This is a genomic window from Paenibacillus sp. FSL F4-0087 (genome assembly GCF_038020215.1).
GTDB classification, from domain to species: domain Bacteria; phylum Bacillota; class Bacilli; order Paenibacillales; family Paenibacillaceae; genus Paenibacillus; species Paenibacillus taichungensis.
This window is the reverse complement of sequence record NZ_JBBODJ010000001.1, coordinates 3,402,620-3,460,290: the sequence shown is the minus strand read 5'-3', so window position 1 is coordinate 3,460,290 and position 57,671 is coordinate 3,402,620. Positions and strand designations below refer to the sequence as shown.

55 protein-coding genes and 1 riboswitch (2 of these 56 running past the window's edge) are annotated in these 57,671 nt (G+C 47.8%); of the genes, 6 read left to right on the top strand and 49 right to left on the bottom strand.

Going from position 1 to position 57,671, the window contains the following annotated elements:
• From MHB84_RS15945 to MHB84_RS15750, 40 genes are all read right to left on the bottom strand, one after another.
• Positions 1–131, bottom strand: partial view of a WecB/TagA/CpsF family glycosyltransferase gene (locus tag MHB84_RS15945; protein WP_076287604.1) — the 5' portion only. 628 nt of this gene lie to the left of the window's left edge; the window shows 131 of its 759 coding nt (coding positions 1–131); it begins with the start codon at positions 129–131; the stop codon falls past the left edge of the window.
• A 6-nt stretch (positions 132–137) separates the two neighbouring features.
• Positions 138–1,292: a polysaccharide pyruvyl transferase CsaB gene (csaB, locus tag MHB84_RS15940; protein WP_076287603.1), complete on the bottom strand. Its 1,155-nt coding sequence runs from the start codon at positions 1,290–1,292 to the stop codon at positions 138–140.
• Positions 1,268–3,289, bottom strand: a complete 2,022-nt coding sequence (locus tag MHB84_RS15935; RefSeq protein ID WP_076287602.1) for a DUF5693 family protein — start codon at positions 3,287–3,289, stop codon at positions 1,268–1,270. The genes csaB and MHB84_RS15935 overlap by 25 nt, the downstream gene beginning before the upstream one ends.
• Positions 3,290–3,528: 239 nt before the next feature.
• Entirely contained in the window at positions 3,529–5,250 is a 1,722-nt protein-coding gene (locus tag MHB84_RS15930) for a phospho-sugar mutase (protein WP_076287601.1), read from the bottom strand.
• Between the two features lie 57 nt (positions 5,251–5,307).
• On the bottom strand, positions 5,308–5,739 hold the full coding sequence (gene fabZ / locus MHB84_RS15925) for a 3-hydroxyacyl-ACP dehydratase FabZ (protein ID WP_024632705.1): 432 nt from the start codon (positions 5,737–5,739) through the stop codon (positions 5,308–5,310).
• 481 nt (positions 5,740–6,220) lie between these two features.
• Positions 6,221–6,445 (bottom strand): DNA-directed RNA polymerase subunit beta, encoded by a 225-nt coding sequence (locus MHB84_RS15920; protein WP_024632706.1) that lies wholly within the window; start codon positions 6,443–6,445, stop codon positions 6,221–6,223.
• 12 nt (positions 6,446–6,457) lie between these two features.
• Complete coding sequence (locus tag MHB84_RS15915) at positions 6,458–7,297, bottom strand: flagellar hook-basal body protein (RefSeq protein WP_076287600.1); 840 nt, start codon at positions 7,295–7,297, stop codon at positions 6,458–6,460.
• Between the two features lie 636 nt (positions 7,298–7,933).
• Complete coding sequence (locus MHB84_RS15910) at positions 7,934–8,818, bottom strand: flagellar hook-basal body protein (RefSeq protein ID WP_076287599.1); 885 nt, start codon at positions 8,816–8,818, stop codon at positions 7,934–7,936.
• Positions 8,819–8,921: 103 nt separating this feature from the next.
• Entirely contained in the window at positions 8,922–9,920 is a 999-nt protein-coding gene (locus MHB84_RS15905; protein ID WP_076287598.1) for a rod shape-determining protein, read from the bottom strand.
• Positions 9,921–10,139: 219 nt separating this feature from the next.
• A complete protein-coding gene (gene spoIIID, locus MHB84_RS15900; protein WP_024632710.1) occupies positions 10,140–10,427 on the bottom strand; it encodes a sporulation transcriptional regulator SpoIIID in 288 nt (95 codons plus the stop codon).
• Between the two features lie 171 nt (positions 10,428–10,598).
• Positions 10,599–11,339 carry a M23 family metallopeptidase gene (locus MHB84_RS15895; RefSeq protein WP_076287597.1) on the bottom strand — a complete coding sequence of 247 codons (741 nt, stop codon included), beginning with the start codon at positions 11,337–11,339 and terminating at the stop codon, positions 10,599–10,601.
• Between the two features lie 553 nt (positions 11,340–11,892).
• A complete protein-coding gene (spoIID, locus tag MHB84_RS15890; RefSeq protein ID WP_076287596.1) occupies positions 11,893–13,239 on the bottom strand; it encodes a stage II sporulation protein D in 1,347 nt (448 codons plus the stop codon).
• A gap of 461 nt (positions 13,240–13,700) precedes the next feature.
• Positions 13,701–15,047: a UDP-N-acetylglucosamine 1-carboxyvinyltransferase gene (gene murA, locus MHB84_RS15885; RefSeq protein ID WP_083678749.1), complete on the bottom strand. Its 1,347-nt coding sequence runs from the start codon at positions 15,045–15,047 to the stop codon at positions 13,701–13,703.
• 520 nt (positions 15,048–15,567) lie between these two features.
• Positions 15,568–15,825, bottom strand: coding sequence for a DUF1146 family protein (locus tag MHB84_RS15880; RefSeq protein WP_062321714.1), 258 nt, complete (start codon positions 15,823–15,825; stop codon positions 15,568–15,570).
• Positions 15,826–16,429: 604 nt separating this feature from the next.
• Positions 16,430–16,834 carry a F0F1 ATP synthase subunit epsilon gene (locus MHB84_RS15875; RefSeq protein WP_076287595.1) on the bottom strand — a complete coding sequence of 135 codons (405 nt, stop codon included), beginning with the start codon at positions 16,832–16,834 and terminating at the stop codon, positions 16,430–16,432.
• Between the two features lie 63 nt (positions 16,835–16,897).
• A complete protein-coding gene (gene atpD / locus MHB84_RS15870; RefSeq protein WP_024632716.1) occupies positions 16,898–18,301 on the bottom strand; it encodes a F0F1 ATP synthase subunit beta in 1,404 nt (467 codons plus the stop codon).
• Between the two features lie 96 nt (positions 18,302–18,397).
• On the bottom strand, positions 18,398–19,270 hold the full coding sequence (gene atpG / locus MHB84_RS15865) for an ATP synthase F1 subunit gamma (protein ID WP_076287594.1): 873 nt from the start codon (positions 19,268–19,270) through the stop codon (positions 18,398–18,400).
• 212 nt (positions 19,271–19,482) lie between these two features.
• Positions 19,483–20,997, bottom strand: a complete 1,515-nt coding sequence (atpA, locus tag MHB84_RS15860; RefSeq protein WP_076287593.1) for a F0F1 ATP synthase subunit alpha — start codon at positions 20,995–20,997, stop codon at positions 19,483–19,485.
• A gap of 16 nt (positions 20,998–21,013) precedes the next feature.
• A complete protein-coding gene (locus tag MHB84_RS15855) occupies positions 21,014–21,562 on the bottom strand; it encodes a F0F1 ATP synthase subunit delta (RefSeq protein WP_076287592.1) in 549 nt (182 codons plus the stop codon).
• Complete coding sequence (atpF, locus tag MHB84_RS15850; RefSeq protein ID WP_024632720.1) at positions 21,559–22,047, bottom strand: F0F1 ATP synthase subunit B; 489 nt, start codon at positions 22,045–22,047, stop codon at positions 21,559–21,561. Before atpF ends, MHB84_RS15855 begins: the two co-directional genes overlap by 4 nt.
• A 114-nt stretch (positions 22,048–22,161) precedes the next feature.
• Positions 22,162–22,386: a F0F1 ATP synthase subunit C gene (gene atpE / locus MHB84_RS15845; RefSeq protein ID WP_017691934.1), complete on the bottom strand. Its 225-nt coding sequence runs from the start codon at positions 22,384–22,386 to the stop codon at positions 22,162–22,164.
• A 78-nt stretch (positions 22,387–22,464) separates the two neighbouring features.
• Positions 22,465–23,283 (bottom strand): F0F1 ATP synthase subunit A, encoded by an 819-nt coding sequence (gene atpB, locus MHB84_RS15840; RefSeq protein WP_076287591.1) that lies wholly within the window; start codon positions 23,281–23,283, stop codon positions 22,465–22,467.
• A 45-nt stretch (positions 23,284–23,328) separates the two neighbouring features.
• Complete coding sequence (locus MHB84_RS15835) at positions 23,329–23,706, bottom strand: ATP synthase subunit I (RefSeq protein ID WP_076287590.1); 378 nt, start codon at positions 23,704–23,706, stop codon at positions 23,329–23,331.
• Positions 23,699–23,953 carry an AtpZ/AtpI family protein gene (locus MHB84_RS15830; RefSeq protein ID WP_076287589.1) on the bottom strand — a complete coding sequence of 85 codons (255 nt, stop codon included), beginning with the start codon at positions 23,951–23,953 and terminating at the stop codon, positions 23,699–23,701. The genes MHB84_RS15835 and MHB84_RS15830 overlap by 8 nt, the downstream gene beginning before the upstream one ends.
• 186 nt (positions 23,954–24,139) lie before the next feature.
• Positions 24,140–25,297 carry a non-hydrolyzing UDP-N-acetylglucosamine 2-epimerase gene (gene wecB, locus MHB84_RS15825; protein ID WP_076287588.1) on the bottom strand — a complete coding sequence of 386 codons (1,158 nt, stop codon included), beginning with the start codon at positions 25,295–25,297 and terminating at the stop codon, positions 24,140–24,142.
• Between the two features lie 50 nt (positions 25,298–25,347).
• Positions 25,348–25,977, bottom strand: coding sequence for a uracil phosphoribosyltransferase (upp, locus tag MHB84_RS15820; protein ID WP_053782842.1), 630 nt, complete (start codon positions 25,975–25,977; stop codon positions 25,348–25,350).
• 428 nt (positions 25,978–26,405) lie between these two features.
• Positions 26,406–27,653, bottom strand: coding sequence for a serine hydroxymethyltransferase (gene glyA / locus MHB84_RS15815; RefSeq protein ID WP_175381407.1), 1,248 nt, complete (start codon positions 27,651–27,653; stop codon positions 26,406–26,408).
• Positions 27,654–27,867: 214 nt separating this feature from the next.
• Complete coding sequence (locus MHB84_RS15810; RefSeq protein ID WP_076287587.1) at positions 27,868–28,461, bottom strand: TIGR01440 family protein; 594 nt, start codon at positions 28,459–28,461, stop codon at positions 27,868–27,870.
• A 138-nt stretch (positions 28,462–28,599) separates the two neighbouring features.
• A riboswitch (ZMP/ZTP riboswitch) is annotated at positions 28,600–28,681 on the bottom strand.
• A gap of 116 nt (positions 28,682–28,797) precedes the next feature.
• Positions 28,798–29,370 carry a low molecular weight protein arginine phosphatase gene (locus MHB84_RS15805; RefSeq protein ID WP_076287586.1) on the bottom strand — a complete coding sequence of 191 codons (573 nt, stop codon included), beginning with the start codon at positions 29,368–29,370 and terminating at the stop codon, positions 28,798–28,800.
• A gap of 124 nt (positions 29,371–29,494) precedes the next feature.
• Complete coding sequence (locus tag MHB84_RS15800; RefSeq protein WP_076287585.1) at positions 29,495–30,055, bottom strand: manganese efflux pump MntP; 561 nt, start codon at positions 30,053–30,055, stop codon at positions 29,495–29,497.
• Positions 30,056–30,228: 173 nt separating this feature from the next.
• On the bottom strand, positions 30,229–31,338 hold the full coding sequence (locus MHB84_RS15795) for an L-threonylcarbamoyladenylate synthase (RefSeq protein ID WP_445322129.1): 1,110 nt from the start codon (positions 31,336–31,338) through the stop codon (positions 30,229–30,231).
• A gap of 324 nt (positions 31,339–31,662) precedes the next feature.
• On the bottom strand, positions 31,663–32,319 hold the full coding sequence (gene spoIIR, locus MHB84_RS15790; RefSeq protein WP_076287583.1) for a stage II sporulation protein R: 657 nt from the start codon (positions 32,317–32,319) through the stop codon (positions 31,663–31,665).
• Between the two features lie 301 nt (positions 32,320–32,620).
• Positions 32,621–34,180 (bottom strand): glycosyl hydrolase family 18 protein, encoded by a 1,560-nt coding sequence (locus tag MHB84_RS15785; protein WP_076287582.1) that lies wholly within the window; start codon positions 34,178–34,180, stop codon positions 32,621–32,623.
• 754 nt (positions 34,181–34,934) lie between these two features.
• Positions 34,935–36,155 (bottom strand): FtsW/RodA/SpoVE family cell cycle protein, encoded by a 1,221-nt coding sequence (locus tag MHB84_RS15780; protein WP_076287581.1) that lies wholly within the window; start codon positions 36,153–36,155, stop codon positions 34,935–34,937.
• A gap of 212 nt (positions 36,156–36,367) precedes the next feature.
• The gene (locus MHB84_RS15775; protein WP_076287580.1) at positions 36,368–37,588 is read right to left on the bottom strand and encodes an FtsW/RodA/SpoVE family cell cycle protein; all 1,221 of its coding nucleotides are present in this window, start codon (positions 37,586–37,588) and stop codon (positions 36,368–36,370) included.
• Between the two features lie 85 nt (positions 37,589–37,673).
• Positions 37,674–38,558 (bottom strand): peptide chain release factor N(5)-glutamine methyltransferase, encoded by an 885-nt coding sequence (gene prmC, locus MHB84_RS15770; RefSeq protein ID WP_083678765.1) that lies wholly within the window; start codon positions 38,556–38,558, stop codon positions 37,674–37,676.
• 25 nt (positions 38,559–38,583) lie between these two features.
• Positions 38,584–39,651 (bottom strand): peptide chain release factor 1, encoded by a 1,068-nt coding sequence (prfA, locus tag MHB84_RS15765; RefSeq protein ID WP_063566965.1) that lies wholly within the window; start codon positions 39,649–39,651, stop codon positions 38,584–38,586.
• Between the two features lie 382 nt (positions 39,652–40,033).
• The gene (locus tag MHB84_RS15760) at positions 40,034–40,633 is read right to left on the bottom strand and encodes an SUKH-4 family immunity protein (protein WP_076287578.1); all 600 of its coding nucleotides are present in this window, start codon (positions 40,631–40,633) and stop codon (positions 40,034–40,036) included.
• Between the two features lie 226 nt (positions 40,634–40,859).
• Positions 40,860–41,960 carry a redox-regulated ATPase YchF gene (gene ychF, locus MHB84_RS15755; protein WP_062321666.1) on the bottom strand — a complete coding sequence of 367 codons (1,101 nt, stop codon included), beginning with the start codon at positions 41,958–41,960 and terminating at the stop codon, positions 40,860–40,862.
• Positions 41,961–42,152: 192 nt separating this feature from the next.
• Positions 42,153–42,623, bottom strand: coding sequence for a GNAT family N-acetyltransferase (locus MHB84_RS15750; protein WP_256716719.1), 471 nt, complete (start codon positions 42,621–42,623; stop codon positions 42,153–42,155).
• Between the two features lie 357 nt (positions 42,624–42,980).
• Between MHB84_RS15750 and MHB84_RS15745 the strand changes: the two genes are divergently transcribed.
• On the top strand, positions 42,981–43,412 hold the full coding sequence (locus tag MHB84_RS15745; RefSeq protein ID WP_076287577.1) for a hypothetical protein: 432 nt from the start codon (positions 42,981–42,983) through the stop codon (positions 43,410–43,412).
• A gap of 303 nt (positions 43,413–43,715) precedes the next feature.
• On the opposite strand, the gene fni is transcribed toward MHB84_RS15745, so the two are convergent.
• The 9 genes from fni to MHB84_RS15700 all read right to left on the bottom strand — a co-directional run bounded on the left by fni (position 43,716) and on the right by MHB84_RS15700 (position 54,526).
• Positions 43,716–44,783 (bottom strand): type 2 isopentenyl-diphosphate Delta-isomerase, encoded by a 1,068-nt coding sequence (fni, locus tag MHB84_RS15740; RefSeq protein WP_076287576.1) that lies wholly within the window; start codon positions 44,781–44,783, stop codon positions 43,716–43,718.
• Positions 44,784–45,116: 333 nt separating this feature from the next.
• Positions 45,117–46,598: a phytoene desaturase family protein gene (locus MHB84_RS15735; protein WP_076287575.1), complete on the bottom strand. Its 1,482-nt coding sequence runs from the start codon at positions 46,596–46,598 to the stop codon at positions 45,117–45,119.
• Positions 46,595–47,743, bottom strand: a complete 1,149-nt coding sequence (locus MHB84_RS15730; RefSeq protein ID WP_076287574.1) for a glycosyltransferase — start codon at positions 47,741–47,743, stop codon at positions 46,595–46,597. Before MHB84_RS15730 ends, MHB84_RS15735 begins: the two co-directional genes overlap by 4 nt.
• A 2-nt stretch (positions 47,744–47,745) precedes the next feature.
• A complete protein-coding gene (locus tag MHB84_RS15725; RefSeq protein WP_076287573.1) occupies positions 47,746–48,504 on the bottom strand; it encodes a lysophospholipid acyltransferase family protein in 759 nt (252 codons plus the stop codon).
• Positions 48,473–49,240, bottom strand: a complete 768-nt coding sequence (locus tag MHB84_RS15720; protein WP_076287572.1) for a carotenoid biosynthesis protein — start codon at positions 49,238–49,240, stop codon at positions 48,473–48,475. The genes MHB84_RS15725 and MHB84_RS15720 overlap by 32 nt, the downstream gene beginning before the upstream one ends.
• Positions 49,240–50,112, bottom strand: a complete 873-nt coding sequence (locus MHB84_RS15715) for a phytoene/squalene synthase family protein (RefSeq protein WP_076287571.1) — start codon at positions 50,110–50,112, stop codon at positions 49,240–49,242. The genes MHB84_RS15720 and MHB84_RS15715 overlap by 1 nt, the downstream gene beginning before the upstream one ends.
• Positions 50,109–51,572 carry a phytoene desaturase family protein gene (locus tag MHB84_RS15710; protein ID WP_076287570.1) on the bottom strand — a complete coding sequence of 488 codons (1,464 nt, stop codon included), beginning with the start codon at positions 51,570–51,572 and terminating at the stop codon, positions 50,109–50,111. Before MHB84_RS15710 ends, MHB84_RS15715 begins: the two co-directional genes overlap by 4 nt.
• Positions 51,569–53,119 carry a phytoene desaturase family protein gene (locus MHB84_RS15705; RefSeq protein ID WP_076287569.1) on the bottom strand — a complete coding sequence of 517 codons (1,551 nt, stop codon included), beginning with the start codon at positions 53,117–53,119 and terminating at the stop codon, positions 51,569–51,571. Before MHB84_RS15705 ends, MHB84_RS15710 begins: the two co-directional genes overlap by 4 nt.
• Before the next feature lie 288 nt (positions 53,120–53,407).
• The gene (locus MHB84_RS15700; protein ID WP_341143053.1) at positions 53,408–54,526 is read right to left on the bottom strand and encodes a MerR family transcriptional regulator; all 1,119 of its coding nucleotides are present in this window, start codon (positions 54,524–54,526) and stop codon (positions 53,408–53,410) included.
• 45 nt (positions 54,527–54,571) lie between these two features.
• Between MHB84_RS15700 and MHB84_RS15695 the strand changes: the two genes are divergently transcribed.
• From MHB84_RS15695 to MHB84_RS15675, 5 genes are all read left to right on the top strand, one after another.
• Complete coding sequence (locus tag MHB84_RS15695; protein WP_076287568.1) at positions 54,572–56,050, top strand: phospholipase D family protein; 1,479 nt, start codon at positions 54,572–54,574, stop codon at positions 56,048–56,050.
• A 125-nt stretch (positions 56,051–56,175) separates the two neighbouring features.
• The gene (locus MHB84_RS15690) at positions 56,176–56,799 is read left to right on the top strand and encodes a TetR/AcrR family transcriptional regulator (protein WP_076287567.1); all 624 of its coding nucleotides are present in this window, start codon (positions 56,176–56,178) and stop codon (positions 56,797–56,799) included.
• Positions 56,796–57,137, top strand: coding sequence for a DMT family transporter (locus MHB84_RS15685; RefSeq protein WP_024632750.1), 342 nt, complete (start codon positions 56,796–56,798; stop codon positions 57,135–57,137). The genes MHB84_RS15690 and MHB84_RS15685 overlap by 4 nt, the downstream gene beginning before the upstream one ends.
• On the top strand, positions 57,137–57,451 hold the full coding sequence (locus MHB84_RS15680; RefSeq protein WP_076287566.1) for a DMT family transporter: 315 nt from the start codon (positions 57,137–57,139) through the stop codon (positions 57,449–57,451). Before MHB84_RS15685 ends, MHB84_RS15680 begins: the two co-directional genes overlap by 1 nt.
• 132 nt (positions 57,452–57,583) lie before the next feature.
• Positions 57,584–57,671, top strand: partial view of a hypothetical protein gene (locus tag MHB84_RS15675; protein ID WP_256716718.1) — the 5' portion only. Its footprint extends 44 nt past the window's final position; 88 of the gene's 132 nt are visible here — the first part of the coding sequence; the start codon lies at positions 57,584–57,586; the stop codon falls past the right edge of the window.

Below are 57,671 nucleotides of genomic sequence, written 5' to 3'. Positions count from 1 at the left end.
GCTGTAATGACTTGGTGCGGCTGTTTTGTAAGCACTGCTTGGCGTAGAACCTCCACCGTTTCTTTCATCGTTAGTTTGGAAAAAGGAATACCATAGATTGAAACGGTAGGTATTGGTCCGGTCTGATTCATCTTATTTCACCCTTTGCGGCCTAAATATTTAATAATTTGCTGAGCAGGCACTTTGGCTTCCTGCTTCAATTCGGTGATGCCTTCTTCATGTTCCTTCAGCCACTGTGAACGTTGATCCAACAGGTTAGCCACCGTCTTCGCCAGTTTATCCCCATCCAGCGCATCCGTACTGCCCACAGTTTCACTATCCAGACGCAGCATGAACTGATCAATCTTCGGATCATACGAGATACCAACGGGTGGAACATACTGTGATGCTGCATAGATCAGACTGTGCAGACGCATGCCGATAACGACATCACAATTGCTGACTTCCTGAAGCATCAGCTGCGGATCGGTGAGATCCTTGGTAATACTTACTTCGCTACCCTTGTTACCGAGGTCACCGAGCATTTCCATGACAAAACGCGAAGCCTGCTCATCAATCGGTAAGTGAAATGGCATAAAGCGCAAGTGAACGGCTTTTTTGGAGCAAAGCTTCTTCAATCCAGCAGCAATCGCTGTAAGCTCTTTCCGATCCGACTCCCAGAAACGTACGGATACGCCGATCACCGGGAGTTTGGTATGAACGCTTGCTCCTTGAGCATTAACCGCGACTGAACTTACTTCTTCCGCTTGGACTTCAGGCAGTGGCAGACCCATCACAGGGTCAGGGACCACATGAATCTGATTCCACTGCAATCCGAGTCCGCGCAAATATTCAGCAGATTGTTCATCACGTACAGATACATAATTACAAGCCTTAAAGACCGAACGAATCATTGGATTGAACATTTTGCGATTTACAGGTCCAATGCCCTGCGCATAGATAAATGTTGGTTTTTTCAACCATTGTGCCAGTTTGATAACACCCAAGTAGTAAGGGATGGATTTCAGTCCAGTTGCATCCTGCAGCAGACTTCCTCCCCCACTAATTAAACCGTCACTTTCCTTGATCGCTTCGCGAACCTCCTTCAACTTCATCCGATGTACTGAACGTACACCGTACATTGAAGTGGTCGACTCCGGGTCACCGGAGAGCACAATCGGCTCAATCGTGACATTCGATCTGTGACTCTCCTCTTCCAGCGCCGTCAAAATTGACTTTAGTACCGCTTCGTCTCCGCTGTTGCGGAATCCGTAATATCCCGAGATGACTAACTTTTGAGAAGTGGTGACCATTTTTTCCAACATCCTTCCGCTACTTGCCACACACCCACAGCAACGATACCGAAGATTAAGCCAAGTCCCAATCCCATCACTCCACGAATGAGTGACAATACAGCTGGCGTATGGATATGCGCGAACGTATCCACCATGGACAATTGTCCAATTGCTGCAATAATGAGCACAAAGATGACTTTACGATATTTTAAAGCGGCGAACACGCCAACGATAAACAGCGGGTGTCCCAGCATAAATTCTTTGAATCTTGGTCGCACGCCGAACGTGTCTTCCAACACAACACGCAGGAACATCTCGAAAGGCGTAACCGAACCCGAGTTGCCTGTACGACTCAAATAGTAATACCCAACAACGGCAGCAACAAGTGCTAATACAACCATCACAACGGTAATCGGAGTACGAAGCAGGTTCTTAATTTGCTTAATGGAGAACGTACCCGAACCACGGTAAAACACAATATAAATCGCTACCAGCGCCATAGGTGCAAAGTGCAACAGGCTCACGCCTCGGAACTGGTTGATCACCAGACTGTACGTAATGCTGTTCAGCAATGCGATGACAAAAGGCACCGCCAGGAACGAAAGAATCGACGTTCTTACATATAAGAAGATCGTTTGTGCCAATCGACGACCCGCAGGCGCGTCTGGCTGACGCTGTTGCTGATAGTTCACTGTACGAACCGCCAGCACCATCGCAATGGTTGGCGCGCTAATTGCGACCAGCAAGGCAATTCCTTGCTCCAGCAACGTCGGTTTGAGCAAGAATAACCCGGCACTACCCACCAGAGCCAGCGCAAATACCAGCAATGTCAGTAGTGGTACAAAATAGGAAACCATAAGCGTAATCATTGCGATTGCACCAATCAAGGCCACCAGCTTGGCATAACGCTGAATGGAAGAATCCTTAACCGTGAACGCTTCAGCTTGTCCGAGTTCAAAGCCGTGTTTGCCCATACGTTCAATCGCATGACCTGGCTCACCCAAACTGTTGATCAGATTATCAATCGGATTGGTGATCATAGCTTTGGCTGTATTCCGACTTGGCGAAGCATTCATATAGAGCATACGAATGTTGCGGTCTTTGGTAGCCAAAACAAAACGGTCAGCAATGGTGTCTACATCCAGATTGGCATCCCCGTCACTTAAGGAGTACAGACGAGTTACATTGTAGTCAATTTTATAGGAGAGAGTCTCAAAACCGGATTGTGGTTTCTTCAAATTCTCAATAGCCGCCAGTCCAATATGGTGCTTGTTCAGCAACTGGGCAAACATATCGATACTCTTCATCTCTGCATTATCATTGTACCCTTTCACAGCATCGCCATCAAACAAGATGCGCTTTACCCCATTTTCTTCGAAGAAGGTAAGCAGGCGTTCCATGGATTCCTGATTGTAAGGAACACTGTCTGCGATCCGTGGCAAAATGTAAAATCCTTTATCACGCAGCATCTTCACGGCAACCGGATCTGGTTGCAAAGGCTGCATGTTGGCATTCTCCGGTGGAGTCTGCAATATTAAGCCGCTACGACCTTCATATTCCCATGGAAGCACAGGAATCTCCCGATCGGCGAACGTTTGTTCAATGATAGGGGTATACGTCTGTGCATTTTCCTCGTTTGTGAATAACACATACGTGTAATTATCGTTAGCAGGAATGACATTTTTGGTCATGTTCGCAAGATCCTGCCCGTTATATACCATCAGACGGCGGGACTTCTTCAACTCATCCAGTGTACTTTCGAACACCGCCATGGTTGTCACTCCGGCGTCTTTCAACCGAGTCAGTTGTTCATTCATAAAGTCTTGCGGATGGGCCTGATAAGCCGAGATATCCAATAGCCCCCGATAATTGAAGACAAGCTCCACCTTTTTGGCGGAAGATTCCGTCTGTACCCGATCACTGATGACAGGGATGGAAGCAATCAAACCGATAATGACAACAATCCACAGCCACTTCCGTGAAGCGGTATTCCAATAAAGCCATTTTTGACGCACTACATGTACCTCCTCAAGTGTTGGAACCAAATGCACGTTCAGCTCATGATTTTCATTGCATAATAGTGAATAAATACCGGATACAAACAGCTTGTGTCAACAAACGTGCATCTATCCGCAATTCATCCAAAATAGACGTAGGAATTCACCCTTTTTACCTAAAAGAAAAGCCCCTCCGCCAACCAACCTTACGGTGCGGAGAGGCTTTCTCATGTTCTTGCTCAGTACTGCATTCGTATTTATTGTGCGTCTACACGCGTCATCACCGTAGTAACCAAACGCTCAATACGGCTTTCGGCGTCTTCCAGGTCCTCTCCGCGCACGGCGAAGTATACTTTGATCTTCGGTTCTGTTCCCGAAGGACGCAGGCAGAACCATGATCCGTCTGCCAAAATAAATTTCAGAACGTTCTCTTTAGGCAAGCCATCCAAGCCAAGGGAGTAATCCAGCACATCTTGTACAGCGATGCCGGCTACTTCTTGTGGCGGATTAGAACGCCAGTCGGTCATTTTCGCCTGAATTTGAGCTACGCCATCCTTGCCTTTCAGCGTACGGGACTCCAGCTTCTCCAGGAAATATCCGAATTGGCTGTACAGCTCTTGCAGGACATCATAGAGCGTTTTGCCTTGGTTTTTATAATAAGCAGCTGCTTCAGCAATTAGCATTGCAGCCAGGACTGCATCCTTGTCACGTGCGTAGCTGCCTGCCAGGTAGCCGTAGCTCTCCTCATAACCGAACAAGAACGTATGACTGCCGGTTGCTTCGAACTGGTTCATTTTTTCACCGATATATTTAAAGCCTGTCAGGGTGTTCATCACTTCTGCACCGTAATGCTCAGCAATGACCGCTCCCATCTCGCTTGTTACAATCGTTTTGATAACCGCGCTGTTTTTCGGCAGTTTACCTGTTTCTTGCAAGCGGCTCAACACATAGTGCACCATGATAGCTCCGGATTGGTTACCCGAAAGTACGAAATACTTGCCATCATTGTCTTTCACTACCGCACCCATGCGATCAGCATCCGGATCTGTACCGATCAGAATGTCCGCACCCACGGTTTCACCCAGCTTCATTGCAAGCGTAAATGCTTCGCGCTCTTCCGGGTTAGGGGACTTCACTGTGGAAAATTCAGCATCAGGCTGTTCTTGTTCTGCCACAATGTGAACCTGCTCAAAACCGATCTGTTCCAACACTCGACGTACAGGCACATTACCTGTTCCATGCAGTGGAGTGAAGACGATTTTGAAATCACGGCCAACGCCGGATTGAATCAGGTCACGACTGAGACTTAGGCTGGCAACGGTATCAACAAATGCCTGATCTTCCTCTTCCCCAAGCCATACGAGCAATCCTTGAGCTTCGGCTTCTTCCTGCGTCAGCTTTTTCACATCCGCGAGGGAAGGAACTTCCTGAATGTATTGAATGACTTTCTCCGCTTCGTGTGGTACCAGTTGGCCACCCTCGTGGTTGTACACTTTGTAGCCATTGTATTCAGGAGGATTATGACTCGCTGTCACCACAATACCGCCGGTTGCTTGCAGATGACGTACACTGAAGGAAAGCTGAGGCGTAGGACGCAGGGAAGTAAACAGCTTAGCCACAATGCCATTTCCAGCCAGAACCAAGGCAGCATCCAGTGTGAATTCAGGTGAGAAATGACGGGAATCATGTGCGATCACTACAGAAGGTTTACCTTCTTTGTCGCCATGCTGCTCCAGCAAATAACGGGCAAACCCTTGCGTTGCACGACCCACGGTATAACGGTTCATCCGGTTGCTTCCCGCTCCGATCACACCACGCAATCCACCTGTACCAAACTCCAGATTTCTGTAAAAACGATCCTCCAGCTCTTTCGGCTGATCCTGCAAATCACGAAGCTCCTGTTTCGTCGCTTCATCAATCGAAGCATCCTCCAACCACTGCTGCAATGTTTGTGCTGCTGTTGCGCTTAACTGTTCCATTCCTGCAAACCCCTTCCTTCTATATAAAATTCAATTAAATGCTGAACGATACAATCATTAGCTTGGGTCAGACAGTGCGAACATGATCTCGCCTTCAGCTACCACTTTGTCGCCTACTCTGGCTGTAGCTTTGCCTTTACCAATTGAACCTTTGAGACGTGTAATCTCCACTTCCAGCATCAATGTATCTCCAGGCACAACTTGTCCACGGAATCGGAAATTGTCCAGTCCCGCCAAAAAGCCGATTTTGCCTTTGTTGCCTTCCAAATTAAGAATGGCTACTGCACCGACCTGTGCCAATGCTTCTGTAATCAACACACCCGGCATTACCGGATACTCTGGAAAATGACCAATGAAGAACGGTTCATTAATGGTTACATTTTTCAAACCAACGGCACGTTTGCCATCCTCTAATTCTACAATCTTGTCCACCAGCAGAAACGGGGGACGGTGTGGAATAATTTCTTGGATCTGTTTGATATCGAGCACAGTATAATCTCCTCTCAGGGTCATTTATACGAGGGTCATCCCCAACATAATGTATTGCCTACTACCAGCGTGTTGAACGTTACGGTTACGGATCGTCCTTCTGATCGCTGTTGTCTCCAAATTTTCTAGATGCAATATTAGAAAGGTTAAAATTTGGAGACAAAGGCGAGCGCTTCGCTTCTTCAGGATCGATTCCGTTCCCTCCACTACGCCGGTGGTGAAACAAACATTATGATAATGCACCTCATATAAATGTGTTTTTCATTTTAAATTGTATGAAAAGCATATTTTCAGTTAACACTAGTTATATCCTTCATGACTGCAGTAGTGAAGGTTGAGATAAGGGGTCTCTCTTCGCGATGACGAATGTCTTTCGCAGGGGAGGCCTCTTTTGACGTCAAACGTCATCCATCATTATACTGTTTTCAACGCCAAAAAGAAAACTCCTGCCTGCGCAGGAGTTTTCGCATATATCGTTCATCTACGGAGCGAATACCAAATCATATACATGTTCCCATGTACTCCACTGCAATACGGAACCGATATCCTGTTTGCCCAGTACCACGTAGCCAGCCACCAATCCGCCAGCGAGTGCAAGAACAAGCAGGACCGGAACCAAAAACCATCTTGCGATGCGCCATCCACTCTTCTTCTTCTTGACTTTCGTCTTATCCGGCTTGCTGTTCTGCTGCTGTGTATCTGTCATCACATTCACCTTTTATGCTCTCATATTGTTGGCAAGACCCGACATGGAATCACTGGATGTCAGTGCGCGTGCCGCCAGTTGGTAAGTCCGCTGTCCTTGCATCAGCAAAGCCATCTCTTGTGTCAAATCCACGTTGGATTGTTCAATGTAGCCTGCACGGATCATGGCTGTCGCTTCACGTGTAGCTGCATTGGCTCCAAATACATCATCCTCGGTCAGACCCGCATCCAGACCAAACAGGTTATCCGCATACTGCACAAGCCCTTCCGGGCGCTCGATATCAACGAGTTGCAATTGGGCTCCAATCGTTGCATTGGCTTCATTGCCACGACGGATCAACAGATTGCCTTTTTCATCAAATGCAACCTTGCTGTTATTCGGTGCCGTAATGCGATTACCTTGACGATCCAATGCAAAGTGGCCTTCGCCATTGACCAATACCATCATGTCTGGCGCATTGGGATTCGTTTTGGGTCTTGTATCAGGGACAAAATGGAATGCACCCTGACGCGTCCACATTTTCTCACCATTTGCTTCAACGGCAAACATCGCATTGCCTTCAATCGCCAGATCGGTAGGATTGCCTGTCTCATTGAGTGTACCTTGAGTCATATCCTTTGTCACATCAGCCAACCGTACGCCAAACCCGAGGTTGTATCCCATCGGGGTCGAGCGTCCATCAAGCTTGTACTTGTCCGGTTGCTGCTGCACACGTGTCAGTACATCTTCAAAGGCTGCTTGCTTACTCTTATAGCCTGCCGTATTTACGTTGGCAATATTATCGGAAATGACATCCAGACGTTGCTGTATTCCGGTCATGGAGACCATTGCACTAATCATGGAATTATTCATTCGGTGGTTACCCTCCCTGGTTCTCCCCTCCCAAACCCTCCCTGGTAGGGAGGGCCCCAGATGGCGCTGCCCTCTGGACTCCCGAAACAGGCGGAGTGGGTGCGTGGGGTATGATCTTGCTAAGCGACGGTGGTGTGTGTGTGCCGCGACTGCCCAACTAATATTTACGCCATAGTTTCACATGGCTAAATATTAGTTGGGCACGCTCTTTATGCGGCGAGTAGCTCCGCGTGGTCTCTCCCTGCTTTGCTCCGCAAAGGACTGTCGAGACCCTCGCTACGCTTAGGATAATGCTGCGCAATCCTCGCATAGGCTCGTTTGCGTTTTGGCTTTGCGCTCCGCGTGGTCTCTCCCTGCTTTGCTCCGCAAAGGACTGTCGAGACCCTCGCTGTGCTTAGGATAATGCTGCGCAATCCTCGCACGGGCTCGGCTGCGTTTAGACCTTTGCGCTCCGCGTGGTCTCTCCCTGCTTTGCTTCGCAAAGTACTGTCGAGACCGTCGCTGCGCTCAGGATAATGCTACGCAATCCTCATATAAGCTCGGCTGCGTTTTGGCTTGCGCTTCGCGTGAGCCTCTCTGCTTTGCTTCGCAAAGGGCGTTTGGCTCTCCGCTACACGGCTATATTATACGTTGGCGTTATACACGCCCAACTTCATTGACGGCTTTATCCAGACTGCGGTCGTAGAATTGTACGACTTTCTGGTTCGCTTCATAAGCACGAAATGCTGCATTCATATCTACAGTTGCCTGTGATGCATCTACATTCGAACCTTCCAGGTAGCCCTGACGGATCTGCACATTATCACCGGCAGCCATCATCCGGGCCGTTGCTCCATTCTGATCATTCAGGCTGAAATTACCATCGCCTTGACGTACCAGTTGGTTGGGTTGATCGATGACACTGATTCCCAATGTAACACCTGTGGGTGCACCCGTCTCTGCATTAACAAGACGACCTTGCTCATCCACTTTAAATTGGTCTACCGAGCCTGTCAACACAACAGGTTGTCCATTATTATCCAGAACTTGTGAACCTGTTGAGCTGAGCAGCTGTCCAGTTCCTGTAATCTCGAAGTGCCCATCACGTGTATATCTTGTGTTGCCTTCTGCATCCTGTACTGTAAAATACGCCTGAGGTTGGTAAGTTACCGTGCCATCAGCTCGTACAAATTTGCCTGAACCGTCAAACGGGACAGGTTGTCCTGTCTGTGGATCATTCACGGCCAGATTGGACGAAATGGCAAAATCACTCTTTTGCCCACTTTCCATAATGGCTCCCTGCAAATTCATGGACAAACTTTCTTCCGCGAACACACCCGTGTTCAGCTTGCCCAGCCGCTTTGTCGGAAGATTAGCATCTCCGCCTACCAAAGTAATGAGCATTTCCGGGAAAGAACGACTTACGCTGTTCACTTGTTTATATCCCGTTGTGTTCATATTTACGATATTCTGTGTTGCGGTGTCATGGCGGCGTTGTTGCGTTATCATTCCCGCGGTAGCGGTGTACAGACCTCTTAACATGTATTAACCCCTCTCCTCAAGCGCTTGTCCTTCATTACAGGATGGCTGCTTGTCCGTTCTGCTTCCCGAGCTTGGGCGAACCTTTGCTTTTTATATCGGCAGATTAGAACTTTTTCTTAACCACTTGATCCAAATTATTCAGCATAATGCCAGTTCCCTTCACGACACAATGCATCGGATCCTCTGCAACCCATACCGGTACATGCAATTCATTGGACAACAGTTCGTCCAGTCCGTTCAGCAAAGCGCCTCCTCCTGTCAACACGACACCTCGGTCAATAATGTCCGCTGACAATTCCGGTGGCGTCCGCTCCAATACCGACTTAGCTGCAACGATGATGGATTGCACGGAATCCCATAGCGCCTCTTGCACTTCATTCCCCGACACCGTTACGGTAACAGGCAACCCGGATACCATATCCCGACCGCGAATGTCCATCTCTGTTTGACGTCCGCCCGGATGTACGGAACCAATCGCAATTTTGAGATCTTCGGCTGTACGTTCACCGATCATGAGTTTGTATTTGGCTTTGATAAACTTGATAATCGCTTCGTCGAACTTGTCCCCTGCGACTTTAATAGAAGAGGCGGTGACTACGTCGCCCATAGACAGGACTGCAACGTCAGTCGTTCCGCCGCCGATATCCACGACCATATTGCCGCTCGGCTGAAAAATATCCATTCCCGCACCGATCGCTGCCGCTTTCGGCTCTTCTTCCAGAAATACTTCTTTGGCACCGCTGCGCTCAGCAGCTTCACGGATAGCCTTCTGCTCCACGGAGGTAATGTTGGTTGGTGCACAGATCAGAATACGCGGGTGGCTGTACCAGCTTCTTGCCCCCACACGATTAATGAAATGTCTAAGCATTGCTTCCGTAATCTCGAAGTCCGCAATAACACCGTCACGCAGCGGTCTAATGGCAACAATGTTACCTGGAGTACGCCCCACCATACGACGCGCTTCTTCCCCAACAGCAAGGACCCGCTTCGTATCGCTTTCAATGGTCACGACGGAAGGTTCATCGAGGACAACCCCACTTCCTTTCACGTGAATAAGCACGTTCGCCGTGCCAAGATCAATACCGATATCCTTGCTAAACATAAAAGAGCCCCCAAAGTGATATTATTTGGTCAGCGTATCCTGTGAAAAAGAGTCCCTTATCACGTCACCGCTCGTTCGACAAAGTGCAACATATATATGTAAAAATCGGGCTGATAAGATGTCATAATTCGATCCTGTACCAGCTTTTAACATATCATACTTCAGGGGAGGGATTCAATGCATGTGTGAGCTTTTTGGCCTACGTCTTTCCGCAGGTCCCTACGATTTAGCGGAAGCCAACACCTCGCGTTTTTTACCGCTTGTTTTTTTGTATTTAATTTTGGTCGCTTCACCGCCCCGCAAATGACGGATGGACTTATGATACTCCAGAATGTGTTTCACCTGGTCAGCAAGATCAGGGTTGATTTCCGGCAGACGCTCCGTCAGATCCTTATGCACAGTACTCTTTGACACGCCGAATTCCTTGGCTATGGTACGGACCGTATTCCTCGTCTCAACAATGCAGCGACCAATTTTTATGGTCCGTTCCTTGATGTAATCGTGCACGCTCCCGCCTCCCTACTGTGTGGATAGTTTGGTACATTATATGAGGAGCATGCCTATATATTCGCGGTTTAAAGGTGTGACAAGCTTCGAAGGTCCCATTATTTTCTGAAAAGCACAAAAAGAGCAGAGGAGAATTCCCTCTGCCCATCATGTTGCTGCGGTAATAATCATTTATTTTTCCGTAAGATATCCTTGCGGGTTAACCGGTTGTCCGTCTTCGTAAACTTCAAAGTGAAGGTGGTTGCCCAGCGTTTTTTCCAGTTCATTAACGCCAGCCGATGCAATTGCATCTCCTTGCTTCACTTCATCATCCTGTTTCACTTTGACGTCAGCCAGGCTTTGGTATACGGTTTTGAGGTTATCACTGTGCGTGATTTCCACAACTTGACCTGTCAGCGGGTTTTGTTCAACCCGGGTAACTTTTCCGCCGAGTGCCGCTTTAACCTCGAACGTTTTGTTATCCCCACGTGCCAGATCTACACCCGTGTTCGGAATAAATGTGTCATTGTACTGCACCATCGCTGCTTCATGTTCCTCACTTGAAGCTTCGTTGTCATAGAAAGGTTTTACTACCGAAATTTCTGACGGAACCGCTACTGGCCATACAAAATTCTCCGACTTTGCAACAACTTCCACACTTTCCTGTTCTCCGTTAACCGCTGTTTCTTCTGTACCCGCCGATGCGCCTGTTTCTACTACCCCGTTAGCAGGGTCCGAGTTCAGCGTTTTGTCGCCTGTGCCCTGATAGACCCACACTAAGGTTAGTATAATGCCTGCTGCTGCGATGTAGGCTGCCGGGAAAACCCAACGTTTGGACATTGCTCTTTTCCATGAAGAGGGCTGGCTAGCCGGTACTCCTTGAGTTGTTTTAGGAGTTTCTTCTTGGACTGATTTTTTGTTTTGTTCATTCATCTTAATCACCTCAGTAACAAGTGTTACCGGGTGCAACTCTTTTATACACGCGCGACTCTAATTATTTTCACGGAGCTTTCAAAGAGTGCTATATATGCTGAGATGAGTGTTAGTACGTGCACCGCTTCGGGGCCAGAAAACCTTTCGACCGGCTGTTACTCCCAGATTTCTTCTATCACCTTCTATAAAGGTGAAATCCGGGAGTAAAGGCGGACACTTCGTTTCTACAGGCCTTTTCTGTCCCCTGCGCTCTCCATACGCTCGACACTCTCCGCATATATAGCCAAGTTTTGAAAGCTCCGGAAGGGGTGGTGGACAGAAATGCATGGATTGGATTTAGCAGCCAATCCTTATTAAGTGCGACTGTGAGATTGAGCACGGCGATATAGTTTTAAGTTCATTGGTAGAGCTAACGGTGGGTTTTAATTCTAGGCTTAGCAACTTCATAGAGTGTCTGCGAGGGCTCGCTTTATATTATCAGTGGCCCAATACTGCTAATAGACTAACGGTTGGTAATCCAAATTGTCCGGTTGATACCGAATTCCATGTTGGTCTATTTGGAGGCTAGCATCTTGGATGCCTGTCCGAAGGAGATGCCGGTGTAGTAGTGTTTGAGAATCTGGGTTGCGGTGTGACCCTCCTGTGCCATGCCGTTGGCTCCCCATTGGCTCATGCCGACTCCATGACCGTATCCATACGTTGTAATTTGAACCTCGTCTCCATCGGTCTTCCAGCTGAACTGGCTAGATCTAAGCCCAAGCAGCTTTCGAACTTCCGGCCCGCTAAACGTTTTACCTGCAATCTGCATCTCCTTGATGCGATGGCCTTGCGTTGTAGACAATACTTCCATCCAGCCACCGCTTTGCTGCGCACTCACAGGGATAGCATTTGCACCCAGATTCAACTTTTGGAGAATCTCACTGCGCTTCATGGTGATGGTTTCTTCAAAACCGGGAGCCAGATTTTTATCCCACGGACTCGCTACACTTTGTAAATAAGGAACAGGGTTCCCCCAGACATCCTCAGCATTCTCCGTATACCCATTACTTGTGGAGAAAAAGGATGCAGTAATTGCCTTGCCTTGATATGTCATGACGGAATCTTTGCTTTCGCGGACAGCCTGCTGCAGCTTCTCCCATTCCTTCGCTTTCCCCAGACGTGTCCAGTCCGCTTTTACTTGTTCTGGTGGTATAAATACCTGATGACTCACAGTATCCGTTACATCCGCTTCTCCTGAAGGTACACCGCTTGTATCGTTGGCTGCCAGTCTTCTCACAATAAATGTCCTTGCAGCAATGGCCTGTGCCTTCAGAGCTTCCAATCTGAACTCCGCTGGCATCTCGGCAGCGACTACTCCGGTAACATAATCTTCAAGCGGGAGATTCATCGTTGTACCGGTTGCGGACAGGTATACCCTTACTTGGGGTTCAGGGTAGGTAACGGGTACAGCTGGAGAAGGTGCTGGAGTCGTTACACTGCCTGTACCAGGTGGGACAGGGATCGGTTTAACAGAATCATCCGTCCGCGGCCAGACTAGAATGGCGGGGATCAACAGCGCAAGTGCCAGTACTGCCGATACAGCCGCTGCCGGTTGCCAGCGAGTGTTGTTCTTGCCCCATCTGCGGCCTCGGCCGAACGTACGCATTCGGCGGCGCTTCACACGGCGAAACTGGTCTAATTCAATGACAGGTATGTGTATACGTGCCGTAGTGTGTTGAGCTGACTCCTGTTTGGTGGCAGCCCCTCTAGGAGATGTTGTTATGGGCTCATCTGGAACAGTTCTGATGTTCGTTGAAGCAAGCTTGTCTTTTTCCACACCGAAACCAGCAATCTCTTCTGGCTCCTTCACTAGTGGACGAGGGACAAGAGGTACCTTAACCTGCACACGGGCTTCTTTCATTTTGATATAACCCTCCGTTGTCCATGGCCGGTCAAGCGCCGGTCCTTTTGTTCAAATCCATAGTTTAGGGTATGAGCTGCGTGGATCTGATAGAACCTGATTTAAGAGAAACGAAGGCATTCCATATGTGGCGATTTCTAACTTACTTCTGTTATGTATTATTAAAAAACATTGATCTGTCGCGGAATCCGGTTCCATAAGGTACCATCCGTTCCTCAAAAAGCATGCTCTTTCATTTGTTCAGAATTGGTACAGAATACGATGTTATGCTATATAAGTTAAGACCAGCTATTAATAGAATCAGGTACTGATTCAGTTGATTGTTGAACACAAAAAAAGCCAAGCCAGATGGCTTAGCTTTTGATCTGAATTTAAATGACAGTACGCATGCTCTCGTCTCCGCAATTTACAATGATGTATGATTCATACTAGAGAGCAACGCTTATTTGTCTAATTCGATGTTATGCCCAAGTCGGTTGTACTTTGAACAGTGGTACTTCTTCCCCGACTTTTTCATTCGAAGCTTTAACTGCATCCAGCTTAGGCTCTTCAACCGAAATACGATAAATATCGGCTCCAAGTCCGTTAAGCTTCTCAGCGAGATGTACGTAGCCACGGTCGATGTGATGAACACCGCCCACTTCCGTTGTACCTTCAGCAACAAGACCCGCGATAATAAGTGCGGCACCCGCACGCAAATCGGTAGCTGTTACTTTGGCACCCTTCAGCTTGGCATTGCCCGTGATGATGGACGAACGTCCTTCAACTTTGATCTCCGCATTCATCAACTGGAATTCATCCACATGCATGAAGCGATTTTCAAAAACAGTCTCTGTTACAACAGAAGTTCCTTCAGACGCAAGCAAAAGGGCCATCATTTGGGATTGCATATCGGTAGGAAAACCTGGGTATGGTAATGTTTTCACATCCACAGCCTTGAGCGGACGATCTGCAATGACACGAACGCCATTCTCGTCAGGATGAATGGTTACGCCCATTTCTTCCAGCTTCGCAATAACAGAACCCAAGTGGTCTGAAATCGCACCTTCGATATACACATCACCACCGGAAATTGCAGCAGCAGCCATATAGGTACCTGCTTCAACCCGGTCAGGAATGACGGTATGCTTCACGCCAGACAGTTTCTCCACACCTTCGATGCGGATGACTCCTGTTCCGGCACCTCGTACTTTGGCGCCCATTCCATTCAGGAAGTTGGCAAGATCCACAATCTCTGGTTCTTTTGCCGCGTTCTCCAGAACAGTTACACCTTCAGCCAATGTTGCAGCCATCATAATATTTTGAGTGGCACCTACGGAAGCCACATCCAGATAAATTTTCGCGCCACGCAACCGTCCTTGGCTGCGAGCTTCTATATAGCCTTGGCCCAAGCTGATCTCAGCGCCCATGGCTTCAAAACCTTTCAAATGCTGATCAATAGGCCGTGTACCGATGGCACATCCACCAGGAAGCGAAATTCTTGTATGACCCATACGCGTCAACAATGGCCCCATGACCAGAAATGACGCCCGCATTTTACTTACCCATTCATACGGTGCCTCACAGGAAGTAAGTTTCTCCGCATTTACGGTAATCACTTCGTCCCGGTATGTAACACCCGCTCCTAGCGATTCCAACACCTTGTTAATCGTCATCACATCGTCTAGAGGAGGAGCGTCAATAATAACGCTTTGTCCTTCTTCCCCTAAGAGAGAGGCAGCGATGATCGGAAGAACAGAATTTTTAGCGCCGCTAACTTTGACACTTCCGGTCAACCTTTTGCCACCGCGGACGATAAATTTGCTCATCATGGTTCCCTCCGCGCTTTTATTCCCTTTTCTTCATTCCGGAATACGTGAGCCCTTCTGTAATAGAAAAGACTGTTGCTGTGTGTGGAATTTCGACATAGCCTGGCAAATAATGCCCTTGATGTCTATTCAGAAAAGAATTGGTTTATAATCCATATTGATGATACCACGTGCGTTGCATGATGCCCTCCGACTTGTAAATGTAATGCCTTACAGGCCAGCAAGCATCTGAACAGACAGAATGGGATGATTATTAGCCGGATTCAACCGGGTATCCCGTTTATAACCACAAAATAAGTGAACAATTGTGAATTCCCTAACTTCCATCATAACATTGTTGAATTGTACGATACAAGCATTTTTACATAAAACATCTCAAATTCATCCAATTCCACGTCACACTTTTTTCTTAATTCATTTGCCGACAACTCATACTCTAATTGTTAACACAATTAATCGATGTTATTCGACATTGAACTGCTTGAAGAACCTAACAGATGATTAACCAACCATCTCAACATTAAAACAAATGGCGCAACATTTGTGTCCATGACAAATAGTCAATGACAAAGCCTGAAACAGCATGCCCAAGTATAATGGCCAACAGTAAGTGTAACAGTCTTCCCTGTGCTCCTCGTGGCTGCCTGATGATTAAATCCAGCTTGAGATTCTGCAAAGCCCACCACGACAACGCTATACATAAAAGAGAGACGATAATTGAGACTAAGCCATTCGTACTTAATGTCTGGTTCAACTGATTCGTCAGGTCAGTATCCATATATTCATTACCTCCACATTTGTTGCAGCGATCAGCATAATTATGCCTGGCATCCATAACTTGTTAGAACAATGGAATGACTTGAACACAACGTACTGAGCCTACTGTCAGACTTACTCCTGCCATGCAGGAAATCTGGATGCCCAATCACGGAGCAGCAAACAATCTGGCTGTGAATGACTATGGAATTCATCAACGCAGCTTCCTGCATCTGCTGACTCTATGGAATATAGGCTCTTTCATCATACATTGTCAATTACATTGATTTCCACTTTGATATTATTTTAAATTCAAAATGTCGGGATTTTGTGACTAAAACGACATAAAAGAGCGTTATTTCGATATCGATCCTGTCATTTCCTCGGAAATAATTTGGATTTCCGTCGTTAAAAATGGTTCCAACAGTGATCATTATCGCCACGACTTTAGTCCTACATTCTATTCAACTGCCCATAAACGGTGAATGCAATTAACTTTATTTGCCGTTAAATCAAGTACTTCAACCGTAGATAATGTCCATATAGTTTACTGTAATTGGAAAAGATAACACTCCAAAAACTCAAAAAAGCCTGGCAGACTAAGCCGCCAGGCTCCGATGAGTAGTTTATTTGCCGTATACGTTGATCCGGTTAACCGCTTTTTGCAGAGCAATCTCTGCCCGGCGGTGATCAAAATGGTCCTGATTGCTTTGGCTGCTGAGACGGCGTTCTGCCCGCTCTTTCGCCGCACGCGCACGGTCCACATCGATATTTTCCGGGAATTCGGCACTTTCTGCGAGCACAACAACCTTATCTTTACGGACTTCGATAAACCCGCCACCAATAGCGACGCGTTTGCTTTCTTTTCCGTTTTTGATATAGATCGGTGCGATCTGTAAAGGTGTAACCATAGGGATATGACCTGGCAGAATGCCCAGCTCCCCTTCAATACCACGAGCCGTGATACTATCCACTTGTTCTGAATATACCAGACGCTCAGGTGTTACGATTTCCAACAAAAAGGTGCTCAATTCCATCCCTCCTGAAACTATCCGAAGGATAGCTCGCTTCATAAGGACAATCCTGGATTCAGATTATACCAGTGTTTTGGCTTTCTCCACTGCCTCTTCAATTGTACCCACGAAGAGGAAAGCTGCTTCCGGAAGATCGTCGTGCTTGCCTTCGAGAATTTCTTTAAAGCTGCGCACCGTTTCTTTAACCGGAACGTATTTACCCGGAATACCGTTAAATGCTTCAGCAACGTGGAAAGGCTGGGACAAGAAACGTTGAATCTTACGAGCACGGTAAACGAGTGCTCTGTCTTCCTCACTCAACTCATCCATACCCAGAATCGCAATAATATCCTGCAATTCATTGTAACGCGCCAAGATGCGTTTAACGCCTTGAGCTACGTTGTAATGCTCTTCGCCTACAACTTCAGGGGACAAGATCCGGGAGCTGGATGCCAACGGATCTACCGCAGGGTAGATACCCATCTCTGAAATTTTACGCTCCAGGTTCGTCGTTGCATCCAAGTGGGCAAACGTCGTTGCTGGAGCCGGGTCAGTATAGTCATCCGCAGGCACGTAGATGGCCTGGATGGATGTTACTGAACCTTTTTTGGTCGAAGTGATACGTTCTTGCAGTTGACCCATTTCCGTTGCCAGCGTTGGTTGGTAACCTACCGCGGAAGGCATACGTCCGAGCAAGGCAGATACTTCTGAACCTGCTTGGGTGAAACGGAAGATGTTATCGATAAAGAGCAACACGTCACGGCCTTCTTCATCACGGAAGTATTCCGCCATGGTCAGACCTGTGAGGGCTACACGAAGACGTGCGCCTGGAGGCTCGTTCATTTGTCCGAAGACCATTGCTGTTTTGTTGATAACGCCTGAATCACTCATCTCGTGATACAAGTCATTACCTTCACGTGTACGCTCACCAACACCTGCGAATACGGAGATACCGCCGTGTTCTTGTGCGATGTTGTTGATCAATTCCTGAATCGTTACAGTTTTACCTACACCGGCACCACCGAAGAGACCGATTTTACCACCTTTGGCGTAAGGAGCCAACAAGTCGATAACTTTGATTCCTGTCTCCAGCATTTCAGCCTGGGTAGTCAGTTCATCAAATGCAGGAGCCGAGCGGTGAATCGGATTTTTATGTGCAGCAGCTACAGTGCCGCCAGTATCAATAGCTTCGCCGAGTACGTTAAATACACGACCCAGTGTCGCTTCCCCAACAGGTACAGAGATTGGAGCTCCTGTATCTACGGCTTCCATACCACGAACGAGTCCGTCCGTGGAGGACATCGCGATACAACGTACCCGGTTGTCACCCAGATGTTTCGAAGCTTCGAGTGTCAGATTCACACTTACGCCGCTTTCGCTTACTGTAGTGATCGTAATGGCATTGAGGATTTCCGGCAGACCGCCGCGATCAAACTCGACGTCAACAACCGGACCCATGATGCTCACAACGCGTCCTTTGTTCATCTTAACGTTCCCCTCCTACAAGCCTGCTAGTTTTGCAGAAATAAAGTTCCGTTCTCTGTTATCTCTGCACTGCAAGCCTTCATTAATAAAAAACGGTTAGCCTTGTGCTGCGTTGGCACCTGCCACAATTTCCGTAATCTCCTGCGTAATCGCCGCTTGACGAGCACGGTTATAGGTCAATGACAAGTCGTTGATGAGTTTCGATGCATTTTTGGTTGCATTACCCATCGCAGTCATTTTGGCACCCAACTCACTCGCCTTACCATTCAGAAGTGCACCGTAGATCAGCGTTTCCGCATAACGCGGTAGCAAAACTTCCAGTACAGCTTCAGCTGAAGGCTCGTATTCGTAGCTTGCCGTCGGTCCTTCCGCAGCAGTTACCTCAGGTGTTTCCATCGGAAGAAGTTTTTCTACCGTAGGAATCTGGGTCAACGCATTCACAAAGCGGTTATAACAAATGTACAATTCATCAAATTTAGCCAGCTCAAATCCTTGAACAGCTTCGTGTGCAATAGATTTGATATCTGCAAATGCTGGTGAATCGGATAGATCCGTTGTAGTGGATGCGATCGCAATTTCGCGCCGTCTGAAATAATCGCGTCCTTTACGCCCTATGACGAACAATTCGTAGTCATCCTGAGAGTTGTGTTTTTCTTTGAGTGTCAGATTGACCTGACGCAAAATATTTGCATTGTAACCACCCGCAAGACCACGGTCCGATGTAATGATTAGATAAGCTGTCTTTTTGACCGGACGACTCTCCAGCATCGGATGTTGAATTCCCTGCGTGCTTGATGCAATACTAGCCACAACTTCTTTCAGTTTCTCCGAATATGGACGAGCTGCTTCCGCTTTTTCCTGCGCTTTACGCAGTTTTGCAGCAGCAACCATCTCCATTGCTTTGGTGATCTGCTTGGTGCTTTGTACGCTTTTAATTTGCCGCTTTATTTCGCGCATGCCTTTTGCCATGATTTCACCACCTTCAAGTTTTGACGTAGTCAAAACTACTTCGTAAGCTCAAACTTAAACTTTGGCAGAGCCAAAGTTACTTCGTAAGCATTCAATAGTTTTGACCAAGTCAAAACTACTTCGTAAGCATAATCTTACCTTTGGCGGAGCCAAAGTTATACATGCAGACATGCGGAATCGGTTAAACAACTCCGCAACTGCATATCATCTATTTAGACGGAGACAGAAAAGCTCTTTCTGAACTTCTCGATAGCGCCCTTCAGAGCATTCTCATTGTCTGCAGTCAATTCTTTAGTATCACGGATGGATTGAAGAATCTCAGGATGGCTGCTCTCCATGAACGCGAGGAATTCTTGTTCAAAACGAGTCACATCACCTGTAGGAATTTCATCCAGGAATCCTTTAACCGCTGTGTACAAGCTGACAACCTGTTGTTCTACAGGCAAAGGCTGGTTCACACCCTGTTTCAGGATTTCCATCATGCGAGCACCACGATTCAGGCGGGCCTGAGTCGCTTTATCCAGATCGGAACCGAACTGGGAGAATGCTTGAAGCTCACGATATTGAGCGAGGTCGAGACGCAGGGAACCTGCAACCTTTTTCATCGCTTTGATCTGAGCAGAACCACCAACACGGGATACGGAGATACCTACGTTGATCGCCGGGCGTTGTCCAGCATTGAACAAGTCAGCTTCCAAGAAGATTTGTCCGTCCGTAATGGAGATTACGTTCGTCGGAATGTAAGCAGATACGTCGGAAGCTTGTGTTTCAATGAACGGCAGTGCGGTTAAAGAACCACCACCAAGCTCATCATTCAGCTTCGCTGCACGCTCCAGCAAACGGGAGTGCAAGTAGAAGACATCACCCGGATAAGCCTCACGACCCGGTGGACGGCGAAGAAGCAAGGAGAGTTCACGATATGCGGAAGCTTGTTTGGTCAAATCATCGTAGATAACCAACACGTGCTCACCTTTGTACATAAAGTACTCACCCATCGAACAACCGGAATACGGTGCGATGTACAACAATGGTGATGGATCAGATGCTGCTGCAGTTACAACAATCGTGTACTCCATTGCGCCTTTACGACGAAGAGTTTCTACGACTTGTGCAACTGTAGATTGTTTTTGACCGATAGCAACGTAGATACATTTCATGCCGCTGCCTTTTTGGTTTAGGATCGCATCAATTGCGATTGATGTTTTACCTGTTTGACGGTCACCGATGATCAACTCACGTTGTCCGCGACCGATTGGAACCATTGCGTCAATCGCTTTGATCCCTGTTTGCATCGGCTCATGAACTGATTTACGATCCATTACGCCTGGTGCTTTACCTTCAACCGGACGGAATTCCGTTGTAGCGATTGGCCCTTTGCCATCCACTGGAATACCGAGCGGGTTAACAACGCGTCCAATCAATGCTTCGCCAACAGGCACTTGCATGATTTGACCGGTACGTTTTACTTGGTCGCCTTCACGAATATCATAGTAAGGTCCTAGGATAACGACACCAACGTTGCTCTCTTCCACGTTCATGGCGAGTCCCATAACACCGCTTGGGAATTCAACCAACTCGTTGGACATTACGTTCTCAAGTCCGTATACACGAGCAATACCATCACCGACCTCAATAACTGTCCCGACTTCGACTACATCGATATCGGTTTTGTATTGTTCGATCTGGCTCTTAATTAATGTACTGATTTCTTCTGGTTTGATACTCAAGTGTCCTCACCCCAATCTACTGTACTCGTCTGTTAAAAGACTGCTCAAGACGTTCGAGCTTGCCAGCCAAGCTGCCGTCATAGATCGTATCGCCAATGGCGACTTTCAATCCGCCCAGCAGAGTCGGATCAACAAAATTCTCGATACGAATCTTTTTATTCACACGGCCACCGAATTCACGGGCAACCGCTTCTTTTTCTTCATCATTCAATGCATAAGTCGAGTAGACGCGCGCATCAGCTATGCCGAGCGACTCGCCTTGGATCTTCAGATAATCATTCAGCAAAGCTTCCAGCAATTCAACGCGTCCGCGCTCAATCAACAGCAGAACTGTGCGAAGGACAGGCTCGGACACCTTTCCATCAAGGCTTGAATGAAGGACATTCTGCTTTGCTTCGTCCGAGATGTTGGGAGATACGATGAATTTTTCGATATCAGCATCCCCAGTCAATGCACTGACAACCACACGCAGTTCCTGTTCAACTTCAAGTACCTGCTGCTGCTGAAGAGCAACTTCGAACAATGCTTTCGCATAACGCTTGGCAACTATCGTATCGCGGCTCATTGTCGGCCTCCTACCTCATTGAGGTATTGGTTCACAAGTTCCTCTTGTGCAGGACCGTTCTCAACTTCTTTTTTGATCAATTTGGAAGCGATTTGAACGGAAGCTGTACCCAGTTCGCTGCGAAGCGCTGCGACCGCTTTGTTCTTCTCACTCTCAATCTCACGTACAGCATCGTCTTTGAGACGATTAGCTTCTGCTTTCGCATCAGCCAAGATCGATTCGGCTTGTTTACCGCCCGTTTGTTTGGACTGTTCAATGATGTCGTAAGCATCTTTGCGCGCTTGCTCCAGAGCTTGTTTTTGTTCCTCCACATAGGCAATGGCCTGTTCCCGAGTCTGAGCAGCCTCATTCATCTGCGTCATCACGAGTTCACGACGTTTTTCCATAATGGAGAACAAAGGCCCGAAAGCATAACGGCTAAGCAGCCAATATAAAATTGCAAATGCAATAATCGCAAGAAGCGTATTTTCCCATACGAAACTCAATCTGTTCACTCCTTCCTGGAGGTATCCTTGAAACGTCATCCGTTAGAACGGACATTACCTAAAAAGAAGGCGCGGATGGCTATGGCCTTCCCCGCCAAACCTGTATCGATTTAATTAAGCCATACCGTAGAACATGAACGCCAGTACCACACCGATGATCGGCAATACCTCGATCAGACCTACACCGATAAACATTGTTGTTTGAAGAGTGGATTTCGCTTCCGGTTGACGAGCGATACCTTCCACCGTTTTGCTGATTACCATACCGTTACCAATACCTGCGCCAAACGCGCCCAGTCCTGCAACAATTGCTGCTGCGATTAATGCCATTGCTCCCATTTGTATATCCTCCTTAAAATGTTAAATCGAATTTTTTATTGTTCAGCCTGGTGAAGAAATCTTCGTAGGGCTTGAAACTTAATGTTCGTCATGCGTCTCGATGCTTTGTGAAATGTACACCATCATCAAGATTACAAAAACAAATGCCTGGATTGCGCCGATAAAGATACTAAAGCCCTGCCACACCATAAGCAACGGAATCGCTGCAATGGCACCAAACACTTTGAACGTGGTCAGCTTCAGGATCGTTGTAATCAGTACCTCGCCCGCGAAAATATTCGCGAACAAACGCATTCCGTGTGTCAGCAGCTTGGATGCCGTCTCTATCAGGTTGATCGGCAAGAACAAGGCGAACGGTTTAAGATAATGCTGGAGATATCCTCTTGTGTTACGGAACAATCCGAGTCCATGAGATACCAGGAATGCTACGAGTGCCAGTCCCATCGTTACAGACAAGTCGGCTGTCGGTGATTTCCACCAAGCCAGTTCAACGTGTGGATGTGCTTCAGGGTCTTTGGCATGCGCTTCATTAAACGCATCAACAGCAGTGACAATCGGTTGATTGAATACCTGCGCCTGACTAACCTCCGTAACTTCAGTAACCGCCTGAAACGGAAGACCTAGCATATTACCTACAAAAATGAACATAATCATGGAAAGAGCGAGAGAGATAAAATGTTTCCCTTTCTTCATATCCATCGTGCTGGAAATCAGATTGCGGACGAATTCTACTGCCCACTCCATAAAATTTTGCAGCTTGCCGGGGTTTTCAACGGATAATCTACGTGTTGCTAGTACAGCAAAAATGAAAACAAGTGCACCTGTAACCACCAGCATCAACAGAACCGATAGATCCAGTCGAAATCCGCCAAGCATAATAATTGGAGCTTCATGCATATTTTTCTCACCCCTTTCTCGACTTGAAAGCTGCAGCACCTAACATCATTCTGCTCTGCGGGAATAGACGATCCCTATAATCAGTAAGGAAAATTGTGCAATGACCAGACCGCCTGCAACCGCATATGTATTGAAGTACTGCGGAAAGCGCATCGATATGAAGATACCGAGCACTGCGAGTGCCGCTCTTGTCAAAAATCCCAGGTTCACACGCTTCAAGTTACCTTCTGCCGCATCATCAGACATTTTCCTTACTTTGAAGCCCAGGTAAAATGCATTGATCCAGCTAATTCCTGTACCCAGGGCCAGTCCCAAAGCAATTGTCTCCACACGTGGCATAAAGGCCGCTGCGAGAAAACAAATCATAAGAAAGTACATGATGAAAACAGTCATCATTCTGCGGTATCTGGTTAGTTCACTCATCACTTTCCCCCATGAATTTTTTCGCGATAAAGTAGATGCTTACGCCGCCTGCTGCCAAAAAAAAGAGAACGCTTACGGCGATCCATATTCCGCTACCCCCGATGGTCTTGTCCAACCAGGAGCCAACGTAATATCCGGCAACAGCGAGAATGGCAATCTCGATTCCAAAAGCTGTCACGAGCCCCATTGCTTTCCACACATTATCATCATGGTTACGGGATGAATTTGGTTTGTTCGAATCGGCCATTTTCCACGCCACCCTTGCAATCCCAGTTAATTTTACTGAATGATGAGAGCCTTTGTCAATTGAATGATTTTAGCGTTTTAAAGGGGAAAACGACGGGATTACAGGCCATCAGAGCCCATAAACCCGCGTAAACCGTACAGTTTAACTGTATGCTGTACCCTTTATTAATCCATCAGAAAAAATGAATTATTTTTTGAATTTTCTGTGAAATGATTCCGGACGTTCACTATTCACACCAAAATGATGCAAAATCGCATTGACAATTCTTTCCGAAGCATGTCCATCACCATACGGATTGGCAGCCTGACTCATGCTTGCATACAGTGTTTCGTCTGTAAGCAGAGCTTTGGTCCGCTCATACACACGTTCCTCTTCGGTACCCACCAGCTCCAGTGTTCCAGCCTCAATTCCTTCCGGACGCTCCGTTGTATCCCGAAGAACGAGAACCGGTACACCAAACGAAGGCGCTTCTTCCTGCAAACCACCTGAATCTGTCAAAATCAAGTGAGTATGCGGGTAAAAGTTATGCAAATCCACCACGTCTAGTGGATCAATAAGTTGAATACGGGGGTGATTCCCCAAAATCGCGTGAGCCGGCTCCTTCACAGCAGGACTTAGATGCACCGGATACACGATGGCAATATCCTCAAACTCGTCGGCAATCCGTTTGACGGCCTGGAAAATGTTACGGTGAGGCTCGCCTTGGGATTCACGGCGGTGAGCTGTCATCAGCACAAGACGCTTACCCTGTGCCCAATCTAGTACCGGATGTGTGTAATCCTGCCGTACTGTATATTGAAACACATCTGTTACCGTGTTGCCTGTGACATACGTACTAGACTCCGATTTATTTTCTTTGGCAAGATTGGAAGACGACCAGTCCGTAGGCGCAAAATGCAAGTCAGCAAGCACTCCGGTTAACTGACGATTCATTTCTTCCGGGTATGGAGAGAGCTTGTTCCATGTGCGAAGACCTGCTTCCACATGACCCACCTGGATCTGCTGCAGGAACGCAGCATAGCTGGCTACAAACGTTGTCAGCGTATCACCGTGAACCAACACGATATCCGGCTTTGCTTCACGCAAAACCGGCTCCAGGCCTCCCAGCACACGAATCGTAATTTCATTCAACGTCTGGCGATCTTTCATCACATCCAGATCGTAGTCTGGATGAATATTGAATACTTCAAGAACCTGATCCAGCATCTGACGATGCTGTGCAGTAACGCAAACGATCGATTCAATAGATTCGGGATGTTTCTGCAGTTCCAAAATAAGCGGAGCCATCTTGATGGCTTCCGGGCGCACCCCGAATATCGTCATGACTTTAATTTTCTTGGACATTGAAGCAAAGCCCCTTTTCTATAAGTTCCGATTACAAGCATGCGATATGCTTATTTAGTGCCGTATAGACGGTCTCCTGCATCTCCCAGTCCGGGAACAATATAGCCGTGATCATCCAGACGGTCGTCCAGTGCAGCAACGTAGATGTCTACATCCGGATGCGCATCCTGAACAGCTTTCACTCCTTCAGGAGCTGCCACCAGGTTCATCATTTTGATTTGCGTGCAGCCGCGTTTTTTGAGCACGTCAATAGCAGCAATGGCAGAACCGCCAGTTGCCAGCATCGGGTCGATGACAATCAACTGACGCTCTGTAACGTCCGTAGGCAGCTTGGTGTAGTACTCAACAGGTTGCAGGGTTTCCGGGTCACGGAACAAACCTACATGTCCAACTTTTGCCGCTGGCAGCAATTTAACAACACCATCCAGCATTCCAAGGCCTGCACGCAAAATCGGAACCAGCCCAAGCATACGTCCAGAAATGACTTTTCCTTGTGTTTCAGCTACTGGTGTCTGTACATCAATAGTCTCCAGCTCAACATCTCTTGTAATCTCATAAGCCATCAGTGTTGCCACTTCATCCACCAATTCACGAAAATCTTTCGTATTCGTACGCATGTCGCGTATAAACGTCAGTTTGTGTTGAATCAAAGGGTGATCACATATTACTAATTTTCCCATCTAATTTGTCCCTCCGGTATGTTCTTCATGTTCAGCATTACCAAATATGCCTAATCATCATTCATAGGCCCCGATAAATCCTGTATATTATATCATCACCTACACCGAATTACACCATCAAAGGGCACTCAATCATTACAGAAAACCGAATCCTATAAAAATAGGACCGGAAAAATGAGTCTTCCGGTCCTTTTTGCTCTCGCTGTTATGTCAGTTGAGATGATGAAATGCATGTAAACACAATGATGCTCCGCAAACAGAATGACCCTTCGATCGCTGTTATCCCCGGATTTTTTTGAACCCCTTTATTAAGGGGAACATCCGGGGATAAAGGCGAACGCTACGCTTCTACGTCTTCATTCTGTCTGCTCCCCGTCTGAGTGTTTACATAAGAACATCTCAAATACAAACACCATGAGCAAGTTTTTTTAGTATTTAAGGTCAGTGTACAGCGGGAATTGATCCGTAAGTGCCGTTACTTCAGCACGGGCTTCGTCCAATTTAGCTGCATCTTTAGGGTTTTTCAATGTTTTAGCAATGATTTTACCAATAGCTACCATCGCTTCTTCGTTCATACCACGCGAAGTAGCAGCAGGTGTACCGATACGGATACCGCTCGTTACAAACGGGCTAGTTGGATCAAACGGAATTGCATTTTTGTTCACGGTAATGCCGATGGAATCAAGTACATGCTCGGCTTCTTTACCTGTGATATTCACGCTGCGTGTGTCGATCAGCATCAGGTGGTTGTCTGTACCGCCGGATACGATGTTCAATCCTTCAGCAATCAGTGTTTCAGCCAATACTTGTGCATTTTTTACCACGTTTTGTGCATACGTTTTGAACGAAGGTTGCAATGCTTCACCAAATGCTACCGCTTTGGAAGCAATCACGTGCATCAGAGGTCCACCTTGGGAACCCGGGAATACCGCTTTATCAATCGCTGCTGCCCAAGCTTTGCGGCACAGAATCATACCACCACGAGGTCCACGCAGCGTTTTGTGTGTAGTTGTCGTTACGAAATGCGCATGTGGAACCGGGCTTGGATGCAAGCCTGCAGCAACCAGTCCTGCGATGTGAGCCATATCCACCATGAACAAAGCACCTACATCATTAGCGATGGAAGCAAGCTTTTCAAAATCAATGGTACGCGGATATGCACTTGCACCTGCAACGATCATACGAGGGCGATGTTTAAATGCAGCTTTGCGCACTTCATCATAATCAATCAGGAATGTATCTTCTTGTACACCGTATGCCACGAAATTGTACAGCAATCCGGAAGCGTTAACCGGGCTACCATGTGTGAGGTGTCCGCCATGCGCAAGGTTCATACCCAGAACGGTATCACCTGGTTTCAGAGCCGCAAGGTATACTGCCATGTTCGCTTGTGCACCGGAGTGAGGTTGAACATTCACATGTTCTGCTCCAAACAATTCTTTGGCACGATCACGCGCGATATCTTCTACGATATCCACATGCTCACAACCACCATAGTAACGTTTGCCCGGATATCCTTCAGCGTACTTGTTGGTAAGTACAGATCCCATTGCCTCGATAACCGCTTCGCTTACGATGTTCTCGGACGCGATCAGCTCAATGTTGTTTTGTTGACGTTTTAGTTCAAGATTCATCGCTTCCAGTACTGCCGGGTCATTCTTGCGCAATTGTTCCATGATTAAATTCCTCCAGTTATAAGTGAAGTTATAAAGCGAAATCATGTTTACACGAAAACGGAGAGTGCAACACCAATCTGGAGAAGCAGAGCGTTCGCCTTTATCACCGGATTTCCCCTTATATAAGAGATTCAAAAAATCTGGGGATAACAGCGATCGTAAGATGGTGATGCAATCGAAGTCAGGAGTGTAACCAATCGTTTCGGTTTATACGTTAGTCACAAAATGTCGAATCTGGTTGCTCTTCCATACGATACACTGCACGCTCGCCGCCAATCAACTTTGGACGAGTCAATGCTGTAGTTACACGGGCATCACCGATGTAGCGGAGTGCTGTGCGGAAGGGTACTGCCACATGCCGCAAATGCATGCCAATCATCGTCTCCCCAATATCCAGTCCCGCATGGGCCTGCACATGTTCAGCCAGGCATGGATCGGTCAGCGAGCGATACGCTGCGGATGCCATGGAACCACCTGCTTTGGGCACAGGTACTGCACCCACTTCAGTCAATCCAAGACGTGTAAGCAGTGAACGCTCCATAACCAGTGCACGGTTCAGGTGCTCACAGCATTGGAATACAACATCAAAACCGAACTCCTGCTGCACCTCGCGTATACCCGCAAGAAGCTGCTGCGCTACTTCAACCGCACCGCCTGTACCAATCCGTTTGCCTGCGACTTCACTTGTACTTGTACCGATCACAACGATCTGTCCAGTTCCAAGCTGTCCGGCAAGCGCCAGTTCACGCAGAATGGATGCGGTCTGTTCATGCAATCCGGGTTGTTCCGAATCTAATTCAATAGTCATCCTATCGCCTCCCGATAAAATCATGCCCGGCTTCCTCTTGGTGCCCTTGGTATTCTTGCATGGCATTTCAGGTACTATTATAGCGAATAATCAGATGAAAGACGAAAAAAAGAGCAGTCTGCGGGTAACGCAGAATTGCTCTTTTGCCCAGGCGACCGGCCGTTTGTTCCGGTGCTCCATCGTGGTTATGCCCACTTCGTCGCCAGTTACACCGGATCCCTGTTTTCCCATCCATCATAAAACAACCTGCGTTTAAAATCAACGGGTAATTTACATCCCGTGTACGTTTTTTTATATGGTAATCCACCGGTAGCTGGAATGATTAAACGAATCCAATTAACCCAGCTTGTCCAAAAGTCTGTCGAGCGCGGTCCGAATCTCTGCCGCAGCGATGTTGTAATCGTCGCGACTGCCGCCAAACGGGTCCGAAATATCAAAACTCGGAATACGCTGTCTGATCTCGATTGCCCGCTCACGTTCAGATGCCAAAATCTCCTGACCCAGCGCACGTTTCATCTCCAATGTCGCAAACAGGCTGTCCAATTCCTGAAGATCATTCAGGACTTGTTCATCATTTTCCACATACTCTTTCAAGGTATAGGTCTTGTGTACAGAGTCGGGAAAAACCTGCATAACATGCTGTTTATGACTGCGTGTCAATGTGAGGATCAGATCGGCCCAACCGACCAGGTTGGAGCTAAGTAGCGTCGAATGAGGTGGTCCCTCCACGTTGTGATCCCTTAATACGGCCTCCGCATGACGGGAAATCGGCATGCCCGTTGTGGCGGCTACACCTGCGGAACGAACGTCCACCTGAATGCCCCGCTCAGACGCCAGTTTACGTAAAAGTCCCTCCGCCATGGGGCTGCGACATGTATTCCCTGTACATACAAACAAAATATGTTTCATTGTGGTTAGCCTCCCCATTTTGCAAATGTTGTCGAATCATGTTTGAAACCAAATCTGAACAAATGAACCTCTTAACTATATATTGAAGACTGCACTAGGCTGTAATCATGGTTAACGTCGTTTTTTAAAATATAAACAAAAGTCCAAAAGCGAGCAAGATCGCTCCGCCAACCGCTTCCCCGTAATCGCCCATGTTTTGGCTCACACGCCGTCCCAACAGCAGACCCATAACGGACATCGCTCCACCACAGACACCAAAAGCCAGTACTGTTAACACCAAGTCACTGCTGAACATGCCGAGCGAGACTCCAACGGAAAACGAATCTACACTGACACTCAGTGAGAACAGTATCACACCGAGCAAAGATCGATGATCCACCAGTTTGGTGTCTCCCTCCCGGAAAGCGTTCAAGATCATATGGGCACCGAGCAGGACCAGCAGACCGCCAGCTGCATACGTCGTAATGTCACCAAGCAGGGAACTGACGTATTTGCCCGTATACATACCAATGAGTGGCATGATGATGTGAAACAGGGCCGTTACGGTACTGATTCGCAATACGTCTCTCAGACGAATACCCTTCATGCCAATCCCGATACCGAGTGAGAACGCGTCGAGTCCGAGAGCGACGGCCATAATCAAAATGGTTACCAACTGCCCAACATGGGCAGACACATCCCACATCCCCATACCCCCAAGTCACGTAAAGGTTCTTGTACACCATATGCGGACAAGAACACAAACATGACCTGATAAGGCTTTTTGCATGGCTGGCATTCAAAAAATGAATGGCTAGTCGTGGCTAGAGGGCGGGTGCCAAGGGGAAGTATTCATAGCGATATTATGGAAAAAGGGAGCTATCGGTTACCGACCTGAATGAGTCGGTGACCTGCCGCCTTGAGCAGCCGGTTCATGACGGCTGCTCCCAGCCCTTCGCGCGAGCAGGCTTCAGCCACAATATATGTGGCCCCCTGCTCATCGCAGCTGCGCAGCGCGGCGTACAGCCGACGCGCTGCTTCCTCCAGCTCGCTGGCTTCGCCCAGCGAGAACACGGCATCGGCGCGGTACTGCTCCGCGTGCTCGGCGAACGCCAGCACCGCGGTGCGCTCCCCGCGTTGCGCCGCCTCTGCGAGGGCGGCGCTGATCCAGGCCGCCACCGCTGCGGGCGGCCCCTCCACCACGCACAGCGCACCTGTGGGCGCGTAGTGCGTGTACTTCATGCCCGGCGAGCGCGGCGCCGGGCTATCATCGCCACCGGGCCCCTCGGCGAGCAGCGCCGGGTCCGTGGCGACACGGGCGGCAACGGCGGACAGCTGTTCCGCCGTAATGCCGCCAGGGCGCAGGATGGTGACGGTACCGTCGTCACCGACCTGCACCACCGTGGACTCGACGCCCACCCCGGTGGGGCCGCCGTCCACGATGCCGCCGATGCGGCCTGCCAGATCCTCGCTCACATGTGCAGCGAGGGTCGGGCTTGGCCGCCCGGAGCGGTTAGCGCTCGGCGCGGCAACCGGGCATTCCGCCGCCGCGATCAACTGCAAGGCCACCGGATGATCCGGCATCCGCACGGCCACCGTGTCCAAACCAGCGGTAACCCGCGGGGATACCGCCCCTGGCCTAACCGGCAGCACAAGCGTAAGCGGCCCCGGCCAGAAGGCTGCCATCAGAGCCTCCGCTGTGCCATTCACTTCCGTGACCAGTGAATCCAACTGGTCACGCTGTGCAATATGAACAATCAGCGGATTGTCTGAAGGCCGCCCCTTGGCTGCAAATACAGCTTCCACCGCAGCTGTACTGCGAGCGTCTGCACCCAGACCGTATACCGTCTCGGTTGGGAATGCCACGGTCTGCCCTTGACGAAGACAGGCTGCAGCATCCTGTAGGTCAGCAAGAGCCTGTTTATACGCACTCCCTTTTGCCGCCTCATCCTTGTTCTCATTGGTTACCAATACATTGACATCCCACATACTTGTAACCATTTTCTCTGTACTTTCATCGTTCTCCATACCTTTCATGGAAGACTGATGCAATTGCTCGTTTTCTCTCATCATATATCCATCATTCCTAAACTTCAGTAGGGTAGTTAATGCAAGACATCCCGCTTCCGCGATGCCTTCTTCGCTTATATTTTCTGATTCCTATAATTATAACATATCTGCTCTGCCCGAGGATGCGGTCTGAATCTTGCCAGCGATTAACATCACATAGTCTCTGACTCGAACCCATAATAAAACAAAAGGGCACTTCCCTGAATCGAAGTCCCCCTGATAAAGTTTATATCTAGCACCATGTTATACAAACAATCCCGATACCCAATCCCATAATTTGATCGCCATATCCCACAGGAAGAAACGTGCTTCCGGTGTAGCTGCCTGCACAGAAGCTTGTGCGTCCCCAGGCTCAGCAGCTGCTGATGCTGTTGAAGGCTTCGCCAGTGCATCACCTGTTCCTGCATCTATGAAGCATAATGGTGGAAACAACACACACCACCAGTTTTGTCCTTCACCTTTTCCCAGTGTTATCCGCACTGATTCGTAATCTCCAGCAGGATATACGGTACCACCATATAATTTGGTTGGAAACGGAACTACCCCCAGTTCCACCTGATATGAATAGGTTAAGCCACGATTGGCAAGCTCTTCTCCCACACGATCCTCTATTTCAGATAGATGCTGACGAATGACCCCACGCGCTTCTTCCAGACTTTGCGGATTCTCCAGTTCGGTTACCCACTCATTCATTTGGGCAACGACGGCGTCACGAATCTCGCGTTTGACCAATTGATCTCCCGCTGCATCCGAGTTTGCGAGAATACGCAAACGAATGGATTGTTCCGGAATCGCTGTGGCCGCCACAGCTGCATCGGTTTTCTGACCTTCCCACATCATAATAATCATCATAAGACATACAATTATAAGTCCAATTTGTTTCACGATTCTTCTGCTCATTCCATTCTCCCCCTCGGCTCCCGTGATCATGATCCCTGTAACTCTCTCATGTCTATCAGTATGCCCGGAAGAGACGGAAGTAAACCTGCTAGATTACAAATCTACTAAAATTTTAATAGGCGGGTAAGACTTAAAACGAAAGGACTATTATCTCCCTCATGAAACTGGCGAAAAGTCAAAAAAGCGCCTGCCTATGGAACACTTTTCGGCTGGCACTTCTTTGATTAATCTAAAACTCTATCCTAGCCTTGATGTTCCATTTAGCATGCTGTTTGAATACCCTTGCTTCTCGGCTTCTGGGTTATTTATTCACCCGGAAAGCTTCCCAAGCCCCGCCAACCGAATTGCGGCTCGCTACAAGTTTACCGCCATTATTCAGATCACAGGTCACATACAGGTTATTGGCGAGAGCCTGCAACGCGATTGTTCCATCACCCAAATCTACACGATTGAACTTCTCCCATTGCTGAATGGTTGTGGCTTTTGCGATCAGGGCACCACCTAGATTAACATCTGCTGTGACATATTTATTATTGATCTTGGACTTGAGAGACACCGTTCCATCGGAGTTCGTGATCCATTCAAAAAGCTCCCAGTCTCCTGCCGTCGTCCGATTGGCGACAAGCTGGTCATTGCCCTGGTTATCAGCAGAGACGATTTGCTGATTGGCTTGAGCAACCAGATAGTTGTACCCACTTGGATTCGGAGGCTGCACTGTGCCCCCACCCGTAACCTCTGAATATACAGCCTGAAGCAGCGCACCTGAGCGGTCATTGCTGTACTCCCAGAACATGATGCCACCCAGATTGCTGTTTTTCACATATTGCACCTTCAGGCTGAGTGATTGCGGGTCATCATAGGAGATAAAGGTATTTCCATTAAACAGATAAGGAGCTTGGGCACTGCTGTCCCAGTATCGTGTATATCCGTTTTTATTCAAATACTGGCTGACAATAGTGTTGTAGTCGGGTTCAAAACCACCTGAACCGGGCCTGTCCAAACCATTGTTCGAATTCTGAACCCCAGTCCAGGCCCGGCCATAAAAGGCTCCGCCAATGACCAGTTTGTTCGCGGGAACACCGCTATTTCTGAACAGATTGACCGCAGACGTTACACTAATATCTCTTCCGGACAGATTCGTATGATGCCCAGTGGTTGCATCCCAGGTTCCATGAAAATCGTAAGTCATCAGATTGATCCAATCGAGCAGAGGCGTGATATTATTGATCTCCACACCGTTCAGATAACTGCTGCTCGCTCCGGCGGCAATGGTCAGCAGATATTGTTTGCCATTAATCTGTCCTTGAGCATTCAGCTTCTCCCGCACCTTCGAGAGCAGTTGTGTGAAGTTTTGTTTATCCTGCGGCCGCGCAGTTGTACCAGCAGCAGGGTTGGTCGGATATTCCCAATCCAGATCGACACCATCCAGATTGTTGGAGGTTACTAACTGCACAATGCTGTCGGCGAATGTTGTGCGTGAGGCATCCGTTAGCGCAGCGTCTGAAAAACCGTTAGCTCCCCAACCGCCAACAGACAATAACACCTTCAGATCAGGGTTTCTGGATTTCAATCCAACCATCATTTGCAGTTTGGTACGATCTGAATTTGTAATTGTTGCTTTGCCGTTAGAGATGAGAGCGAAGGAATAATTGATATGAGAGAGCTGTTCTGCCTTGATATCATTCGCGGTCCAGTTGGCCCAACCAGCCACATAAGCAATAATTTTCTTCGGAAGAGGAGCTGCGTCAGCTTGTTTCGCTGGTCCGATGGCAAATGTTGAAACAGTTAGTGCAAAAGATAAAAACAAGAGCATGAACACTTTTACAAATGAAGGGATCGTACCAACTCGATTTAGGTTCATTATATAACTCTCCTTTGGGGTTTTAATTTTAGGAATTCAGCAGCACCCTTACATTTTGGTTAGCAGGAGGATCACGCCCTGTACTCCCTACTACTTCTCTCGTTAATGCCGCTGAAAGACTATGTTTGTTGATCCACATCGCCTTTTCACCCTCTCTTTTCCAATCAAATCAGAATCAAAGGAAGCGTTTACAATTAAATGTAATCGATTTCATTTATGAGAAAAAGAAATCTGGTTCGCAGAAAATCATGGATGGAATAAATAGATTCGCAGATAAAAGTAGGCTAACTTAAATAGGATCATAGTACATTAAGCTGAAGGGCAATGGGATATCAAAGGATCTTTATAGCTGAAATATTTTGATAATCTAGGGAAGAACACACCAGCGAATTACGGTTACATTCATCATTGGCATGACTGGGTGTATGGATGAGGAGTAGGTTCATAACCCACTTTCAAAGTATTGATTACTGTCTAACGTGTAGAGTGTATAAGTAGGCGGGCAAGTTACTGATATAATCTAGTTAAAATTAGGATAATACAGAATTGAAATATTTGTCAATAAAAATTAAATTTGTCATTCTTCCAAAGTTACAAATTCACATCTATTTTAAAAACAAAAAAAGACCTTCACCTGACAGCCGCAGGCAAAGATCGGACTAGCACACAAATCACTTACTGCTCCATAACATACTCCAACACCCTTGGGAAGATGGATGTCCAAGGCAAAGTTGAATCATACCAAAGTTTAAGTTCACGCTGTTGTCTTTTCCTTTTTGACCATACTCCATAAACGTTCCAGCAAGGTAGGTCGTTGTTCTCCCATAAGAAGCTCGTCCTCGTCTTCCTGACCATACAATTTAATGCTCATCACCAGCCCGATACAAGCCATATTAATAAGCAACGAGGTGCCCCCATAGCTGATAAACGGTAGCGTAATGCCCGTAAGCGGCATCAGCCCGAGGAAAGCGCCAATATTTTCAAATACCTGATATAACAACATGCCGATAATCCCTACAATCACGACAGGTCCTGCCCTATCTCTACATTGTAATGCGATTAACACCATACGATGAATGAGGATAAAATACATTAAGAGCAGAACAGATCCACCTACAAAACCAAACTCCTCAGCAATGACCACAAAAATGGAATCTGAATATGTGTACGGTACACGCCCCGATTGGACGGATGTGCCCTGCATGTAACCTTTGCCTGTTATGCCTCCCGAGCCTATGGCGAGACCCGCATTTTTCGTATGCCAGGAAGCTTTCGACGTTGCTTTATCCGGTACAAGCCAGGGATCAATTCGCTCGGCCCAATGCTCCCTGTTCGCCTTTTCCAAGAAGGTAAAAATCTCATCGTGATACGACGTATATGCTTTGACGAATCCAAAAAAGGTGATTCCCACAATAGCAAGAGCAATTAATGCATGAGACCACTTGATATTCCCTATCCATAACACAGCAACCAGAATCACGATGTATCCGAGGGCGTTGCCCAGGTCATTCTGAATCATTACGAGTGCAAAGGGAACGAACGTCCATAAACCAATGGGCACGATATCTTTCCAGAAATGAAGCGTAGAATTTTTTCTTTTGACCAATAAATGAGCTAGAAACAGAATTAAGATCATTTTAAACAATTCTGCCGGTTGAAAAGAAAGATAATCATTAATCTTTATCCAGCCATTCGCATTATTAATAGGTCCGCCAATAAAGTTGACAAGAACCAGTAGAATGATCCCCACTGCGTAAATATAAAATGCATATTGGATATACAGTTTATAATTCACTAATCCAATACCGATGATGGCTAGGAATCCAATCCCGTAAAACAGCAAGGTTTTGATATGATGATTGCCCAATTTCGGATCGGACTGAATCGCACTGTACACCGTAAATACACTCATGACCATAAGCAGCAACAACACAAACAGAATAACCCCATCCATCTTCTTCAGCATTCTCAGCATGTTCCCACATATCCCCCTGAGGTTTAATACCCAATAATTATTTCCATTAGTCTTTAATATTACCATTGTATAGAATTGGAAGACAAATTGGAAATCCGTCAAATAAATAACGAAAAACCCTGAAACCCACAGATCCATCTTGCTCTAATCTGTTGATTCCAGGGTTAGCTTATATCGTATTCACTTGCAAAGAGTCTGGCCTAGGATCAAAACTATTGCTCCTGCTGTGTTGATTTGCGTCTAAATAATTTCAATACCAGTTCCGTAATGCTTGGCTGTTCTGAGGAACCGAGTATATCCTCGTTCTCTTCTGTATGCACTTTGATACTCATCACAAGTCCCATACTAAGCATGTTGAGCACAAGCGAGGTTCCCCCGAAACTGATAAACGGCAGTGTAATCCCTGTCAGCGGCATCAGACCAATGAACGGACCAATGTTGACAAAGATCTGGTAGAGCAGCATCGCTATAATACCGACAATCAGGTATGGCCCTGCCCTATCCTTACACTCCAGTGCAATCAGCACCAGCCTGTGGATCAAGATAAAGTAGAGCAGCAGCAACACCGATGCTCCAACAAAACCAAATTCTTCACCAATCTGCACAAAGATCGAGTCCGCGTAGGCCAGCGGCACCCGATTCGACTGAATCGTGGTACCTTCCATGTATCCTTTACCACTAATACCTCCAGAACCTATAGCCAACTTGGCATTGTAGGTCTGCCAGAGCACGTCCCTTGACGTCTGATCCGGTACAAGCCAAGGGTCGAAACGATCTGCCCAGTGAGAGCGACCAATGTCCTTCAGAAATTTTACAATTTCATCATGGTAATGAATATAGGCTTGTGTCCCACCGATCAAAGCGGCCACGGCTATGACAAAACCGATCAGGGCATGCGTGAATTTGATATTGCCTATCCAGAGAAGCCCTACCAGGATAACGACATAACTCAGTGCATTCCCCAAGTCATTTTGAAGCAAGACGAGCAGCAACGGGGGAAGCACACAGAGTGAAATCGGGATGACATCTCGTCCAAAAAACAACGGCCTGTTTTTCTTCCTCGCCAGAAGCGCTGACAGGAAGACAATCAGACATAGTTTGAACAGCTCGGCAGGCTGCAAGCTCAGGCCAAATATGGACAACCATCCTTGAGCACCGTAATACTCCTGACCGATAAACATGACCAGGATAAGCAAAATCATGCCTACCGCGTAGATGTATAGATAATTTTTAATAATCACTTTGTAGTTGATCATGGACATCCCGAAAAAGACGATAAAACCTATAATGTAAAATATTACGGCTCTTTTGGGGAAGGCTTCCCATTTCGGTCTGCCGAAGGTAGTACTGTAGATCGACAAGATACTGATGACCATCAGAATGAGCAATATAAAAACAATCGAATAGTCTATTTTTTTGAATTTATGCAGCATGTAGTTATGTTCCTCCAAGCATTCAGCAATCTTCGGTATATCTCATTGTAGAGGATTTCACGTCAAAAAGAAAACCCGTGGAACCTTACATTTTCGTCACCTGTTCCGAAGTACGAACACCCAGTACATGCCGTTCAATGCCTGCAAGGTCTGGCACGACGATAATTTCCGGCCAATATCCGGCCGATTCAAGCAGAGCTGCGATGTCCCCAGCCTGACCCTGACCCAGCTCAAAACCGATGATCTGCGGCAGTGCAGGCAGCAGCGCTAGCTGATCCAGCATGATGCGGTACGGCCCCAGCCCATCGGGGCCGCCGTCCAGCGCCGTGCGCGGCTCATGGTCGCGCACCTCGGGCTGCAACCCGGCGATATCTGCCGCCGGGATGTAAGGCGGGTTGGACACCAGGATGTCCACCCGTGCCCCTGCGAACGGGGCCAGCAGATCGCCTTTACGGAAGTCGATCTGTACCCCGTTCGCGGCCGCGTTCCGCGCGGCCACTTGCAGGGCAGCCGCCGAGATATCTCCGGCGCCTACCTGCCAGCGCGGGCGCTGCGAAGCCATCGTCACTGCGATGGCGCCGCTGCCCGTGCCAATGTCGACGGCGAGCGGAGCGCCGCCGGGAAACACGCGGTCGGCTTCGCGCAGCACAGCCTCGACCAGCAGCTCAGTCTCCGGCCGCGGAATCAGCACGGCCGGCGTGACCTCGAACGGCAGCCCGTAGAATTCCTGGCTGCCGATAATGTACTGCGCCGGCTCACCCGCAGCCTTGCGCGTGACGGCGTCTTCCCAGCGACTACGAAGATCGCTGGGAAAGGGCTCCGGCTGCATCATATAGTACTCGGCCCCTTCGCGGCCGAGTATATGTTCCAGCAGCAGCCGGGCATTGTTGTGCGGCTCGTACACGCCGCACTTCTCCAAAAAAGAGGAAGCCTCCACGAAGGCTTCCCGACAACTCTGTTCCGGCGTCATGACAAACTGCGCGCGGGTCACAGCATTATTCTCCTCTATCCATCATATCCGTCTGCTCGGCAATCGTCAGCGCAGACACGATATCCGCAATCTCACCATTCATGATTTGATCCAGCTTGTGCATCGTCAAACCGATACGGTGATCCGTAACACGGCTTTGTGGAAAATTATAAGTACGAATCCGCTCACTGCGGTCACCTGTACCCACTTTGCTCTTCCGTTCACTCGAAATCTTCGCTTCTTCTTCCTGACGCATCATATCGAAGATACGCGTACGCAGAACCTGCAATGCTTTTTCCTTATTCGAGTTCTGGGATTTACCATCCTGACACGTAGCCACAATTCCCGTTGGAACGTGAGTTACCCGTACAGCCGATTTCGTGGTATTAACCGATTGTCCACCAGCACCACTGGAACAGAACGTATCTACACGGATATCTTTATCATGGATTTCAATATCAAAATCTTCGGCTTCAGGCATAACCGCTACTGTGGAAGTAGACGTATGAATCCGGCCGCCCGATTCCGTTGTAGGAATACGTTGCACACGGTGTGCGCCACTTTCGTATTTCATTTTGCTGTAAGCGCCGCGTCCATTAATGAGGAATACAACCTCTTTGAAGCCGCCCAGATCATTTGTGTTAACGTCCATCAGTTCGACGCGCCAGCCTTGCGTATCGGCATAACGTGTGTACATCCGATAGAGATCCGCTGCAAATAGTGCCGCTTCATCCCCACCAGCAGCTCCACGAATTTCAACGATGACGTTTTTATCATCATTCGGGTCTTTTGGCAGCATGAGAACACGAATCAGATCGTCCAGTTCTTTCTGGCGAGTGCTCAGTTCATCAATTTCCATTTTGACCATTTCACGCATCTCGTCGTCCAGTTTCTCGCCCTGCATTTCTTTCGCAGCTTCAAGATCCTGGCTTACCTGTTTGTACTCATTGTATGCTTCATAGGTAGGCTGCAGGTCCGATTGTTCTTTGGAATATTCCCGCAACTTCTTGTTGTCACTTGCTACATCCGGGTCACACAGCAACTCGCTGAGTTTCTCGTAACGGTCGGCTAACGCCTGTAATTTATCAAACATGTATAGTCACCTCACGCGTTATTTTCGTTCCAGCATTCAAATTTCATTCGATTCCGATAGGCATGCATTTCATGCATCATCAGACCATTTATATTTCACAAGGCACGGAGTTCTCAGAAATCCCTGACCGTAACATTCATTTTATGATCGACGTATAACATCGCTACAACGTCATCAAATCCTTTACTTTTAAGTTATATAAAAGAAATCGCGTACCCGGTATCAACCCGCTTCAACTCATTCAGCCGAGCGTGAAATTCAACATAGGTATACGACTCTTAATTATAGCATATTCTTATGTTCCTGAATAGCAACTGTTTGCGGATCCTGCATCCAAATTTTGATTTACTTATTCTACGCAACCAAATTGATTTGCAAAGGACTATAAGAGATCATCCTCCAGCTGCTCAAGCACAACACTCCACCATGTATCCTCATTCAAGACACTCATCGGGTCCTTTTCCACAAATAATAAACGAAGTTGCTTTAACACAAGCTTCCTCGCCGATTGAGAAGAAGATTGTTGTGAAGGTATAATCTCACCCCGCCGAAAAGCAGCCAGCTTCGCCTGTGCTTGCTCGAGCGTCATCACAGTTGGCTCGTAGCTCTCCGAATTCTCATTAATAAATGCAACATACCTTTGCAGAAACTCGATAAATAGAGTCAGATTGGAGTTCATGAGGCTGTACTCTCCCGTTTGCACATCCACCCTGTAGAGCGTACCCACATCCGTTTCCAGTCCCAATATAGCTGACGTCTCCTCATACTCATAGCCAATAGGAAGTAACGTTTTCCGATCATCCCGAGTCCTTATGAGACCTTGTTCTGTCAGAGGTTTAAAATGTATACCGAGCAAGTTCTCATCATCCAGACGGAGCTGTGGCAAGCCGAATCTCAATAATAGTTCCTCCGTCTCCTCAGGCAAACGAGCTGTTTGCACAAGCGTTTGGTTATATCGAACGTACTTCGACTGTTTCTCCAACTTGCCACCTCCCGTGAGCCTTCTTCCCTTTATTATATCCAGAGCGAGTAAACAATCCAGTAGGACGTACAGGATATACAGACAATTTTATTATTGAATACTTTAGGCTTATTGAAGAATATTCTGCCCTATGTAAAAAGCCCTGCCATCTTCAAAAGAAGACGACAGAGCTACTATACTCGTATATTCTATATTCAAGTATGTTTTCTTATCTAGATTATCGAGATTAGACGTTGAAGCGGAAGTGCATAACGTCGCCGTCGTTGACAACATACTCTTTACCTTCTAGACGAAGTTGTCCACGTTCTTTCGCACCGTTCATGGAACCAGCAGCAACCAGATCGTCGTAGGAAACAACCTCTGCCCGGATGAATCCGCGCTCGAAGTCGGTGTGAATGACACCCGCTGCGCCAGGTGCTTTTGTACCCTTACGGATTGTCCAAGCACGAACTTCTTGTACGCCTGCTGTGAAGTACGTATACAGGCCCAGCAATTTGTAAGCAGCTTTGATCAACAGGTTCAGACCGGAATCCTCGATACCGAGCTCTTCCAGGAACATTTGTTTATCTTCGCCTTCAAGCTCCGAGATTTCTTCTTCAACCTTCGCACTGATCGGCACCACTTCTGCATTTTCAGCAGCTGCGAATTCTCTTACTTTTTGCACATAAGCATTGTTCGCCACATCACCGATTTCGTCCTCAGCTACATTGGCTGCGTACAGAACAGGCTTCAGCGTAAGCAAATGCAGATCGCGTACGATCAGGCGTTCTTCGTCTGTAAGCTCCATGCTGCGTGCTGGCTTGTCTTCGTAGAGAACAGCCTTCACTTTCTCCAGTACTTCCACTTCCTGAGCAGCTGACTTGTTGCCGCCCTTCATGTTTTTCTTGGAACGATCGATTTTTTTCTCAACACTCTCGATATCAGCCAGGATCAGCTCCAGATTGATCGTTTGGATGTCGCTTACCGGGTCAATTTTGCCATCGACGTGTGTGATGTTCTCGTCTACAAAGCAGCGTACCACATGTACAATCGCGTCTACTTCACGAATGTGTGCAAGGAACTTGTTACCAAGACCTTCGCCTTTGCTCGCACCACGAACAAGACCTGCAATATCTACAAATTCAAACGCCGTTGGTACCGTTTTTTTCGGTACAACGAGTTCTGTCAATTTGTCCAAACGTTCATCCGGTACTTCAACGATCCCCACGTTAGGGTCAATCGTACAGAACGGATAGTTTGCCGATTCAGCACCAGCTTGTGTAATTGCGTTAAACAGTGTGGATTTACCTACGTTAGGCAAGCCCACGATTCCAGCTTTCAAAGCCATGTATATGACAACTCCTCATTGATTACTTGTTCGGTATGGATAATCCTATACATTATATATGACAAACCCCAAGGCATCAAGGAACTTCGCCAATTCGACCAGAGTACTATCCACTTCCCGAAATCCCCGGTTACTGCGGACGATTCGTTTTGCGTAGATCATACGTTTGACTTCGATTATCCGTGTTCAGGTTTACCCTTTGATTTCCTTGTACATCGTTAGATCGGTTACCTCGTACCCCATCTTGCGATACAGGCTGCTTGCCCGCACATTATGTCCAAACACATGCAGACCAATGCGATCTACGCCAAGACTCAAGGCTTCCCTTTCAAGTGCCTCCATCGTCTCTGTACCATAACCCTTGCCCCGATAGGCTTCTTCGACCACAATATCTAGCAAAAAAGCGTCTTTGCCACGGCGGTTATCCGTAACGTTAAACCAGATATAACCCACATTCCCGTCCACGGCATGTACCAGATTATAGAGGTAAGCACCCGGTGTATTCAGCCCTTCAGGCAAATACTTATCGTAGGCTGCCTCCGCAAGTCCCTGCGCCTCTTCCGCAGCCCAAGTACCCACCTCCACTTTCTCTTCTGCAAAATCTTTAATCGAGCGAACACGGAAACTTGTATATTCTTCTTGATTCATTGCGGTTAGCTTCACAGAGTATCCCTCCACATTCATAAATATGTATACAGTTCTGGTGATGTATTCACTACATTAGAGCCTTATCTAAATATGTTATCCTATTCAACAAAATGACGCTAATGATTTCATTTGCGACTCTAATTGTCTTGATACTTACAAACAAACGGAAATAGACCGCCCTCGGCAAAAGGAAGCGGTCTATTTTTAGGCTTTCATTCTAAATCCGGAGCCGAACGGCCCTATTATAACATCCATTTTAATGCGCAATCCACAATTCAAGCCCCTGTTCCCACGTTCATCTGTAAATTCCTATACAACTTTTAGTTACCTCCCTCTGTCTATATCTATATAAGAGAAAGGAGCAGAATACTTATGAATACGCGTCGTCCCTTTTCAAAAAGGAAAATAATCATCCTATCTACAGTGATTCTCTTCATTGGGTTGGTTGTTTCTATGGGTTACCAGGCGATGGACCCCTTTAGACATTTAAGGATCACAATTTATAATCAGTCCGATTATGATCTTTCAAATATCACAGCTCGCGTGAGCAGCGGCATTGACTCGTCCAATACAAACAAAGAGGGTAAGATATACACCTTAAAGAAAGGTGTACCCAGCAGTGAACAAGTGAAGTTCGCTCCACAGCTGCGACTCTCCGGTGAAGGATCCATCTATCTGGAATTTACGGATAGCCGTGGTGAAACCTATAACAAGACGGTTTGCGGTTATACCGAATACTTGTCTGGCAACTCCTATGTAACTGTAACCAACGAAACGATAACTGTGAAAGAAGAATGTATGTAGCCTTTTTTCCCTGGTTTAACAACAAAAAGAGGCTCCCCAATACGCCATGACCTGACGGGGTGCCACTTTTAACACGTTAAAGTTATCAACTTGTAACGAATCACACACGTTCTATTAGATCTTAATTGCACAGAATTGGCGGGGTAACGAACCACATACGCTTTATACCCTCATTTTGCATGTCACATCATACGGTTTGCAGGAATAGCGTGTCTAAGGTTCGTTAGTCTATTCATCCCAAGCAAATGCACATAATAAAATGCATCCAATTCGTTAGCTCAGCTCACATATAACCAAATCGAGTCAACGCCGTTCCACCAGACGTGACGTCTGCTTCAAATCCTCGATCTGTCCTGCACCAATACCAAACATCACGGTACGCAGCTCGAATTCAACCTGTTCCAGCCGCTCATTCAGCGCATCATCGGAAGCAACCGCGGATTCGAGCAGAGATCGTCCAAATCCAGCGAGATCGGCTCCGAGCGCGAGGGCTTTGGCCGCATCAACGCCTGAGTACAGTCCACCGCTGCCAATCAGAACACCTTCCGGGTTTACCGCTCTCACTTCCTGAATACACTCAGCTGTCGGAATACCCCAATCTGCAAAGGCTTCTGCAGCCGCACGACGAACCGGATTAGAATTCCGGAACTTCTCGACCTGCACCCAGCTTGTACCACCTGCTCCAGCCACATCGATAAAGGCCACACCTGCTTCGTACAATCGCTGTGCCGTTACTCCATCGATGCCAAAACCCACTTCTTTCACGCCAACAGGTACATCCAATTGACGGCACAACTCCTCGATCCGCTGAAGTAATCCGCTAAAGTCTGTATTTCCCTCCGGCTGAAAAATCTCCTGCAAACTGTTCAGATGAAGCACAAGCATGTCCGCTCCCGCAATCTCAACAGCCCGCTGGAAATCAGCAGTGTTGAAGCCGTAATTTAGCTGCACCGCTCCAAGGTTCGCGATGACCGGAATATCCGGTGCCCAGCGCCGCATATCAAAGGTCGTTGCCAGCTCGGGCTGTTCCACGGCAGCCCGAATTGAACCTACGCCGAGTGCCCAGCCTCGGGCGTTCGCCACACGGGCTAGGCGCTCATTGATGGCGCCCGTTGTCTTGCTTCCACCCGTCATCGAACTGATGAGCAGGGGTGTGCGCACCCTTTTACCAATAAACGCAGTCTCCAGACTTACCTCTTCAAAATTCAATTCAGGTAACGGGTTATGACGAAAAGCATACCGCTCCATTCCGCTGGTTACCCCTTCTCCTGCAACATTCTCTTCAAGACAGAGGCGCACATGTTCCAGCTTCCGTTCCCCCGTAGCCACCTCGGGAAGCAGCCGTTCGCCGGCTCGCTCTTGTTCATTCATGATGAGACCTCCTTATGTGAGAATAGTGCTGATGGACAGGATAATTGCCAGTTCCGGCTAGGTTCCGTTCAGGATTTTGCCCGATACAGCAGAGAGATTCTCAGAAATATTAATTCTTATTATGTAACGTACAAACGGTATGATTTGGATCTATATTATAAATAATAGTCACACTCAACGCGTCAACTCTACCAGTATAACGTTCCGGCCCGGCAATGGAAAGGGTGCCCCGAAACCCAACAATAACTTGAATTTCGAGGTCCAATTCGTATTTGCTACTCAGATATTTGGAGGTTGGGTAAGTCATTCTGTTAAATGAATCTCTTCTATAACTTACGTTACGATTTCCGATGCAAGCTGCACTCCAACAAGTTGCCCGGACAATGTCACAATCGGTGTTCCGCCGCCCGGATGCGTCGTGCCACCCACGTACCACAGTCCTTGTACATCCTTGCTTTTGTTGCCGGGGCGCATGAAGGTCTGCTTCACGGAGTTGGACGAGATGCCGTAAATCGACCCTTGATGGGCGAGGGTATCCCGTTCTATATGCTGTGGCGTGTACCGGATCAGGACATCCGACTGCTTCAATCCCGTAATCCCCCGCTCGGCCAGCTTCTCCAACACCAATTCTCCATAACGATCCATCTGCTCATCCCAATGCCAGGAGTCCGACAAATACGGAGCGTTCACCAGAATGAACAGATTGCTGGCTCCCGCTGGAGCCATACCCGCTTCCGAATAACCGGAATAACAGATGTAGATCGTGGGATCGGCAGGCATTTTTCGGTCACGGAAAATATGATCAAACTCCGGTTCATACCGTTCCGGGAAAAAGACGGTATGGTGCAGCAGGGATTCATACTGTCTCCGCACACCAGCCAGTGTCACGAACCCCGAAATCGACGGCTCATACTTGCGAATTCGCTCATCGCTCATCTGTTTGCGATATTCTGGCGCAAGCAGCAGCCGATTGACGCTGAGCACATCTCCATTGGCAACAACCTGATCAGCTTCCCGGAAGCCCTGATCCGTATCCACACCTGCTACTTTGCCATTCCTGACAACAATTTGCCGGACTTCGATGCCAGTAACGATCTGCACCCCTTTTTCCTGTGCAAGCCGTGTCATTGCTTCTATTAGTTGATAGGTTCCACCCTTGACCCCATAGATGCCCTCTTCTGCTTCCACATGACCCATCATGGCAAAGATTGAAGGCGCCTGATATGGTGATGACCCAACATAGGTAGCATACCGACCGAACATCGCAAGGGTATGAGGGTGTTGGAAATAAGAACGCAGCAGCTTATCCAGCTTCACTGTAGGTCGTACGCGCAGCAGACTGCGCAGCATTCGAAGATTATATTTATCCTTTGGCGACAACAGTAGCTTTCCAAGAAAATGACGATTAGCTTCCGCATACAGCGCAGCAGACTCATCCATAAATGCATCATAACGAGCCGCATCTTCTGCGCTGTAGGCAGCAATCTGCTCCTTCATCCTCTCTCGATTGCCCGACAAATCGACCACGGTCCCATCTGCAAAACTATTACGTGTACGTGGTTCCAGCTCGTATAACTGCACGTAATCCTCCATCACTACACCTGCGTGATCGAAGACGGAACGGAAGCTTGCGGGCATCGTGATCGTACTTGGTCCTCGGTCAAAATGATATCCATCCTGCTCAATCTGTTGCAGCTTTCCACCAACCCGCTCCTGCCGCTCCAAAATGGTGACCCGTACGCCCTGCGAAGCTAGACGAATAGCACACGATAGACCTCCAAATCCTGCTCCGATAATAATGACGTTACCCTTCAACTGTACCGCCTACCTTTCCATACATACCCCTTGCCGGAACGGCCTGCCTGCCAGGAAGCGATACCGATCGCAATGACACAGGCCATGCTAATCGGTTGCAGGATAGCAAGCCACCAGGGTTGTCCTCCAGCGTGATCCGATACCCTTTTAACTGCCATCCCGAGTACGGTCCCCACAAGACCATAGATGATGGAAGTAGAATTCCCGGTCAACAAACCGATCATCAGACCGAGCGGAGGCACAATATACATCAGTGTATACATCAGTATCGTGCCTAACAGCAGCACATCTTTGCGCCCCATACCTTCGTACATGTTTTTCTTATAGCCGTTCCACACTTCTGCACCATTCTGGTACATTCGTGTATTTGTCACATCATGAACATCGGCCAGCATAACGGGATGTCCCGCACGCTTAACCGCCTTCGCCAGACTCATGTCATCGACCAGATCAGCCTGGATTGCAGCATGTCCACCCGAGGCCTTATAACTGGAACGGTGAATGAGCAAAAACGCCCCTGTAGCGGCTACAAACATCGGATTAGATGATCTGCGTATCATGAAAATGGGGAGATGACTGATGATGGTGAACACCATCATGGGTACAACGAGCTTTTCCATCCAGGTCTTCGTCACCTGATAGGGGAATCCCGTTACGAGGCCGCCGCCCTGCTCACACCCCGCAGCAATAGTCTGCCGGATGGCCTCAGGTCCCAAGCGAACATCGGCATCCACGAACATAAACCATTCACCCTTGGCCTCCTGCACCAGTCGGTGACAGGCATGAGATTTCCCCATCCAGCCTGCGGGAAGCTCCACACCATGCAGCAGGCGTACACGTGGATCATGATCGGCAATCGACTGAACTATGGCTGCGGTCTCATCTTCGGAGCGATCATCCAGCACCAGTACTTCCATCTGGAATCCGGATGTATCGCTGGCAAGCACACTTTCCACACATCTTTGAATGTGCAGTTTCTCGTTGCGGGCAGGAATTAGCACAGATACCAGGATATCCTTGTCTTTCAATTCATCTGCGTTGAATGAACGTACTTTGGGCAGACAGGAGACGTTCCATATTGCAAACATCAACTGAACGCCCAATACACAAGTCAGTATGATCCAACCTATTTCAGATGCACTCATCGCTAACGGTTCACCCGCTTTCGTGCCGCATCGTATTTTTCACTTGTTGAACGCACATGCCGAATCAGTGGAAAAGCACCCGGAAAACTCCCCTGCCCGATGCGTACCAGCTCTGATTTATGATCATTCAACTGCTTCTCCAGCACCCTGCTCAATCTGGTCGCAATCTCTTCACTCTTCCATGCCTTCCATTCTTCTATCAAAGGCGTACCCACCTGCATCGATACCTCCGGCAAATCATGCTGAACCATGCCATGACACAAAGTCACAGGTACAGCTATGGCGCGTGGAGAGCGGCGTAGCAACAAACCAATGCCTGGGCGAAACTCAATTGGCCTGGCATCCTGATGCAGAATTTCCCCTTGGGGAAAGATCCAGACCCTTTTGCCGGAGTGAAGCAGCTCGGTCGTATATTGCAAGGAGGTTCGAATACCGGACGCATCCTCCTTGTTGATTGAATACGCGCCCAGTTTACGGAAAAAGGCATATTGTCGCAGCTGCTCTTCTTCCATCATGACATAATGATCGCCTCGGGAAGTCTGCTGCGATGCATGATAGAGCAGTAGACCATCCCACCAGGAGCTGTGGTTCATGAAATAGATGACCGGTTGATCCGGTTCCATTGGTGAACCCGTATTCGGTAACAGCGGGTCCAATGAACCTGATAGTGTAAATGAGCGAAAACGTCTCCGCAGCAAATAATAATGATTGTATAAGGAAAAAATCCGGTTAAACGGTTTTGATTTTACGGCGCGAATCATATAGCCAGCTCCCCTCAGCAAGAAGCACACCTACAATAGCAATGATGAAGCTGCCCGTAATTCCTTCTTTGAGAGCTAACAACCCAAACAAAAGAATAAACAGCTGATACAACCACTTCGCACGCAGCAATGAGCTTCGATCTGAAGGCATTGCGGGAAGAAACAAAGAGAGAAACGCTCCCATTACAAACCAGCTTATGTAATTGGTCCAGGGCACACCGTAGAATCCACCTGGAGCTTGCCATTGCCAGAATCCTCTGGCATGCGCAACCGGGTCCAGCACCAGGTCGAGCACGATAGCCCAAAATCCGGTCTTAACCGCCCGAATCAGCTTGCCAGTCCAGGTCGATCCACCGCCACTGAGCAGAGCCGAGTTACCTACCACGGCAATCCAGGCGAAGCCTAATGTAACGGGTACACTGAACAGGTGGATTCCGAAGAAGTCCGAATACGAATATTCGCCAAAGGGCCAGTGTGTATGCACGCCGACCCATTCTACCCCCATGCCACCCAGCCATATAATAAAGGAAACCACCCAGAGTTCAGGTTTCATCCAAATGACTGACTGGTCGGACAACCCTGACCGTTTCCGTCCTTGATATATCAGATCCAGCACATACAGTGCATAGAAGATTAGAAACAATCCGTTGGAGAAGGACAGTACATCCGGAACACCGATCGTCAGCATCAGTACCGCTCCGATGATATACCACGCCCAGTACAGGCCCTGAACCATCAGGATACCGCCGTGCGGGAGGCATGGTAAGCCAGCATTGGATAACGTTTCACAATGGCACCCAGCATCTCCAGTTTCAGTTCATCACTGACAAATGCACGCTTCGTATACACGTCATAGTCGTTGCGCTCAACCGCATGCAGAATAGTCGAATAAAAGGCTGCTGCCAGCTCAATCGCAAATGCACTTTCGGTTGGATACGTATCCAGACGGTCCATACCGATACTGAACCAGCCCAGGGCAGCTGCTTTTAATTCATGAATAATGGCTTTAAACCTTTCATCAACAACACCGTTAGCCCAATCCTGTTCGGAATATCCATGCTTCTCCATCAACTCCAGCGGAACATAGCGGCGGAGCCTTGCCCGGTCTTCACCCACATCACGGATAATGTTGACGATCTGCATACCTTTGCCCAGCGCAATCCCGTTCATCGCAACGTCTGCACCGTTATCATCCCGCAATACAGGTAGCAACATCTCGCCCACGGTTCCGGCAACCAGATAACAATACTGCTCCAGTTCCTCCATTGATGTATAATGCGTTACTTTAAGATCGGTTAATTGACCGTCCATTTGACGAAAAAAAGGTCCCTTGTCTAGATGAGGGAAACTTGTAAACAGCCATCGTAATGCCGGCCAAATAAAGTGTCCTTCCGCTTCTTCCAACAGATTGAATAGATGGCGAATTTCATGAATCGTATAGGGCGACTGCTCCGGCTCATCCACACTGTCATCGATCATACGGCAAAAAGCATAGATCACGTACACGGCCTCGCGGCGTGGGCTGGGCAGACCTCTGAAGGCTTGATAAAAAGATGACGAGCCCTTTTGCATTAATTCCTCACACTTGTTCAAAATCGCTTCATTCATGTTTCCATCTCCTTCATGAGTAGATTCACTGCCATCCGTGCACTTTGCATCACAATAGGAACCCCGCCTCCCGGATGTACAGAAGCTCCAGCTGCATATAGTCCCCGGATTGCCGGGAACGGCTTCGGTTGCGGACGATATACACCGGATTGAAACAATACGGGTGCGATGCCAAAGCTGCCGCCGCCATACATCCCGTCACGCTCAGCGTCAGCGGGTGTACGTATTTTTTGCCACTTAATCGCTTCACGAAGTCCCGGAAATCCGCGTTGCTCCGCTTCTTCCAGTACACGCTCTGCCAGCGCCTCGCTCTCCCGAGACCAGTCGACACCATCGGCATCCGGCACCGGAATGAGGAAGTACAACACACTCTGACCTGGCGGAGCTGCCGTCTCGTCCAATGCAGCCGGATTAAATACATAAAAAGAGGACTTCGCCGGAATACGGCGCTGGTCGAACACTTCCCGCAAACTGCCGTCCAGACTTGGAGGCAGGAAAAACTGATGCGTCGTTGCATCATCCCACGTTTTGTCTACACCCGCGTAGATCAACACACATCCCGATGAGGGACGATATGGCTTTCGTTTGCGTGAACCATCAGGCGTCTGACCAAGCAGACCCGACAGATGGGGGAAATCGCCATTGTAGATAACTGCATCCACATTTTCTGCGCCTGCGGCGGTTTCTATACCTTCGCATACACCATTTTTAATATTCAGTCCCGTCACTTCGGTGTTTAATACGATGCGACCACCACGTGATATCAGTTCCTGTTCCAGTATGGTAGGTAATGCAGCATAGCCACCTTTCACCATCCAGATGCCATATTCGTGCTCTGCATAAGGAAGCAGGGAGTAAATTCCCGGCGTACCGAAGGGAGATCCGCCAATATAAAGACTTTGCAGCGAATATGCATCCAATAGTTCCTCATGCTGAAAATAATCACCTACAGCCTTCCGTACACTCTTGTGTGCGCGTAATCGGCCCATCAAGGACATCAGAGACGGAGTGAAGAAATCCCTTTTTCGCGGAAAAGCCCGTTCCAGAAACGCAGCCCGTCCCGCAGGAAACAGCGTGTCCATATCTTTCATAAATTTTGAGAATCCCTGACTTTCTCCAGGGAAGAGACGTTCAATCTCTTCGGCCTGCTGTTCACGTGCCGTCATTTTGGTCATCACACGACCGCTGCTATAATGCACCCTGTACAATGGATCACAACGCAGCAGCTCAATCTTCGAACGATCCACCCCTGCTTCCTCCAAAATGCCAAGCAGCATCTCAGGCAGAAGTACGATGGTCGGGCCTTGATCGATCCGATAGTCCCCTTCCTGCTCATAGCCGATACGACCACCAACTCTGGAACCCCGTTCATATACGGTTACGTCCCAACCCTGTCGATTCAGAAGCAACGCTGAAGTCAGTCCGCCAATACCTGCACCTACAATGGCTGCCCGTTTCATGAATGGCCTCCTGCTTCCGCCGTTTTCACATACGAGGATGGTTTTGAGCGCTTGCGAGCGTCCTCTTCCTGGATCAGCTTCACGCTGATTCGAGCTGATTCAAAGATGGTCGGCAATCCACTGCCCGGATGTGTTCCACCACCTACCAGCCACACCCTTTTCAACTCTTCAAACTGGTTATGCGGCCGCAGGTACATCATCTGCCCAAGATTATGAGCCATATTAAATGTTGCTCCACGGTACACGTCGAGTTCATTTTGCCAATCCAGCGGTGTAAACATCATGGATTCTTCAATACGACTGCGGATGTCTGACAACTCAGGAATCAATTCCATCCGCTTCATCATCGCCTCCCGCACATTCTCCCGTTCTACCTCCCAATCGATGTCTCCGGTAAGGTTCGGCGTAGGCATGAGAACATATAATGCAGATTTTCCTTCCGGTGCGAGCGTCGGATCGAGTCTGGAAGGGTTATGAATATAGAGGGATGGATCCGCAGACAGCACTTTATGCTTCGTAATCTCGTCGACGTTCAGTCGATAGTCCTCGGGAAAATAGATGGAATGATGCGGTAAATCCACTTCACCGTCCACACCCAGATACAGCATGGCTGTGGAGCAAGAGAATTTTTTACGCTTCATTTTCTCCGGTGTATATTTCTTAAGTACGCCAGGTTCAAACAGATGGTTCACGGCATGCGCAAAGTCCGCATTAACGACGACATGATCTGCTTCAATGCGTTCGCCATTTTCAAGCAATACGCCTTCTGCACGACCATTGCGAACAATGACCTGTTTGACCGGACAGGATGTATGTATTCGTCCTCCATATTCTTCAACGACATCAGCCATAGCTTGAAATACGCGATTGACGCCGCCAATAGGGTGAAACAAACCATAGTTGTGCTCAATAAACGACAGAATCGTAAACGTACCCGGGCAATCCCATGCAGACATGCCAAGGTATTTGGATTGGAACGTGAATGCCCAGCGCAAGCGCTCATCCGTGAAATAGCGGGACAGAATGCCATAGACCGTATTGTTAATATCGAGTTTTGGCAGAGCTGTCATGGCATCTCTTCGCAAATAATCCGCCAACTTGCCGAAAGGTCTGCGCAGCAAAGGCATAACTTTGCCAAACTTCACTTCCTCTTCCTGCATGAATCGAAGGTAATTGTCCTCGTTGCCGGGGAAAAGCTCCTTAATCTGTGCGGCTGTATCTTCACGGTTACGGGAAGGCTTAAACACCTTATCGCCAAAGTTCAGTGCATATAGCGGAGTTAGCTCTTTCATCTCCACATAGTCGGATAATTGGCGTCCCACAACATCGAACATCTCTTCAATCAGCTGAGGCATCATCAAAAACGTCGCACCCCGGTCGAACCGATATTCGCCCAGCTCCAGTCTGGAAGAACGTCCCCCGATGACTGGCTGTTTCTCATATACATCTACTTCGTACCCCTGGCCGGACAATAACATCGCTGCTGCAAGTCCACCCGGACCTGCACCAATGACTGCTGCACGTTTACGTTGCTGATTCGGTATCATGCCACTCACCTTTCCTATGTTAAGAACTATCTCTAGTACTATAGTCTCTAACCTATTATTAAACCGCCCTTGAACTGTTCAAGCGGGTAAACGCAAAAACATTATACAAATGTAGTACAAATATTATACAACCTATTAAATCAAAAAATGACCCGCTGGTCAAATTCTTTATTAAGATATTTTAGAAAGCAAAAAAACACCCTCCGCGCTCTTGCGTCAAAGGATGTCCTGTATATCTAAACCTATACATTTTATTTTAAAATACATTTTCAAAAAGATACGAATCCGTTATCTTCGCCCAGGCGAATGTTCAACAAAATACTCACGTTCCATCCATGATTGCCAATCCGCTGAATCTCCGGGCATAATCCACTGCGGATAACGTGCGTTCTCTGCACGCTCATAGCCCTTCCCTCCAAGTACAAAGCGCATATCAGGGAACTCGTCCAAAATTCGTCCTATGAGTTGATCACACCGTTCAAGCAGTTCTGAACTGGTAATCGAAAGACAAATCAACCGAATTTTCTGCTCCCGGATAATTGGATATATTCCTTCTTCAGGTGTGTTAGCTCCGAGATAGAGCACTTCTGCACCATTTTTACGCATAAACAGGGAGAACAACAATAAGCCAACCTGATGATGCTCCCCTTCCGGGCACAAGGCTAGAACTTTGGGCAGATGCGGATAGATCGGGAACAGATGGAAAAACTGATAAAAGCGCTGAGAAATCAATTGAGTCATAAAATGTTCTTGAGCGACCGAAGCCCTGCCCTGCTCCCACGCATCCCCAACACGAACGAGAATTGGCACCAGCACATGATAAAACATTGAATCATATCCGTACATGGTGAAGCCAAAATCAATCAAACCATTGGCCCGTTCGCCCTGAAAGTTGTATAACGAGTCGTAGATCTGATCGGCTATACGTACATATGCTTCTTCCATCGTGGGTACTGGTGGCGTAAATGACGTAGGCACTGCAGCAGCTTCCTGTGAACTGCTTTTGTTCACCTTCAACATGCGTACCGCTTCCGAAATATTGGTCTGGTGCTGCTCCACTTGCTCTTTCAACCAGCGCAGATCTGCAACGTTCTCTTCCGTGTACAAGCGATAACCCGATTCCGTCCGCTCAGGGGTGACCGCACTGTACCGATTCTCCCAAGCCCGGAGCGTTACCGTCGGAATACCCAGCATGGCAGCGACTTGTTTGATGGAATACACCTTATTACCTACTTTCTTTCCTGAAATAGCCGGACTTTCATAGGTTAAACGAATCCTTATCCCGCCCTTGTCAGGTATATGCAAATCCGAACATTCCACAAAAATAATACACTCATTATACACAACGCTCATATGCATGTCGATTGAATCGATCGAATTGGTTTTGCACTGCTTCAATGTTGTCATCCGGGTGGTAATAGAAGTCAGCAAGTTCAGAAAGGGGAGTTATTGTTGTTTTCTTATTATCGCCGCCAGACATCAGGCCGCAAGTCTTCACGCGGCAAATTTCCATACATACGAACAGGTCTCGTACTACTGGTTCTATGGCTCATCGCCGTCATGCTCTACCAGACCTATAAACCTTTACCAGCCGGCGTTTCCTATGAAAGTCGTGAATACCGTGTGGATCAGGTGCAATTTCTGCATGATTTGACTTACCCCTCTGCTGACGGACAGATGGAGCACGAACAGCAGATCTTCCAGCGCATGCAACAGATCGTTGAAGACGCGGAACAGTTCGTCGTCGTTGATATGTTTTTATTCAATAACTACCAGCACAAAGGTCAGAGTTTTCCACCCGTCAGCACTGAGTTCACGGAAACACTCGTCGCCAAAAAAAATCAGAACCCGGACATGGATATCTGGTTCATTACGGATGAAGTGAACACCAACTATAACTCTGCACCCAATCCACTGCTAGAGCAGATGAAACAGGCTGGAATTCATGTAGTGATCACAGATGTAGACCCTTTACGCGATTCCACTCCCGTGTACTCCGCGGTCTGGCGAACCTTCTTCCAATGGTTTGGCCAATCCGGGAAGGGATGGATTCCGAACCTGATGGCAACCGACGGACCGGATGTCACTGTGCGTTCCTACCTTAAGTTGCTCAATGTGAAAGCCAATCACCGTAAAGTGGTGGTCAGTGAAAAAACGGCCATCGTCTCTTCGGGTAATATTCATGATGCCAGTGCCTACCATTCAAACATCGCTTTTGAAATAACTGGACCGATCATCGGCGATATCCTTGAGTCGGAACAGGCTGTGCTGAATTTCTCAGGCGGGGGAAAACTTCCTTCCTATACAGCTCCTTCTACAGATCCGAATAAGGGAGATTTGCGAATTCGTTATCTAACGGAGGGCAAAGTGAATGACGCGGTGCTCCATGAGATCAATCAATCGGCAAAAGGGGACACCTTGTGGATGGGCATGTTCTACATTGCTTCCCCCAAAGTATTGGACGCCCTGCTCGAAGCCTCAAAACGGGGAACCGAGATACGGCTTGTACTCGACCCGAATGAAAATGCCTTTGGTCAGGAGAAGACTGGTATTCCCAATCGTCCTGTAGCTGCTGAGTTACATGATAAATCAGATGGCAAAATCCAAATTCGCTGGTATAACACTACCAAGGAGCAGTATCATACCAAGATGATGTATATTGCCAAAGCTACCGGGGATCATATCGTCCTTGGAGGATCGACCAACTTCACCCCCAGAAACATGAATGATTATAATCTGGAAAATGACCTCTGGGTTGCTGCCCCACCAGACAACTCATTCACTCATGATGTCGCGAATTATTTTGACCGGATATGGAATAATGAAGATGCCGAGTTCACCCTGGACTTGGATGAATTTCAGGAGAAGACTACATTTTTGAAAGAAATCGTATATAAGCTGCAGCTGATTTTGGGTTTAACGACCTTCTAATTGAAAATAAAATCTCTAGCATAAACCCGCCTGTACACTATCGTGCAGGCGTTTTTTGTGGCTTGACAGGGAATATAAAGTGTGAAAATATAGGTTACCTAACGACCGTTAGGAAGGTGAGAATAATGACTGCACATTTGATTCGGGATGCAGCCCTGTTCCATTTTGCAAGAGATGGATATGAAGGAGCCTCCTTAAGAGCAATTGCTGACGAAGTCGGGATTAAAAAACCGTCCATATATGCACATTTTAGCGGCAAGGATGACCTGTTTTTGCAAACCCTTGCGCATGCGTTTAAGGATGTTCAGCGTCGAACGCTGGAATATTTTCGTGATCACGCCGATCTGCCACTGGAACAAAGGTTGAAGGGTTTACTGATATGGTTTGAGCAGGAGTATAACTGTAATGCCTCTGCCCGCTTTATGCTGCGTATGTGTTACTTCCCGCCGCTTTCGCTATATAGCGAAGTGATGGATCTCGTTTATCCGTTCCTGGACGGTATGGAGCGGTCACTGACACGAATGCTGCAAGGAGCGACGCGCAGGGGAGAACTACAGGCTGTTCCAGCAGAACAAGCTGCGATTACTTATATGACTTTTCTCGATGGCATCACAGTTGAGATTATTTATGGAAGTTCACGTCGATACCGAAGACGGATTGAAGCTTCCTGGCCAGTCTACTGGCATGGCATTCATCATCTGAAACAAGAGGCACAGCCCGTTGTGCCGAAAGGAGATTCATCATCATGAACCGCAACTGGTTATATGTATTTATCGGAGGACTCATTGAGATTGTATGGGTAAGTGGGCTGAAACACGCCTCCAATGTTTGGGAGTGGGCTTTGACGGCCCTAGCCATCATCCTCAGTTTTGGATTAATCATCGCTGCTTCCAAAAGATTGCCTGTGGGTACGGTATATGCCGTATTTACGGGGATTGGTACTGCAGGTACGGTACTGACTGAAATGCTGCTATTTGGTGAAGCATTCTCACTCGCCAAAGTTTTGCTAATCGGTCTTTTGCTATGTGGTGTGGTCGGACTGAAATTGGTCACGGATCAACAATCGGCAAAAGGAGGTGAAGCATAATGGCTTGGATGGCAATTGTGGGTGCAGGCATATGTGAAATTTTTGGCGTCATCGGCATTAATGGTGCTTCTTCCCGGAAGGGCTGGCCTTATATCGTGCTCATGCTTGTATCGTTCGTATTCAGCTTCTCCCTACTATCCTATGCGATGATGTCTATTCCCATGGGTACCGCGTATGCGGTGTGGACTGGAATTGGTACGGTAGGCAGTACGTTAACAGGGATGTTCCTGTTCGGTGAGCGGAAGGAAACCAAGCGGCTACTGTTTATTGCCATGATTTTGGTGGCGGCAATCGGATTGAAACTGATTACGTAAATACCTTCATTATATTTTTTATAATATTTAATTATTAATAAAGACGACTTCGTTCAGGAAGTCGTCTTTTTGGGATATGATATAAAAGGAAACCTCCTCACACTCTGTTACGTAAGAAAGGATGTCGTGATGATGAAGAAATTGTTCGCGCGCATGGGTTCTTTTACCGGTTACTTCTTTCTGATCGCTGTCGGAGCCTTTTATTTGTTTGCTCTTGTAG

Excerpts from the sequence above, each read along its gene's own strand:
- csaB (WP_076287603.1), bottom strand. The coding sequence starts at position 1,292 with ATGGTCACCACTTCTCAAAAGTTAGTCATCTCGGGATATTACGGATTC.
- MHB84_RS15930 (WP_076287601.1), bottom strand. The coding sequence starts at position 5,250 with ATGGAACAGTTAAGCGCAACAGCAGCACAAACATTGCAGCAGTGGTTG.
- MHB84_RS15920 (WP_024632706.1), bottom strand. The coding sequence starts at position 6,445 with ATGACAGATACACAGCAGCAGAACAGCAAGCCGGATAAGACGAAAGTC.
- MHB84_RS15915 (WP_076287600.1), bottom strand. The coding sequence starts at position 7,297 with ATGAATAATTCCATGATTAGTGCAATGGTCTCCATGACCGGAATACAG.
- MHB84_RS15910 (WP_076287599.1), bottom strand. The coding sequence starts at position 8,818 with ATGTTAAGAGGTCTGTACACCGCTACCGCGGGAATGATAACGCAACAA.
- MHB84_RS15905 (WP_076287598.1), bottom strand. The coding sequence starts at position 9,920 with ATGTTTAGCAAGGATATCGGTATTGATCTTGGCACGGCGAACGTGCTT.
- MHB84_RS15895 (WP_076287597.1), bottom strand. The coding sequence starts at position 11,339 with ATGAATGAACAAAACAAAAAATCAGTCCAAGAAGAAACTCCTAAAACA.
- spoIID (WP_076287596.1), bottom strand. The coding sequence starts at position 13,239 with ATGAAAGAAGCCCGTGTGCAGGTTAAGGTACCTCTTGTCCCTCGTCCA.
- murA (WP_083678749.1), bottom strand. The coding sequence starts at position 15,047 with ATGAGCAAATTTATCGTCCGCGGTGGCAAAAGGTTGACCGGAAGTGTC.
- MHB84_RS15880 (WP_062321714.1), bottom strand. The coding sequence starts at position 15,825 with ATGGATACTGACCTGACGAATCAGTTGAACCAGACATTAAGTACGAAT.
- atpD (WP_024632716.1), bottom strand. The coding sequence starts at position 18,301 with ATGAACAAAGGACGCGTTGTGAGCATCATGGGTCCGGTTGTTGACGTC.
- atpG (WP_076287594.1), bottom strand. The coding sequence starts at position 19,270 with ATGGCAAAAGGCATGCGCGAAATAAAGCGGCAAATTAAAAGCGTACAA.
- MHB84_RS15855 (WP_076287592.1), bottom strand. The coding sequence starts at position 21,562 with ATGAGCCGCGATACGATAGTTGCCAAGCGTTATGCGAAAGCATTGTTC.
- atpE (WP_017691934.1), bottom strand. The coding sequence starts at position 22,386 with ATGGGAGCAATGGCATTAATCGCAGCAGCAATTGTTGCAGGACTGGGC.
- atpB (WP_076287591.1), bottom strand. The coding sequence starts at position 23,283 with ATGCATGAAGCTCCAATTATTATGCTTGGCGGATTTCGACTGGATCTA.
- MHB84_RS15835 (WP_076287590.1), bottom strand. The coding sequence starts at position 23,706 with ATGAGTGAACTAACCAGATACCGCAGAATGATGACTGTTTTCATCATG.
- MHB84_RS15830 (WP_076287589.1), bottom strand. The coding sequence starts at position 23,953 with ATGGCCGATTCGAACAAACCAAATTCATCCCGTAACCATGATGATAAT.
- wecB (WP_076287588.1), bottom strand. The coding sequence starts at position 25,297 with ATGTCCAAGAAAATTAAAGTCATGACGATATTCGGGGTGCGCCCGGAA.
- upp (WP_053782842.1), bottom strand. The coding sequence starts at position 25,977 with ATGGGAAAATTAGTAATATGTGATCACCCTTTGATTCAACACAAACTG.
- glyA (WP_175381407.1), bottom strand. The coding sequence starts at position 27,653 with ATGGAACAATTGCGCAAGAATGACCCGGCAGTACTGGAAGCGATGAAT.
- MHB84_RS15810 (WP_076287587.1), bottom strand. The coding sequence starts at position 28,461 with ATGACTATTGAATTAGATTCGGAACAACCCGGATTGCATGAACAGACC.
- MHB84_RS15805 (WP_076287586.1), bottom strand. The coding sequence starts at position 29,370 with ATGAAACATATTTTGTTTGTATGTACAGGGAATACATGTCGCAGCCCC.
- MHB84_RS15800 (WP_076287585.1), bottom strand. The coding sequence starts at position 30,055 with ATGTGGGATGTGTCTGCCCATGTTGGGCAGTTGGTAACCATTTTGATT.
- MHB84_RS15795 (WP_445322129.1), bottom strand. The coding sequence starts at position 31,338 with ATGTGGGATGTCAATGTATTGGTAACCAATGAGAACAAGGATGAGGCG.
- spoIIR (WP_076287583.1), bottom strand. The coding sequence starts at position 32,319 with ATGAGCAGAAGAATCGTGAAACAAATTGGACTTATAATTGTATGTCTT.
- MHB84_RS15785 (WP_076287582.1), bottom strand. The coding sequence starts at position 34,180 with ATGAACCTAAATCGAGTTGGTACGATCCCTTCATTTGTAAAAGTGTTC.
- MHB84_RS15780 (WP_076287581.1), bottom strand. The coding sequence starts at position 36,155 with ATGCTGAGAATGCTGAAGAAGATGGATGGGGTTATTCTGTTTGTGTTG.
- MHB84_RS15775 (WP_076287580.1), bottom strand. The coding sequence starts at position 37,588 with ATGCTGCATAAATTCAAAAAAATAGACTATTCGATTGTTTTTATATTG.
- prmC (WP_083678765.1), bottom strand. The coding sequence starts at position 38,558 with ATGACGCCGGAACAGAGTTGTCGGGAAGCCTTCGTGGAGGCTTCCTCT.
- prfA (WP_063566965.1), bottom strand. The coding sequence starts at position 39,651 with ATGTTTGATAAATTACAGGCGTTAGCCGACCGTTACGAGAAACTCAGC.
- ychF (WP_062321666.1), bottom strand. The coding sequence starts at position 41,960 with ATGGCTTTGAAAGCTGGAATCGTGGGCTTGCCTAACGTAGGTAAATCC.
- MHB84_RS15745 (WP_076287577.1), top strand. The coding sequence starts at position 42,981 with ATGAATACGCGTCGTCCCTTTTCAAAAAGGAAAATAATCATCCTATCT.
- fni (WP_076287576.1), bottom strand. The coding sequence starts at position 44,783 with ATGAATGAACAAGAGCGAGCCGGCGAACGGCTGCTTCCCGAGGTGGCT.
- MHB84_RS15730 (WP_076287574.1), bottom strand. The coding sequence starts at position 47,743 with ATGAGTGCATCTGAAATAGGTTGGATCATACTGACTTGTGTATTGGGC.
- MHB84_RS15725 (WP_076287573.1), bottom strand. The coding sequence starts at position 48,504 with ATGATTCGCGCCGTAAAATCAAAACCGTTTAACCGGATTTTTTCCTTA.
- MHB84_RS15720 (WP_076287572.1), bottom strand. The coding sequence starts at position 49,240 with ATGGTTCAGGGCCTGTACTGGGCGTGGTATATCATCGGAGCGGTACTG.
- MHB84_RS15715 (WP_076287571.1), bottom strand. The coding sequence starts at position 50,112 with ATGAATGAAGCGATTTTGAACAAGTGTGAGGAATTAATGCAAAAGGGC.
- MHB84_RS15710 (WP_076287570.1), bottom strand. The coding sequence starts at position 51,572 with ATGAAACGGGCAGCCATTGTAGGTGCAGGTATTGGCGGACTGACTTCA.
- MHB84_RS15705 (WP_076287569.1), bottom strand. The coding sequence starts at position 53,119 with ATGATACCGAATCAGCAACGTAAACGTGCAGCAGTCATTGGTGCAGGT.
- MHB84_RS15700 (WP_341143053.1), bottom strand. The coding sequence starts at position 54,526 with ATGACAACATTGAAGCAGTGCAAAACCAATTCGATCGATTCAATCGAC.
- MHB84_RS15690 (WP_076287567.1), top strand. The coding sequence starts at position 56,176 with ATGACTGCACATTTGATTCGGGATGCAGCCCTGTTCCATTTTGCAAGA.
- MHB84_RS15685 (WP_024632750.1), top strand. The coding sequence starts at position 56,796 with ATGAACCGCAACTGGTTATATGTATTTATCGGAGGACTCATTGAGATT.
- MHB84_RS15680 (WP_076287566.1), top strand. The coding sequence starts at position 57,137 with ATGGCTTGGATGGCAATTGTGGGTGCAGGCATATGTGAAATTTTTGGC.